Origin of the sequence: Clostridium sp. Marseille-Q5894, from assembly GCF_946902305.1 — a bacterium.
Lineage (GTDB): Bacteria > Bacillota_I > Bacilli_A > Erysipelotrichales > Coprobacillaceae > Thomasclavelia.
This window is the reverse complement of the sequence record NZ_CAMPPT010000001.1, coordinates 57,672-115,342: the sequence shown is the minus strand read 5'-3', so window position 1 is coordinate 115,342 and position 57,671 is coordinate 57,672. Positions and strand designations below refer to the sequence as shown.

At 26.9% G+C, this 57,671-nt stretch carries 49 protein-coding genes, 1 other RNA gene, 1 pseudogene and 1 other annotated feature (2 of these 52 cut by a window edge); of the genes and pseudogenes, 38 read left to right on the top strand and 13 right to left on the bottom strand.

From position 1 onward, the window contains the following. Positions 1 to 345 carry the 5' portion of a tRNA uridine-5-carboxymethylaminomethyl(34) synthesis GTPase MnmE gene (mnmE, locus tag OC535_RS00490; RefSeq protein ID WP_498822896.1) on the bottom strand. 990 nt of this gene lie to the left of the window's left edge, so 345 of the gene's 1,335 nt are visible here — the first part of the coding sequence; it begins with the start codon at positions 343 to 345; its stop codon lies off the left edge, out of view. Between the two features lie 98 nt (positions 346 to 443). Here mnmE and OC535_RS00485 point away from each other — a divergent pair, with 98 nt between their 5' ends. Next, on the top strand, positions 444 to 1,436 hold the full coding sequence (locus tag OC535_RS00485; protein WP_227052855.1) for a Gfo/Idh/MocA family protein: 993 nt from the start codon (positions 444 to 446) through the stop codon (positions 1,434 to 1,436). 172 nt (positions 1,437 to 1,608) lie between these two features. Here OC535_RS00485 and OC535_RS00480 read toward each other — a convergent pair whose 3' ends face one another. The 7 genes from OC535_RS00480 to OC535_RS00450 form a co-directional block, all read right to left on the bottom strand. Further along, complete coding sequence (locus OC535_RS00480; protein ID WP_227052854.1) at positions 1,609 to 2,790, bottom strand: MFS transporter; 1,182 nt, start codon at positions 2,788 to 2,790, stop codon at positions 1,609 to 1,611. 10 nt (positions 2,791 to 2,800) lie between these two features. Beyond that, positions 2,801 to 3,160: a MerR family transcriptional regulator gene (locus OC535_RS00475; protein ID WP_024721516.1), complete on the bottom strand. Its 360-nt coding sequence runs from the start codon at positions 3,158 to 3,160 to the stop codon at positions 2,801 to 2,803. A 55-nt stretch (positions 3,161 to 3,215) separates the two neighbouring features. Next, positions 3,216 to 3,818, bottom strand: coding sequence for an RNA-binding cell elongation regulator Jag/EloR (gene jag, locus OC535_RS00470; protein WP_051409461.1), 603 nt, complete (start codon positions 3,816 to 3,818; stop codon positions 3,216 to 3,218). Between the two features lie 9 nt (positions 3,819 to 3,827). Further along, the gene (locus tag OC535_RS00465; protein WP_024721514.1) at positions 3,828 to 4,730 is read right to left on the bottom strand and encodes a YidC/Oxa1 family membrane protein insertase; all 903 of its coding nucleotides are present in this window, start codon (positions 4,728 to 4,730) and stop codon (positions 3,828 to 3,830) included. Next, on the bottom strand, positions 4,731 to 5,069 hold the full coding sequence (rnpA, locus tag OC535_RS00460; protein WP_024721513.1) for a ribonuclease P protein component: 339 nt from the start codon (positions 5,067 to 5,069) through the stop codon (positions 4,731 to 4,733). A gap of 39 nt (positions 5,070 to 5,108) precedes the next feature. Continuing rightward, positions 5,109 to 5,243, bottom strand: coding sequence for a 50S ribosomal protein L34 (gene rpmH / locus OC535_RS00455; RefSeq protein WP_003535525.1), 135 nt, complete (start codon positions 5,241 to 5,243; stop codon positions 5,109 to 5,111). A gap of 263 nt (positions 5,244 to 5,506) precedes the next feature. Next, positions 5,507 to 11,470, bottom strand: a complete 5,964-nt coding sequence (locus tag OC535_RS00450) for an alpha-N-acetylglucosaminidase TIM-barrel domain-containing protein (RefSeq protein ID WP_498822895.1) — start codon at positions 11,468 to 11,470, stop codon at positions 5,507 to 5,509. A gap of 672 nt (positions 11,471 to 12,142) precedes the next feature. On the opposite strand from OC535_RS00450, the gene dnaA reads away from it, so the two are divergent. The 15 genes from dnaA to OC535_RS00375 all read left to right on the top strand — a co-directional run bounded on the left by dnaA (position 12,143) and on the right by OC535_RS00375 (position 29,139). Then, entirely contained in the window at positions 12,143 to 13,489 is a 1,347-nt protein-coding gene (gene dnaA, locus OC535_RS00445; RefSeq protein WP_024721511.1) for a chromosomal replication initiator protein DnaA, read from the top strand. Positions 13,490 to 13,642: 153 nt separating this feature from the next. Further along, positions 13,643 to 14,752, top strand: coding sequence for a DNA polymerase III subunit beta (gene dnaN / locus OC535_RS00440; protein WP_024721510.1), 1,110 nt, complete (start codon positions 13,643 to 13,645; stop codon positions 14,750 to 14,752). Positions 14,753 to 14,961: 209 nt separating this feature from the next. Then, positions 14,962 to 15,168 (top strand): RNA-binding S4 domain-containing protein, encoded by a 207-nt coding sequence (locus OC535_RS00435; RefSeq protein WP_024721509.1) that lies wholly within the window; start codon positions 14,962 to 14,964, stop codon positions 15,166 to 15,168. Further along, on the top strand, positions 15,168 to 16,265 hold the full coding sequence (recF, locus tag OC535_RS00430; RefSeq protein ID WP_498822894.1) for a DNA replication/repair protein RecF: 1,098 nt from the start codon (positions 15,168 to 15,170) through the stop codon (positions 16,263 to 16,265). The genes OC535_RS00435 and recF overlap by 1 nt, the downstream gene beginning before the upstream one ends. Then, positions 16,265 to 18,190: a DNA topoisomerase (ATP-hydrolyzing) subunit B gene (gene gyrB, locus OC535_RS00425; RefSeq protein WP_024721507.1), complete on the top strand. Its 1,926-nt coding sequence runs from the start codon at positions 16,265 to 16,267 to the stop codon at positions 18,188 to 18,190. The genes recF and gyrB overlap by 1 nt, the downstream gene beginning before the upstream one ends. Positions 18,191 to 18,202: 12 nt before the next feature. Next, positions 18,203 to 20,644, top strand: coding sequence for a DNA gyrase subunit A (gene gyrA / locus OC535_RS00420; protein WP_498822893.1), 2,442 nt, complete (start codon positions 18,203 to 18,205; stop codon positions 20,642 to 20,644). Between the two features lie 328 nt (positions 20,645 to 20,972). Continuing rightward, on the top strand, positions 20,973 to 22,061 hold the full coding sequence (locus OC535_RS00415; RefSeq protein WP_498822892.1) for a Fic family protein: 1,089 nt from the start codon (positions 20,973 to 20,975) through the stop codon (positions 22,059 to 22,061). 109 nt (positions 22,062 to 22,170) lie between these two features. Then, the gene (gene serS / locus OC535_RS00410; RefSeq protein WP_227052846.1) at positions 22,171 to 23,451 is read left to right on the top strand and encodes a serine--tRNA ligase; all 1,281 of its coding nucleotides are present in this window, start codon (positions 22,171 to 22,173) and stop codon (positions 23,449 to 23,451) included. A gap of 16 nt (positions 23,452 to 23,467) precedes the next feature. Beyond that, positions 23,468 to 24,292: an HAD family hydrolase gene (locus tag OC535_RS00405; RefSeq protein WP_498822891.1), complete on the top strand. Its 825-nt coding sequence runs from the start codon at positions 23,468 to 23,470 to the stop codon at positions 24,290 to 24,292. A 196-nt stretch (positions 24,293 to 24,488) separates the two neighbouring features. Next, on the top strand, positions 24,489 to 24,920 hold the full coding sequence (locus tag OC535_RS00400) for a LytTR family DNA-binding domain-containing protein (RefSeq protein WP_024721503.1): 432 nt from the start codon (positions 24,489 to 24,491) through the stop codon (positions 24,918 to 24,920). 11 nt (positions 24,921 to 24,931) lie between these two features. Continuing rightward, positions 24,932 to 25,318, top strand: a complete 387-nt coding sequence (locus tag OC535_RS00395) for a DUF3021 family protein (RefSeq protein WP_227052844.1) — start codon at positions 24,932 to 24,934, stop codon at positions 25,316 to 25,318. Positions 25,319 to 25,416: 98 nt separating this feature from the next. Beyond that, the gene (locus tag OC535_RS00390) at positions 25,417 to 26,355 is read left to right on the top strand and encodes an ABC transporter ATP-binding protein (protein WP_227052843.1); all 939 of its coding nucleotides are present in this window, start codon (positions 25,417 to 25,419) and stop codon (positions 26,353 to 26,355) included. Between the two features lie 50 nt (positions 26,356 to 26,405). Then, a complete protein-coding gene (locus tag OC535_RS00385) occupies positions 26,406 to 27,485 on the top strand; it encodes an ABC transporter permease (protein WP_498822890.1) in 1,080 nt (359 codons plus the stop codon). Then, positions 27,472 to 28,620 (top strand): ABC transporter permease, encoded by a 1,149-nt coding sequence (locus tag OC535_RS00380; RefSeq protein WP_498822889.1) that lies wholly within the window; start codon positions 27,472 to 27,474, stop codon positions 28,618 to 28,620. Before OC535_RS00385 ends, OC535_RS00380 begins: the two co-directional genes overlap by 14 nt. A 15-nt stretch (positions 28,621 to 28,635) precedes the next feature. Further along, positions 28,636 to 29,139, top strand: coding sequence for a GNAT family N-acetyltransferase (locus tag OC535_RS00375; protein ID WP_498822888.1), 504 nt, complete (start codon positions 28,636 to 28,638; stop codon positions 29,137 to 29,139). A 73-nt stretch (positions 29,140 to 29,212) separates the two neighbouring features. Here the strand turns inward: OC535_RS00375 and OC535_RS00370 are convergent, their stop codons facing one another. Beyond that, on the bottom strand, positions 29,213 to 30,352 hold the full coding sequence (locus OC535_RS00370; RefSeq protein ID WP_498822887.1) for an IS30 family transposase: 1,140 nt from the start codon (positions 30,350 to 30,352) through the stop codon (positions 29,213 to 29,215). A 227-nt stretch (positions 30,353 to 30,579) separates the two neighbouring features. On the opposite strand from OC535_RS00370, the gene ffs reads away from it, so the two are divergent. The 12 genes and pseudogenes from ffs to metG all read left to right on the top strand — a co-directional run. Further along, an RNA gene (ffs, locus tag OC535_RS00365) (signal recognition particle sRNA small type) lies at positions 30,580 to 30,667 on the top strand. Positions 30,668 to 30,686: 19 nt separating this feature from the next. Next, the gene (locus OC535_RS00360; RefSeq protein WP_024722431.1) at positions 30,687 to 31,151 is read left to right on the top strand and encodes a nucleoside deaminase; all 465 of its coding nucleotides are present in this window, start codon (positions 30,687 to 30,689) and stop codon (positions 31,149 to 31,151) included. A gap of 57 nt (positions 31,152 to 31,208) precedes the next feature. Beyond that, positions 31,209 to 32,975 (top strand): DNA polymerase III subunit gamma/tau, encoded by a 1,767-nt coding sequence (gene dnaX / locus OC535_RS00355; protein ID WP_498822886.1) that lies wholly within the window; start codon positions 31,209 to 31,211, stop codon positions 32,973 to 32,975. A gap of 11 nt (positions 32,976 to 32,986) precedes the next feature. After that, positions 32,987 to 33,580 carry a recombination mediator RecR gene (gene recR / locus OC535_RS00350; RefSeq protein WP_024722432.1) on the top strand — a complete coding sequence of 198 codons (594 nt, stop codon included), beginning with the start codon at positions 32,987 to 32,989 and terminating at the stop codon, positions 33,578 to 33,580. A 392-nt stretch (positions 33,581 to 33,972) separates the two neighbouring features. Then, positions 33,973 to 34,593 (top strand): dTMP kinase, encoded by a 621-nt coding sequence (tmk, locus tag OC535_RS00345; RefSeq protein WP_227052992.1) that lies wholly within the window; start codon positions 33,973 to 33,975, stop codon positions 34,591 to 34,593. Next, entirely contained in the window at positions 34,590 to 35,531 is a 942-nt protein-coding gene (locus OC535_RS00340) for a DNA polymerase III delta subunit-related protein (protein ID WP_498822885.1), read from the top strand. The genes tmk and OC535_RS00340 overlap by 4 nt, the downstream gene beginning before the upstream one ends. A 12-nt stretch (positions 35,532 to 35,543) precedes the next feature. Further along, positions 35,544 to 36,356 carry a regulatory iron-sulfur-containing complex subunit RicT gene (gene ricT / locus OC535_RS00335; RefSeq protein ID WP_498822884.1) on the top strand — a complete coding sequence of 271 codons (813 nt, stop codon included), beginning with the start codon at positions 35,544 to 35,546 and terminating at the stop codon, positions 36,354 to 36,356. A gap of 2 nt (positions 36,357 to 36,358) precedes the next feature. After that, the gene (locus OC535_RS00330) at positions 36,359 to 37,093 is read left to right on the top strand and encodes a tRNA1(Val) (adenine(37)-N6)-methyltransferase (RefSeq protein ID WP_498822883.1); all 735 of its coding nucleotides are present in this window, start codon (positions 36,359 to 36,361) and stop codon (positions 37,091 to 37,093) included. Continuing rightward, positions 37,086 to 37,940: a 16S rRNA (cytidine(1402)-2'-O)-methyltransferase gene (gene rsmI, locus OC535_RS00325; RefSeq protein WP_227052989.1), complete on the top strand. Its 855-nt coding sequence runs from the start codon at positions 37,086 to 37,088 to the stop codon at positions 37,938 to 37,940. The genes OC535_RS00330 and rsmI overlap by 8 nt, the downstream gene beginning before the upstream one ends. A gap of 138 nt (positions 37,941 to 38,078) precedes the next feature. Then, the gene (locus OC535_RS00320; RefSeq protein ID WP_498822882.1) at positions 38,079 to 39,395 is read left to right on the top strand and encodes a polysaccharide deacetylase family protein; all 1,317 of its coding nucleotides are present in this window, start codon (positions 38,079 to 38,081) and stop codon (positions 39,393 to 39,395) included. A gap of 300 nt (positions 39,396 to 39,695) precedes the next feature. Then, positions 39,696 to 40,331 (top strand): GTP pyrophosphokinase, encoded by a 636-nt coding sequence (locus OC535_RS00315; protein ID WP_034595770.1) that lies wholly within the window; start codon positions 39,696 to 39,698, stop codon positions 40,329 to 40,331. Positions 40,332 to 40,461: 130 nt separating this feature from the next. Next, positions 40,462 to 40,658 (top strand) — a binding site (T-box leader). 18 nt (positions 40,659 to 40,676) lie between these two features. After that, a pseudogene (metG, locus tag OC535_RS00310) lies at positions 40,677 to 42,617 on the top strand (methionine--tRNA ligase); the annotation flags it as partial. A gap of 417 nt (positions 42,618 to 43,034) precedes the next feature. On the opposite strand, the gene OC535_RS00305 reads toward metG, so the two are convergent. Further along, positions 43,035 to 43,640 carry an ECF transporter S component gene (locus OC535_RS00305; protein ID WP_498823074.1) on the bottom strand — a complete coding sequence of 202 codons (606 nt, stop codon included), beginning with the start codon at positions 43,638 to 43,640 and terminating at the stop codon, positions 43,035 to 43,037. Positions 43,641 to 43,843: 203 nt separating this feature from the next. On the opposite strand from OC535_RS00305, the gene OC535_RS00300 reads away from it, so the two are divergent. Further along, positions 43,844 to 44,485 carry a YggS family pyridoxal phosphate-dependent enzyme gene (locus OC535_RS00300; RefSeq protein ID WP_024722440.1) on the top strand — a complete coding sequence of 214 codons (642 nt, stop codon included), beginning with the start codon at positions 43,844 to 43,846 and terminating at the stop codon, positions 44,483 to 44,485. 355 nt (positions 44,486 to 44,840) lie between these two features. Next, the gene (locus OC535_RS00295; RefSeq protein ID WP_227052986.1) at positions 44,841 to 45,587 is read left to right on the top strand and encodes a sporulation initiation factor Spo0A C-terminal domain-containing protein; all 747 of its coding nucleotides are present in this window, start codon (positions 44,841 to 44,843) and stop codon (positions 45,585 to 45,587) included. 144 nt (positions 45,588 to 45,731) lie between these two features. On the opposite strand, the gene spo0A is transcribed toward OC535_RS00295, so the two are convergent. Further along, on the bottom strand, positions 45,732 to 46,547 hold the full coding sequence (gene spo0A, locus OC535_RS00290) for a sporulation transcription factor Spo0A (RefSeq protein ID WP_498822881.1): 816 nt from the start codon (positions 46,545 to 46,547) through the stop codon (positions 45,732 to 45,734). Between the two features lie 501 nt (positions 46,548 to 47,048). On the opposite strand from spo0A, the gene OC535_RS00285 reads away from it, so the two are divergent. The 3 genes from OC535_RS00285 (at position 47,049) to OC535_RS00275 (ending at position 51,795) form a co-directional block, all read left to right on the top strand. Beyond that, a complete protein-coding gene (locus tag OC535_RS00285; RefSeq protein WP_024722443.1) occupies positions 47,049 to 48,545 on the top strand; it encodes an LCP family protein in 1,497 nt (498 codons plus the stop codon). 98 nt (positions 48,546 to 48,643) lie between these two features. After that, positions 48,644 to 50,149, top strand: a complete 1,506-nt coding sequence (locus OC535_RS00280; RefSeq protein WP_227052983.1) for an LCP family protein — start codon at positions 48,644 to 48,646, stop codon at positions 50,147 to 50,149. Positions 50,150 to 50,292: 143 nt separating this feature from the next. Further along, positions 50,293 to 51,795: a L,D-transpeptidase gene (locus OC535_RS00275; protein ID WP_498822880.1), complete on the top strand. Its 1,503-nt coding sequence runs from the start codon at positions 50,293 to 50,295 to the stop codon at positions 51,793 to 51,795. A 24-nt stretch (positions 51,796 to 51,819) separates the two neighbouring features. Here OC535_RS00275 and OC535_RS00270 read toward each other — a convergent pair whose 3' ends face one another. Next, positions 51,820 to 52,674 (bottom strand): YitT family protein, encoded by an 855-nt coding sequence (locus tag OC535_RS00270; RefSeq protein ID WP_498822879.1) that lies wholly within the window; start codon positions 52,672 to 52,674, stop codon positions 51,820 to 51,822. Between the two features lie 155 nt (positions 52,675 to 52,829). On the opposite strand from OC535_RS00270, the gene rfbA reads away from it, so the two are divergent. The 3 genes from rfbA to rfbB are packed head-to-tail and all read left to right on the top strand — an operon-like array spanning position 52,830 to position 55,326. Continuing rightward, a complete protein-coding gene (gene rfbA / locus OC535_RS00265) occupies positions 52,830 to 53,711 on the top strand; it encodes a glucose-1-phosphate thymidylyltransferase RfbA (RefSeq protein WP_498822878.1) in 882 nt (293 codons plus the stop codon). Positions 53,712 to 53,723: 12 nt separating this feature from the next. Further along, positions 53,724 to 54,296 carry a dTDP-4-dehydrorhamnose 3,5-epimerase gene (gene rfbC / locus OC535_RS00260; RefSeq protein WP_024722447.1) on the top strand — a complete coding sequence of 191 codons (573 nt, stop codon included), beginning with the start codon at positions 53,724 to 53,726 and terminating at the stop codon, positions 54,294 to 54,296. A 4-nt stretch (positions 54,297 to 54,300) separates the two neighbouring features. After that, positions 54,301 to 55,326, top strand: coding sequence for a dTDP-glucose 4,6-dehydratase (rfbB, locus tag OC535_RS00255; RefSeq protein ID WP_024722448.1), 1,026 nt, complete (start codon positions 54,301 to 54,303; stop codon positions 55,324 to 55,326). 44 nt (positions 55,327 to 55,370) lie between these two features. Here the strand turns inward: rfbB and OC535_RS00250 are convergent, their stop codons facing one another. Beyond that, complete coding sequence (locus tag OC535_RS00250) at positions 55,371 to 56,534, bottom strand: MerR family transcriptional regulator (RefSeq protein WP_498822877.1); 1,164 nt, start codon at positions 56,532 to 56,534, stop codon at positions 55,371 to 55,373. Positions 56,535 to 56,658: 124 nt separating this feature from the next. Here OC535_RS00250 and OC535_RS00245 point away from each other — a divergent pair, with 124 nt between their 5' ends. Then, positions 56,659 to 57,480 carry a YhjD/YihY/BrkB family envelope integrity protein gene (locus OC535_RS00245; RefSeq protein ID WP_024722449.1) on the top strand — a complete coding sequence of 274 codons (822 nt, stop codon included), beginning with the start codon at positions 56,659 to 56,661 and terminating at the stop codon, positions 57,478 to 57,480. A 30-nt stretch (positions 57,481 to 57,510) separates the two neighbouring features. After that, positions 57,511 to 57,671: the beginning of a L,D-transpeptidase family protein gene (locus tag OC535_RS00240; protein WP_498822876.1), read on the top strand. The gene runs 1,891 nt beyond the window's last position; 161 of the gene's 2,052 nt are visible here — the first part of the coding sequence; its start codon is at positions 57,511 to 57,513; its stop codon lies beyond the right edge, outside the window.

The window sequence follows — 57,671 nt, the reverse complement described above, 5'->3', positions numbered from 1 at the left end:
AGCTCTTTTACTAAACTCACCACGTTCTGCCATTCGAGCACCCTGTTTTATACATACTTCCAAAACTCGTGATGTAATATATACACCACCATGACAATTTATTTCAACCATTTCTTCGCCCGTAAATGTTTTTTTTCCACAATAAATATTGACTAACACTTCATCAATTTTTTTTCCTTCGTCAATTATATAACCATAATTAATTGTATGACTTGGCTTTTCAAGTATTTTACCAGTAAAAAAATTTTGAACAAAAGCAATACAATCAGGCCCACTTATTCTAATTATTGAAATAGCAGCTTCTAAACGACTTGTTGCAACAGCAACAATTATATCTTCATTCAAAATATCACTCCTTTATCTTTTGTATTTTATCATAAATTATTATTAATTAATATACCCAAACAATGTTATAATATTATTAGACAAGGAGGAAACTTTAAATGAAACTTGGAATTATTGGTAGTGGCATGATTGTCCATGATTTATTATCTTTTATTGAGATTATTGATGAAATTGAACTAACTGCTATTTTAGGACGTAAAGAATCAAAGAAAAAAATAGAAACATTAGTTAATAAATATCATATTAAAAAATCTTATTACGATTATGATGCATTATTGAAGGATGAAGAAATTGATACAATTTATATTGCTTTACCAAATCATCTTCATTATGAATATACTAAAAAAGCATTATTATGTAATAAACATGTTATTTGTGAAAAGGCTTTTACTTCAAATGTAAAAGAGCTTGATGAATTAATTGAATTATCTAAAAAGCAAAATTGTCTTCTCTTTGAAGCAATTACCAATCAATATTTACCAGCTTATAAAAAAATTAAAGAAAAATTAAATGAAATTGGAAAAATTAGTATTATTTCATGTAATTATTCACAATATTCTTCACGCTATGATGCTTTTAAACGGGGTGAAATTTTACCTGTATTTGACATTAATCAATCTGGTGGAGCTTTAATGGATTTAAATGTTTATAACATTCATTTTACAATTGGTTTATTTGGAAAACCAGATAAAGTCCAATATTTAGCTAATATTGAAAAAGGTATTGATACATCAGGTATCGTATGTTTAGAATATCCAACTTTTAAAGCAATTTGTATTGGTGCTAAAGATTGTGGTGCTCCTATTACTTCAACAATTCAAGGTGATTTAGGATGTATTAAAATAGAAGGTCCAACAAGTACTTTAGGTGATGTTCAAATAATCAAAAATAATGGCGAAAGAGAAATTATTGATTCAAGTAAATATCATCGTATGTATGAAGAGTTTAAAAAAATGGCTAGTTACATAGATAATAAAAATTATGATATATGTCATGAGATGCTTGAACATTCTAGAATCGTAATGGACGTACTAACCAAAGCCCGTGAAAGTGCAAATATTATCTTTGGCTGTGAAAAAGATATAAAATAAACTTTTTAACAAGATAATATATTAACAAAAATAGAAGCAGCTAATCAAAAAAGGTTCTTACTCGATAATGGGTAATTAAAAATATGAGATTTCAAAAATGATTGTATTTAATAATCATTTGAGAAATCTCTTTTCTCATATTTACCCTAAAGTAAAAATGAACCTCAAAAAATTATCTACTTTTGTTTTTAATATAATAAAGTGATAAAAGTGTTGCTAAAAGAAAAGAAATTAAACCAAATATGAATGGCAGATGGGGATCAAAAGTATAAAAGAAACCAGCCAGTAAAGCCCCAATAATCCCACCTAACGACTTTATTGCATTGTAAAATCCCATAACTATACTGTTATTTTTATTAGTTGTATATTTTACTATTAAATCTTGAATCAATGGAATAATGATAGAATTTAGTGCAAAGAAAATTACATTCATTATAATAAAAGTAACAATATTATTTGTTGTAAGAACTCCTATCATCGTAATGCTGCTTAATAATAGGACTAACATTGATGATTTTGAAACATCTGTATTTTTGATGATCCACAAACAAATAGTCCCGTTAGCAACTAAAGAAATAAAACCAATTGATGCTTTGATAATTCCATTATAACCAGAGCTTAAATTAAAAATATCTTTGATATAATAGTTAAAACTTTGCTCAAATGCTGTAAATCCTAAGAAATTTAAACAACAAATACTAAACAAAATCAAATATTTTTTATTCATAAATATTTTAGCCTGTTTAAATGAATTAAACGGGTTAGCTTGTTTAAGCAAAAAATTTAATTTGTATTTCTTTGTTGAAAAGACATCATTTTTACAAAAAATATAAAATAATATTCCACAACCAGCTAAAGTTAAAGCTTGAATGGCAAATGTCAAATCAATTGAAATTTCTCCTAACATACCTCCGATAAAATAGCCAAATGCTGCACAAACAGTTGCCACAGTCGCTAGAATGGTTAAATTATGTCCCCTCTTTTCAATAGAAGAAGTGTTGACAACGTATGTTAAGAAACTTACATAACAGCCTCCTGTAAAAACTCCTGAAAACAATCTTGCAAAAATAATAATATTTTGCGATGTTGCTTGCCAAAATAGTATCTGTCCAATCGCATAACCAATACTGCATATTAACATTGTTGTTTTGCTATTTATTTGCTCATTTAATTTTCCCCAAAATGGTGAGAATAAAAAATTCATTCCCATCATTGCTCCATAAGCTACACCAAACATATAACTATCTAAATTTAGATTTTTTATAACTGTAGGTGTAATAGGATGAGCATAATTAGCCGCTAAATTGAACAGTCCATTAATAATAAAAAATATTAATAACTTGTTTTTATTCATCTTTTTTCCTCTACTTCAATTTTTCACTATATAAATTGATTTTATAATTTATCATCTCAATATTTTTTTCCAATTCCTCTTTTTGCTGTAATAATATTTCTTTTTGTTTTAAAAAAATTTCATATCTTTGTTTTAATGTGTCGTCACCTTCATGACATAATTCAATATAGTCTTTTATATGAGCTATTGTCATTCCTGTTTTGCGCATACATATAATTATATCTAGCCACTGTAAGTCATTATCATCATAAATTCTTTTATTGCTTTGATTCTTTTTTATTTTAGGAAGTAAACCCTCTTTTTCATAATATCTAAGAGTTGATGCACTAAGATTATATTTTTCTGTTACTTGTTTTATCGTATATTCCATTATTATTTATCCTATCATTAAATTTTTATATGAAAAAACACATGATACCATGTGTTTATTCTACATATGAAATGACCATATGTCTATTTTTCCCTTCACCATGACTCTCTGTTTTAACATGATCTAGTTTAGACAACTCTTGGTGCATAACTTTACGTTCATCAGCAGGCATTGGATCCAATTTGATATCAGATTTCGTTCTTAATACCTGTTTACCTAATCTTCTTGCCATTGAAGCAACTTTTTTATAACGATCTTCTTTATAACCATTAATATCAATACTTAATTCAATTCTTTTTTTATATGTAGTACTAACAGCATTTTTTACAATAAAATTAATTGCTCGTAAAATAACTCCTGCTTTTCCAATTAATATAGAATTATTGCTAGTATTTATATTGCAATAGATACGCCCATCTTGCAAGTATGATACTGTTTCGATTTCAAATCCCATATCACTAATAAAACGTCTTACATACTCTTCAATGTACTCTTGAACCATTGAAATAGTATAACATTCGATTTCTGCTTTTTTAGTAAAAAATGTTCTTGTTTCACTTATTACTTCATAATTTAAATCTTCTATAGTTACCCCTAAATCTTGACAAGCTAAATTAATTGCATCTTGCACTGTTTTTGCAGTATATCTTTTCATCATTTTATTCACCTACTTCTTGTTGTTCATAAAATTATTAGTAGTTGAAGAATCAATTTCTTTTCTTACTTTTTCAATATGGAAAAATTGAATATATACAGTTCTGACTATATTGATAACATTAGTTGTAATCCAATATAATGACATTGCTGATGGCATTGTTGCAGCTAAATAAACAATAAAAACTGTCATTACATTATTCATTGTATTCATTGACTGCATTTGTTGGCTTGGACGATATTTTGGTGAACGTTTAGCCATAATTTGAGTAATCTGCATTGCAAAAAATTGTGTTCCTGCTACCAATAATAACAATATTATATAACCAATATCAAATTCTAGAATATGACCAAATGGCTTATCACCTAAATTAATCCCAAAAATCACAGTTTTATACAAATCATCAATTCTTTGTACTGCTTGCCACATAGCAAACATAATCGGTAAAGTTAAAAATGTTGCAAATGAACCAAACATGCTTACATTATGTTTTTTGTATAAATTTTGAATTTCAGCACTTTGACGCATTTGTGAAGCTTGATCTTTACGACCTTTATATTTACGTTGAATTTTTTCTAATTCCGGTTGTAATAACTGCATTTTTTGAGTTGATACAGTTGATTTGATCATTATTGGTAAAGTAATAATATTAACAACAACGGTAATTCCAATTACTCCAATAGCTACATTTCCCACAAATTGATCAATAAATAAAATTCCTTTTGCTAATGGAATAACAAATATGAAATCAAACCACCCTGCACTTAATGACCAAGGTGTTGACATTGTTATTGCTCGAGATGCAATAAGTTCACCATTTTTATCAAGATTTTGTGCACATCCTGTTAAAATAGCGACTAGGAAAACCAAACAAAATACTTTTAAGATTTTTTTAGTTTTTTTATCTAATACCATTTAACCTTCCATCCTTTTTAATATTTTTTTATACAAATATTTTAGCTCATTTAGATTAGAATTAAAATCTAAATCTAAATATTTATTTCGTACTATAACAATATAATCACAACTATCATTAAAATTTATAGTTTGTTGAACAATCATTCTAACTTGTCGTTTAATTTTATTTCTAACTACTGCTTTACCTAATTTTTTACTCACAGATATTCCAACACGTGCATGACCTACATCATTTTTTAAATAATAAATAATGAAAGATCGATTAGCTATACTTTGTTTCTTCTTAATAATATAACTAAAATCTTCATTTTTTTTAACTCGATAATCTTTTTTCATAATTTTCAGAAAAAAAACCCACCGTAAAGTGGATTTTTCTTAAGCAGATAAGACTTTTCTTCCTCTTTTACGGCGACGTGCAAGTACTTTTCTTCCTCCTACAGTAGCCATTCTAGCTCTAAAACCATGAGTTTTTGATCTTTTTCTTTTATTTGGTTGATATGTTCTTTTCATTAATTACACCTCCAAAATTTTTATACTTTTTATACAAATAACATATGCTCCCCCATTTTATATGAAAAACCTCTTTAAGTCAATGAAATTCAAGGAAAAAGTAAATTTAGATAAAACTAACAGTTACTATTTATAATTTAAATAATAGAATTAAAAAAAAGCATAACACTTTTATCAAGTTTGTTATGCTTTTTCATTTTTTAACATAGATAATTTTTACACCAAAGATCCTGTAAAAATAGATAGTTTATTTTTTTACATAATTAATCTTCTTTTCTTTTATGTCCAGATAAAATGGTAAACATGCTTAATAAGCCAAGTCCTGCAAATAAACAAATTAGGTTATTATCACCAGTATCTATTGCTGTTGTATCACTTGATTCTACTGGAATTACAACTTTACTTGTATCTACTGTATTAACTATTAATTCATCTATTTTCATACCTAAGACATTTGTTACATTATCTACTTCTTCTTGTGTTGCTTCTGGATCTTCTAATACTTCTTTTGCTTCATTTAAAGCATCTACTACTATTGCCCATGATTCAATACTATAGTTTGCCACATTTAAGCTATTTGCTTTATTGATCAATTCTTGTAATAAGTCTTTATTCGGTTTTAATCTTAAATCTAAGAAAGCTTTTACTAACTCTGTAAATACTTCATCAACTTCATCTTGCATTGCATTAACATCTGCTAATACAACATTTGCTTTATCTAATGCTGGTAACATATCAGACCATGATGATTCAATGTATTTGCTTTCATCTAATCCATTGATTTGATCTACTTGTTTTTGTAATGCACTCTTATCACCTTTGTAGAATTCTAACATCTGCATTGCATTTGCTAGTCGATCAAAAGCATTATTTACTTCTTCTTGAGTAGCTTTTTCATTACTGTATACTGCTTTAGCATTTTCTAATGCTTCATTGAATTCAGTTACTACAGCTGGTACGACATTTTCTAAATCTGCAGCTTCTGCCATATCAATAGCTATAGCTAATGCTTTTTTATCTCTATCATTAGCAATTTTTACTAAACTATCTTTAGCATCTTGTAATAAATTAAAAACATTATCTACATCTGTTTGACTAGAATCACTATTATCTAAAATAATTTGTTTTGCATTTATTAATTGCTCATCAAAAATTTTCCATGATGTTTCTGTATATAATTTTTCATCAATTTTTACACATTCTTCTACTAATCTAATAAGTTCAGCGATATTACCTCTTAATGTTAATTTATCAGCAGTTTCATTTAATTTTGTATTAATTTCATCAATTATTTCTTGATTATAAGTATCTTTTTTACAAATAATCTGGGCTTTATCATATACTTCTTTAAATTCTATCCAGCTTGTAACTGTAGTATTATTTTCATCATAGCCTGCTGTTATTTTTTCTTTTACTAAATTTAAAGTATCTTTTAAATTTGAATTATCGCTTGTTTGATATACTTCAATTTCTGATATTCCTGGATATGGAGAACCAGCATCGGTAGAATATGAATTAATTGTTACTTTAACATCTTTAATTATTTGATCATTCATATTGATAATAAATGTATAACCATTTTTTGATCCAGTGGAATTTGTATAAACTTTTTCCCAATCACCATTTTCTTTTTGTACTAAAACATCGAATCCTAATTGTGTATTACGATAGCCATTTTCTTCAAAAGCAACTTTTATATAATTTATAGAATAACTTTTATCTAATGTTACTCCTCCAGATACTGGTAAATTAGTTCTTGAATTTGCAACCCAACAATCTTCAAAATTACCATTATTTATCTTTTCTTTTGAATAAGAACTCATTAATTCATTATCTGCATACGGTGTTCCTAACAAAGCAACATTCGTATTATCTTCATGAATAAGATAATTTTTAGCTAATTCTAAATAGCCTTCTGCCTGATATATTTTATCATTTGTAGCAGTTTCAATATTTTCAAAGATATCTTTAGCTTGTTGATAATAATATTGATATTTAGCAAAATATTCAGATATATATTCATTTTTATCTTCATTTGCTAAATTATCTATATCATTTTTTAACTTACTGATGTCTACTAAATTATTAACTGCATTTTTTAATGTATCAATTGCATTTTTATAATCACTACTATTACTATTTACATCATTTATAATAATTTGGGCATTATCAATAGCTTTCAATAGAACATTATAACTTAATTTAGAATAATTATTTTCATCTAATGACATTGCTTCATCAACTAAATCATTTAACTGATTAATTAAATTACTTGCAAATGATATTTGAAGCTCATCAATGACTTTACCATCATTAACTAATTGAATTGTTGTTTTATCATTAACAATTGTATCGCCTGATAAAACATTTTCATCTTCAACACATTGTAATTCGCCACTTCCAGCATATAAAAATGATAACAATTCATCTACTGTAATTCCATCTTGAACCCCATTTATAATCTTATTTTCAATAAACATTGATGTTCCATCTATTAGCTGGATTCCTTTACTTGAATAAATTTTCATTTCACATAATGCTGGATAAATTCCACCATTAGTCTCAAAAGTAATTTTTACATCATTAACTAATTTAGCTTCATCTAATGGAATATTTATTGTATATGATTTATCTTCCTCATTATAACTTTGACCACTATAAATTTTTTCCCAGTCTGCATCATTATTTTTAGTTTCAATATAAAATTTCATTATATTATTTCCTAATACTGGACGTGTTTCAAAAATTAACTGTAATCCATAAATTGAATATTCTTGATTAAATTTAATTCCTGCACTTACTGGAGTTGCTGAAGTTTGAGCAATCCACATTGATCCAGCATTATTATCATTAATACGACTTGCAGCATAGCTTCCTAAAGTTGTATCTGCATAAGCAGTTCCTTCTAAAGCAATATTTTCATCCACGATTTTATCTTTTTGAGCTTGTCCAGTTAAATAACCATCACATATTTCTAAATATATTTCATTTAATCCTCGATATTCTTGATTACCATCAGCAGCTTTTACTATCGTAGAATAATTAACATCATTAGTTACAACATCCCAACCAATGTTAAAATAGTCTTGATTACTTGATGGAGCAATAAAATTACCTGTTTGCATTGCATCTTCTAATCGATTTAACCATAATTTCCACATTTCATAACTATAATCTTGTTCTAAACCATTATATTGTCGATGTGCATATGTTTGTAATGTCTTAGAGCTCCAAATACTTACAATAGCTTTAGCATTAATTATCATCATATCCTTTGAATAATCATCATATGTACTACTATTTCGTGAATCACTATAAAAATTAGTAGCTTTTGATATCCATGTACCATATAACGAATCTTTTTCAAAACCTGCTATTTCATCTATAAGCAAAATACTATTTAATAACTTATCTTTATATTTTGTAAAGATTTCATAATTTTTACTATTATATGCCTCATTTATACGTTCAAAAAATTCTACTTGGCTATTGGCAACAGTCTGTCTTAAAATATCAACTACATCATAAACATAACATTCATTATCTTTAAATTTATCAAAATCTTTCATTAATAAATCAGTTGCTTTTTCAAATTTTGTAGGATCATATGTTAATTTATAATCTCCTATTACAATCTCTGGATTAAATGATGGACGCATATTAGTAATACAATTTACATTACCAGTATGATATTTTGCACTACCGTCTTCATTATTAGCACCATAAGCAGTAGATAATAAGATTTTCCATGCTTCCCAAGCATTTTGAGAATATTCGCCATAACGTCTAGTAATATATTCTTTTAACCATGCCTCAGTATCTTTAGCTTCACTTTCCCAAGCCATTTCCCAAAATAAATCATAATTGACTGGATTTAAAAGAGTTCCCTCTGGTGTGATTCCGATTCCTTTCATATGCTTTGATTCACTATTTGCTTTTGTAATCTGAGTTGCTAAATATTCTAATTCACCATGCATTCCTGTTCTTCCACCATAGTTATCCAACATACAAAATACCCATGATGTTCCACCAAACTCTTTACCATTCCAATTTGTAGTATTACTCCAATGAGGATTTTCTGTAGCATCTAAATCTAAAACAAGAACATGATCTTCTTTATTTTCACCAAAGCCTTCTAAAATTTCAGGATTAGGATTAGATAACCATGATTGAATTACCCATACAGCATTTTCATCATATTCCATCATTTGATCTAAAATATGCGCTGACATTTGCGGTTTACTTAGATCAGGAGGAATAATCCCACCTTCATGAGCTAAATCACCAGCATAAAAATTTGTAATTTGTCCATAAATATATTCTTGTGTATCATAAAATTTCTGAGCTAAATCATCATAGCCATCATAAGTCGTTTTTAATATTGGAGGACGTGTAAATCCTGACCAATCACCTTGTTCAACCATATATGGATCAATATCTTCATAACCATAATCTTCCATTAACGTTTCATTAGCAATGTCACCAAAATGTTCTGGCATTGCTCCCATAAAACCTTGTAAACAAGGCTTCATACCTAAAACAGCCATTTTACGTTGATTAGTTCTTGCCATTTCAACTGTATCAATAACCCATTCGTCACTAACTGGTCCGCCATAAGATTCTAAATTTCCCATTAACCACCAGGCTTTATAGGAATAACCACATACGAATGATTTTGCTTCTTCGATATCATAACCATAATTTTGTAAATACTCTATCCATAGTGCTTCAGTAGCAGTAGTATCCAAAATCAAATTAACCCCATTTAATGCAAAATAATCTAATTCTCTTTGCCATTCATCGTATCCCCAAAATGGCATTGTATAGGATAACGTACAATAATTATAAGCATAACGTATTTCATAAGGTGATTCTTTGTAGATAACTTCATTTAATACGGGAATAGTATCCGGCATTTTTACTTGTTTAGTTTGCTGTGAAATATGAACGTTACAATAATATTTCAAAAAATAATTTAATCCTGTAGTTAGGGATAAACCTTCATTACCTTTAATATGAATTTTTCCATCTAAAGAAGATAGTTCATAATAATCTTTGCCAGAATCATTTTCTGCTAATTCAAAAGTAAACCAATCATTATACTTTTCACCTAATATTCTTGTAATAACACCTCTAACCTCTGCAAATACATCAGCATCATTAAAAGTATCAGCTATATTATATTTACCATTTTCATCACTAATAGCTTTAGTATCAACATGATAATTTTCTAATAGCCAGTCATCATACGATTCTATATTTAAATCTGTGCGTGTTTCAATTTTTTCAACATCACTTTTAATTCCATAAACTTTTATTTCTGAAATTTGTGAGTTTGCCCCTTCTCCATTTGAATTTGCTGTAACATTTACTCGTATCACACGATATGTATTATTACTATCAAGAATAAATTCATCACCATTTTCATTACTTTCTTTAAGCTCTGTTTTAGCAATTCGTTCAAAATGAACGCCATCTAAACTGCCATACAATGAATAAGCAAATTTAACATTACCTTGAGGCATATAAACCTTAATTTTTGATATATCATAATTTTCTAATAAATCAACATCTACATATTTAGGATAATCCTCACCAATCCATGAAGTCGATCTTTGTCCATCTACAACTAATGATGAAAAATTACTATTAGTAGTTGATCTAGTAGGTTTACCATATGCAATATTATCAGGATCATTAGGATCTACACCTGGCATATCAGGTACTTCATAGTCAGGATTTTCTATTCCATAAACCTCTAATTCATTTATATGCACACTAGTATTAGCTGAATTATATGTCATTTTAACTTTAACATATTTTGCAACTTTAGTTTCAAATAAATAAGTTTCCCCATTTTCTGTTTGTAAAGTATTATCGGTTTTTTCTCCTACTTTTTCATAATTAAAACCATCAACGCTTGTATAAACTTCATAATTATAATAACGGCTTCCATTATAATATGGGATAACTATTATTTTTGAAACATCAAAATACCCATCTAAATCAACTAATAATTCACTTGGATATAAACCACCGTCCCAATAAGTAGTCTTATCACCATCTACTGCTCGAGATGAATTTCCATTACTTGCAATAGTTAATTTATTTAAAGCTACGTTTGATAAACCATCGCTATTTTCAATAGCTTTAACATCAATAGCTAAATACCCGATAATCATTGTAATGACAATCAAACTTTTAACTATTTTTTTTAATATCTTCATATCTTTCCCTTCTATCGTTTTAAACTTTATATTTTTATCATAATTATATTTATAAAAAACTGAATTATTTAAATTTGTAAATACAAATAATACACCACCCTCTTCCTTATACACTTATAGCTATAACTATAATATTTAATTAAAATAATTCAGTTTAATTATAATTTTTATTTATTTAAACTATTTTATTATATTATAACACCAAATAATTAGTAAAATTTTATAATTATTAGTAAAATAATACTATTTTTTTAATTTATTTTTATCTATAAATAAAAAGATAATTAACTCATATTACAATGGTTAATTGTGACATTCTTTGATAGCAATTTTTAGGTTATGCACAGAAATACATATTTTATGCACATAATTTGTTCAGTGTGATTTTGAATGTGAATAAATGTGAAAAACTGGTAAAAATATTGTCAATATTATGTTTTACTTGTGAATATTTAGTGCATTATCATTTTTATCTACTAATTTCATCACAATTTTCACATTCACATCATTTATTATGCACAAATAAAGTTGTGAATAATGTGAATAAGTTAGAAAAACCTTAATAAATATAACAATTATTGTGAATAACTTTGTGAATAGAAATTTAGCCTCTTTTTTGTTCTTTAATTTTACAATTTATTTGCTTATAATTATGATGCGGAGGTGAAAATAATGCGTGATAATAGTAAAATTTGGCAATTATGTCTTGATACTCTTGAAAGACAAAATTTACCTGAAGAGCGAAAAATTGATAAAGTAATCATGGAATCTGTTTTTAGAAATGCTCAAATTGCTTCTATCAATAATAATAAGGTTACTATTACGACACCTTATTCTTTTAATGTAGAAACTATAAAGAATAATTTAAAAGATATTGAAGATATTCTTTCAGGTATGCTAGCATCACCAGTAACTGTAGAAATAATCGGTGAAGATGAATTTAAAAAATCGATCACTCAAGAAAAAAAAGAAACATTTAAAGACAATCTTAATCGAACTTTAACATTTGATAATTTCGTTGTCGGCGGATCCAATAGAATGGCACAAAATGCAGCTTTGCTTGTATCAACTAATCCAGGATCAAATTTTAATCCTTTATTCATTTATAGTAATCCTGGTCTAGGTAAGACTCATTTATTGAATGCAATTGGTAATTATGCTAAAGAGATAAATCCTGGTCTAAAAATCCGTTATATTACAAGTAAAGATTTTGTTGATGAAGTAATTGGCGCAATGAAAAGTAAAGATGGCGATGAAATCTATGCTAAATATAAGACATTAGATATTTTGTTAATTGATGATATTCAATTTCTCTTCAATAAAGAAAAAAGTAGCGAAATGTTCTTTCATATTTTTAATGAAATAATTAATAACAATAAACAAATTGTTATTACCAGTGATAAAATGCCTGAAGAACTCCAAGGTATTGAATCACGTTTAATAAGTCGTTTTAATTCTGGTTTAAGTTTTGGAATCGATCCACCGGAATTTGAGACGGCACGAGCTATTTTAGAAAAGAAAATTGAAAATCTTGATAACCCATCTCTAGTTATTCAAGATGATGTTGTTGATTTCATGGCCAATCATTATTGTAAAGACATTCGTAGTCTCGAAGGAGCGTTAAAACGTTTATTCTTTTGCAGTATTATGAACCATACAAATACTATCGATATGTCTTTTGCACTTGAATCTTTTAAGGATGATAAAGTAGTTAAGAATCCTAAAAGTGCTTTAACTAAGGAACTAATCTTAAAAACAACAGCAGAATTTTATTATTTAACGATAAGTCAATTAATCTCTAAAAATAAAACTAGAAAATTAACTACACCTAGAGAAATGTGCATGTATCTAATGCGTGAATTATTAGATATCACATTTGCAGAAATTGGTATGACATTTAGTAATCGTGATCACTCAACAGTTATGAAAGCTTGTGCCCGTGTAGAAACTAAAATAAAGAAAGATACTGATTACAAATTAGCTATAAATAAGTTAAAAGAAAAATTAAATGTAAATTAAACACATTACTGCCACAATTAAAACACATTGTTATGCACATAAAAAACACTGATTATATCAATACTTTTATAACTTATGCACATTATTCACAAGATAATAGTAATAATAAAATTTAAAAAAAATATATATAAATATTAAAAGGAGAAAAAATTTATGAATTTTAAAATAAAAAGACTTAAATTATTAAATGCTCTTTCTAAAGCTACTAAAGCTGTTTCTATTCGTAGTCCTTTACCTGTACTTACTGGAATTAAATTTGATCTACATGAAGATAGTTTAATTTTGACAGGAAGTGATTCTGATATTACGATTCAAACTAAGATTGAAAAAGATGATGATTTAATTATTTATCAAACAGGAGGAGTAGTTCTTAATTCACGTTATATTTTAGATATTGTTAGAAAAATAGATAGTGATGATATAACAATTCAAATAATCGATGGTGCTTTAACAAGAATTTCAGGTTCAAATTCAAAATTTGATTTAAATGGTACTGATGTTTTAGATTATCCACGAATAGATTTATCTAAAACAGGTACTAAAATACTTTTGAATTCATTAACTTTAAAAGATATTATTTCTCAAACTAAATTTGCAGCTAGTGATAAAGAACATAAGCCAATCTTAACGGGAATAAATTTTAAAGCTGCCAATAATCAATTAGAATGTACAGCTACTGATAGTTATCGTTTAGCTAAAAAAATTGTTAGTTTAGATGAAAGCGTAACATTTAATATTACTATTCCTCAGAAATCTTTAGATGAAATATCAAAAATAATTGAAAAAGATGAACTAATTGAAATGTACGTATCTGACCGCAAAGTACTATATGTTTTTGATAATAATATTATTCAAACTAGATTGATCGATGGCAGCTTTCCTGATACGAATCGTTTAATTCCTAATAGTTTTGATTATGAATTAGATTTAGATACTCATTACTTATTGAATGCTATTGATCGTGTTTCATTACTTACAAATGAGCAAAATAATATCATTAAATTAGATATGGATCCTGATAAAATAGTTTTATCTTCTTATATGCAAGAAATTGGTTCTGTTGAAGAAATATTAGATAAAGCTTTTTATAAAGGGGAACCTTTAAGTATCTCATTTAGTTCAAAATATGCAAATGATGCGATTAAAGCTTTTAATGATCCTAAAATAAAGATATTGTTTACTGGAGAAATGAAACCTTTTATTATTAAAGATTATGAAAAAGATGATGTTATTCAACTGGTTTTACCTGTAAGAACTTTCTAAAGCTACATACTGTAGCTTTTTTTCGTGAAAGTGTTTTTTTACTGGGCATATTAATTATACGTGGATAAATTTTAAATATGAGCAAAATTTAGTTAAAAATAACTTTTTTTACTTTTTATTAAAAAAAGCGTTAAAATGCTTATTTTTTTGAATTTTAATATATTTTATGTTATAATGTTGCTAGAATTTTATAAAAAAAGAGGGTAATTATGAAAATAATTCAAATAAGAGATGAATATATAACTTTGGGACAATTTTTAAAATTTTCAGGATGTGTATCAAGTGGTATTGATGCAAAAATTGTTATTAAAGATGGATTAGTTTTAGTTAATGGTGAAATAGAGACTAGAAGAGGTAAGAAATTACGAACTGATGATACAATTGAATTTGATGGAGAAACATTTGTTATTGGTTAATGATAATTAAATCGTTATGTTTAACTAATTTTCGCAATTATAAGCAATTTGTTATTGATTTTAATCAGGATATTAATATTTTAATTGGCAGTAATGGACAGGGAAAGACTAATTTAATAGAGGCTATTTATTTACTTTCTGTAGGTAAGTCATTTAAAACACATATTAATAAGCAGATGATTATGTTTGATTGTGATTTTGCGAAAGTTAAAGGTGAGATCATTTCTAATAACAAGAAACGTAATTTAGAAATAGTTTTAGGAAATGATTTTAAAAGAGCTAAAATAGATGACCAGGATATTTATAAGATAAGTGAATATGTTGGTCTTTTAAATGTCGTAGTTTTTACTCCTGATGATCTTTATTTAATTAAAGGTAGTCCTAGTAATCGTCGTCGGTTTATTGATTTAGAGATTTCTAAAATATCACCGATCTATGTCTTTAATTTAAGTAAGTATAATGTATTGCTTAAAGAAAGAAATAAGTATTTGAAAGTTTTAAATCAAAGAAATCAAGATTGTGATGAATATCTTGAAGTTCTTGATGAGCAATTAGCTAAGTTACAAGTTGAGTTAATTAAAAAGCGTCTTGATTTTATTAAAAAATTAGATGATAAAGTTAATTTAATTTATCAAAAAATTGCTAAAAGGGAAAGTGAAAAAATAAGACTAAGGTATAGTTGTTTTATTAAAGAAAAATTAACATATGAAAATATTTTATCTCTTTATAAAAAAAATCACCATCGTGATGTCCAGTATATGAAAAGTCATTTAGGAATACATAAAGATGATTTAAAAATATATATGAATGAAAATCTTGCTGATCTTTTTGCTTCTCAGGGTCAGCAAAGAACAATTGTTTTGAGTTTAAAAATTGCTTTGATTGATTTAATTAAAGATGAAATTGGTGAGTATCCAATTTTATTATTAGATGATGTTTTATCAGAATTAGATCAAACAAGGAAAAATATGTTATTAGATATTTTGAATCAAAAAATTCAAACTTTTATTACAACTACTTCTATAGATGGTATCAACCATCAAATTGTAGAAAAAGCTAAGAAAATTTATATTGAAAGTGGCAAGGAGGCTACATGATGTCAGAAGAAAAAGTAGAACATAGTTACGATGAATCCGATATTCAGGTTTTAGAAGGGCTCGAGGCAGTTCGTAAAAGACCAGGAATGTATATTGGGACAACTTCAATTAGAGGATTACACCATTTGGTTTGGGAAATCGTTGATAATTCAATTGATGAAGCCTTAGCTGGCTATGCAAGTCATATTAGAGTAATTTTAAAAGATGATGATGTTGTTCAGGTTATTGATGATGGACGAGGAATGCCAACCGGAACTCACGCTAAAACAGGAATTTCAACTGTTGAGACAATTTTTACTGTACTACATGCTGGAGGAAAATTTGGTGGCGGTGGTTATAAAGTGTCTGGAGGACTTCATGGAGTTGGTGCATCAGTTGTAAATGCTTTATCACAATGGCTTGAAGTTAAGGTCTATCGTGATGGACATATTTATTTTCAGCGCTTTGAAAATGGTGGTAAACCAGTAGATGAATTAAAAATTATTGGTGAGTCTGAAATTACCGGAACAGTAGTAACTTTTAAGGCTGATAAATTAATTTTTAAAGAAGGCACAGTTTATGATTATGATACATTAAGACAAAGAATTAGAGAATTAGCCTTTTTAAATAAAGGATTACGCTTATCATTAGAAGATAATCGTAATGGAGCTGATCATAAACATGAATACTACTTTGAAGGTGGAATCAAAGAATATGTCGCTTATATTAATAAGAATAAAACCCCAATTCATGAAGAAGTTATTTATGTTGAAGATGTTCAGCAGGATATTACAATTGAAGTAGCAATGCAATATAATGATGGCTATCAATCAAATATTTATTCATTTTGTAATAATATTAATACTCATGAAGGGGGAACTCATGAAGAAGGATTTCGCTTAGCTTTAACAAGAGTTATTAATAATTATGCAAAAAATAAAGGTGTCTTAAAAAAAGATGAAGAAGCTTTATCAGGTGATGATGTTCGTGAAGGTTTAACAGCAATTATTTCTGTTAAACATCCTGATCCTCAGTATGAAGGACAAACAAAAACAAAATTAGGGAATGCTGAGGTTCGAAAAATTTCAAGTAATATTATTAGTGCTTCATTAGATAAATTTTTATTAGAAAATCCAGATACCGCAAAAATAATTATTGATAAAGCAATCGTTGCATCTAGAGCAAGATTAGCAGCTAAAAAAGCGAGGGAGATGACAAGAAGAAAAAATGTTCTTGAAGTTTCTAATTTGCCTGGGAAATTAGCAGATTGTTCAAGTAAAGATGCTAGCGAATGTGAGATTTTTATCGTCGAAGGGGATTCTGCCGGAGGAAGTGCAAAGATGGGTCGAGATCGACGGATTCAAGCGATTTTGCCATTGCGTGGTAAAATTTTAAATGTTGAAAAATCTAGGCTTGAAAAAATCTTAGGAAATGCAGAAATTAGATCAATGATTACAGCATTTGGTACGGGAATTGGCGAAGAATTCAATTTGGACAAATTAAGATATCATAAAATAGTTATCATGACCGACGCCGATGTTGATGGTGGTCATATTAGGATTTTAATGTTAACGTTCTTATATCGTTATTTAAAACCATTGATTGAAAATGGTTTTGTTTACGCAGCCCAACCGCCACTTTATTTATTAAAACATGGTAAAGATGAACATTATTGTTATAGCGATGAAGAATTAGAGGATTTAAAAACAAAAATAGGTGATGGGGCAAAATACAGTATTCAACGTTACAAAGGTCTTGGAGAAATGAATGCAGAACAACTTTGGGAAACTACTATGGATCCTGAAAAGCGAATTTTAAATCAAATTGATTTAGATGAAGCAATGGAAGCGGATATGATCTTTGATATGTTAATGGGTGAAAAAGTAGAACCTAGACGTGAATTTATTCAAGAAAATGCTAAATATGTTACTGATCTAGATATTTAATAAAGGAGATAAATGATGGAAGAACGCGGGATTAGAAAAGTAAAATTAACATCGGAAATGAAAAACTCTTTTATGCAATATGCAATGTCAGTAATTGTATCAAGAGCTTTACCGGATGTTCGTGATGGATTAAAACCAGTTCAGCGACGAATAATTTATGGAATGAGTGATCTAGGATGTACACCTGGAACACCTTATAAAAAATCTGCTCGTATTGTCGGAGAAGTAATGGGGAAATATCATCCTCATGGAGATTCTTCTATTTACGAAGCATTAGTTAGAATGGCTCAAGATTTTTCATATCGTTATATGCTTGTTGATGGTCATGGAAATTTTGGTTCTATCGATGGTGATGGGGCAGCAGCGCAACGTTATACTGAAGCTAGAATGTCGAAGATATCTAGCGAATTAGTACGTGATTTAAAAGAAGATACAATTGATTTTGTTCCTAATTATGATGGAGAAGAACAAGAACCAGCTGTACTGCCAGCGCGTATACCTAATTTATTAATTAATGGATCAACGGGAATTGCAGTAGGAATGGCAACTAATATTCCTCCTCATAATTTATCTGAGGTTATCGATGCAATCTTGGCAGTAGCTAAGAATCCCGATATTACAATTGTAGAATTAATGGAAAATTATATTCAAGGACCTGATTTTCCTACCGGTGGATATATTTTAGGAAAAAGTGCTATAAAAAAAGCTTATGAAACTGGTAATGGTTTAATTGTGATGCGAGCTAAAACAGAAATTGAAGATAAAGGGAGTAAGAAAGTAATTGTTGTTACTGAGATTCCTTATATGGTAAATAAAGCTCGGATGATTGAAAAGATGTCACAATTGGTTCGAGAAAAGAAAATAGAAGGTATTACAGAAATTCGTGATGAATCAAATCGTGATGGAATTCGTGTAGTTATTGAATTGCGTCGTGATATTCAACCAGAAGTTATTTTAAATCAACTTTATAAATTAACATCTTTGCAAACAACTTTTGGTGCTAATTGTATAGCTTTAGTAAATAATGAACCAAAAACATTAAATTTAAAAGAAATGATTACTTTATATCTTGAACATCAAGAAGAAGTAATCAGGAGAAGAACAAAGTTTAGATTAGCTAAAGCTGAAGATCGAGCTCATATCTTAGAAGGATTGAAAAGGGCTTTAGATCAAATCGATGCAATCATTGATTTGATTAGGTCAAGTCGTACTACTGAAATTATTCAAACAAGATTAATGGAAGAATTTAATATGTCTGATAAACAGGCTAAAGCAATTAGGGAAATGCAGTTACAGCGTCTAGCTGGTTTAGAAAGACAAAAGATTGAAGATGATTTGAATAAATTGTTAGAAATTATTGCTGATTTAAAAGATATTCTTGAGAATAGAGAGCGTTTATTATCAATTATCCACGATGAATTAGAAGAAATAAAAGATAAATATGGAGATAAAAGACGTACTGAAATTATTCAAGGAACTTTTGATTTGGAAGATGAAGATTTGATTCCTGTAGAAGATGTAATTATTTCACTTACAAATAATGGTTATGTCAAGAGAATGCCAGTAGATACATATAAGAGTCAAAATCGTGGTGGTCGAGGTATTAAAGGCATGTCAACAAATAATGATGATATTGTTACTTCATTAATCAATATGTCGACTCATGATGATCTTTTGTTCTTTACTAATTTTGGTAAAGTTTATCGTTTAAAAGGTTATAACATACCTGAATTTGGTCGAGCAGCAAAAGGTTTGCCAGTAGTAAATTTGCTGAACTTAGATAAAGGTGAAAGCATTAAATCTATGATCAGTATCAATCGTAAAGATATTCAAGAAAATAGTGATCGTTATTTATTCTTTGCAACTAAAAATGGACTAGTAAAAAGAGTACCAATAAATGAATTTGAAAGAATTCGTCAATCTGGTAAGATTGCAATTAACTTAAAAGAAGATGATCAATTGGTTCAGGTTAAATTAACGAGTGGAAATGATCAAATTTTAGTTGCTGCATCAAATGGAAAATTAGTGCGTTTTGAAGAAACTAATGTTCGACCAATGGGACGTAGTGCCAGTGGTGTAAAGGGTATTAATGTTGATGGTAGTGAAGTTATTGGAATTACAACTGATAAGGAAGGAAAATTTATTATGGTTGTCACAGAACGCGGTTATGGTAAGATGTCACCGTTAGAGGAATATCGTTTATCTAATCGTGGTGGAAAAGGTGTTAAAACCATCAATGCTACTGAACGTAATGGTCAAATCGTTGCTTTGCGGGCTGTTAATGGTGATGAAGATTTATTAATTATTACTGATGATGGAATTATGATTCGTCTACCAATGGAACAAGTAAAAACTGCTGGTCGAGCTACTCAAGGGGTAAGATTGATCAAAGTTAATCCAGAAAATAAAGTTTCGTCAGTAGAAGTTGTTGAAAAAGCTACAGATGATAAATAGTTGTAAAAAAGGAATGTAATTGAATAGATAAATTTATCTATTTATATTTACAATCCTTTTTTAATTAAAAATAATTAGTAAAATTTGATAATTAAATACACTAATGATATATTATCTGTAAAATTATTAAAAAATTTATATATATGTAAGTATAATTAGTTTAAATATATATAATAATTATAGATGGGAGGTTTTTTATGATATACAAAACTTTAGAAAAACAATATCATTATACAAATTCATCTGAATTTAAAAAATATATCAAAATAAGATTAATAATGAAACAGCAATAAATTTTAATATCACAATAAATAAAAATCCTGCATTTATGATTGTTAATCATGAAATATTACAATTAGTCTCTCAAATATATCATTTAAATAATAAAATAATTGAAAAGTATAATGATTTACCAGGTATTGCAAGACAATATTTTATAAAAAGTACTCTAATAGAAGAAATTATTAAGACAAATGAAATTGAAGGAATTCATAGTACTAAAAAAGAACTAAAAGAAGTATATGAAGATGTAATTAATAAAAACTTAAAAAAAAAGAAGAGTCGCTTTTATGGTTTGGTAAATAAATATAATAGTTTAATTAATAATGAATATTTAAAACTTACGACATGTGATAGTATTAGAAAATTGTATGATGAAATAATGTTAGTTGATGTCATTAATGAAAGTTCTGATAATCAGCCAGATGGTGAAATATTTAGAAAAGAAGCAGTTGAAGTTATTAGTGAATATGATGGAGCTATTCATAAAGGAATTATGCCAGAGATTGAAATAATAAATTATATGAATGAAGGATTAAAAATATTAAATGATCAGGCAATTAATATTTTTATTAGAATAGCTGTATTTCACTATTTATTTGGATATATTCACCCATTTTATGATGGTAATGGAAGAATGAGCAGATATATATCAAGTTTATATTTAAATGATGAACTTGATATTTTATGTGCTTTGCAGTTATCGATTAGTTGTAAAGAGAGAAAAAATGATTATTATCGTGCTTTTAAATTTACAAATGATGTAAGAAATAAAGCTGATCTTACAGGTTTTGTTATTATATTTTTAGAAATAATAGTAACAGGACTTGAAAATCTTTTAGAAATTGTAAGTGATAAATTAGAACAGTACAATTTAAATAAAAAAATGTTAAAAGAAATTTGTGATAAAGAAGATGTATATCATTTATTAAATGTATTTTTACAGTGTACATTATTTGATAATGAAGGATTAAGTTATTATGATTTAATGAATATTACTAATTTATCTAGAACTACGATCATTAATAAAATTAAAGATATTAAAAATTCTAGTTTGAAAGATTTATTGATTGAAACAAAAATTTCTAGAGAAAAGCATTATCAGTTAAATATCGATAAGTTATATGATATGGTTTAAATGAGGTGATTTATTGCCGAGGAAATAAATTATAAACATTTTGATAATAATTGAATAAGATGAATAATTATTGTATAATTTAAAAAAATATAAGCAAGGGAGAATTAGAATGATTGATATTGCAATATTAAGAGAAAATCCAACCTTAGTAAAAGAAAATATGAAAAAGAAATTTCAAGATGAAAAGATTGGATTAGTAGATGAAGCTTACAAATTAGATAAAGATTATCGAGAAGTTTTAACAAGAGCTAGTGAATTAAGAGCAATGCGTAATAAATTGTCAAAAGAAATTGGTCAATTTATGCGTGAAGGAAATAAAGAAGCTGCAGAAAATAATAAAAGACAAGTTAATGAAATGGCTGAAGAGTTAAAGCAATTAGAAGAATTAGAAGTAAAATATGGTAGTGAGTTAAAGGCTATTATGATGAAAATTCCTAATTTCATTGATGAATCTGTGCCTTTAGGAAAAGATGATAGTGAAAATGTAGAAATTACTAAGTATGGAGATCCAATAGTACCAGAATATGAAATTCCTTATCATACAGAAATAATGGAAAAATTTGAAGGTATTGATATGGATAGTGCTGGACGTGTTGCTGGTCAGGGATTTTATTATTTAATGGGAGATATTGCCCGTTTGCATTCAGCAATTTTATCATACGCACGTGATTTTATGATTGATCGCGGTTTTACTTATGTTATTCCACCATACATGATTCGTAGTAATGTTGTTACTGGAGTAATGAGTTTTGAAGAGATGGACAGTATGATGTATAAGATTGAAGGGGAAGACTTATATTTGATTGGGACATCTGAACATTCAATGATTGGAAAATTTATTGATAATATCTTAGATGAAGATAAATTGCCTTACACATATACTTCATATTCACCATGTTTTAGAAAAGAAAAGGGTGCTCATGGTATTGAAGAACGTGGTGTTTATCGAATTCATCAATTCGAAAAACAAGAAATGATCGTTGTATGTAAACCAGAAGATAGTAAAATGTGGTTTGATAAATTATGGAATAATACTGTTGATTTATTTAGATCATTAGATATTCCAGTAAGAACTTTAGAATGCTGTTCTGGTGATTTGGCAGATTTAAAATCTAAGAGTATAGATGTTGAAGCTTGGTCACCAAGACAAAAGAAGTACTTTGAAGTTGGATCATGTTCAAATTTAACAGACGCTCAAGCTAGAAGATTAAATATTCGTATAAATGGTGAAAAAGGTAAATATTTTGCACATACATTAAATAATACAGTTGTAGCTCCACCTAGAATGTTAATTGCTTTTCTTGAAAATAATTTGAATGAAGATGGTAGTGTTAATATTCCAAAAGCATTACAGCCATACATGGGAGGAAAAGAAAAGATAACTAAATAGTTATCTTTTTATCTATATGAAAAAGTTATATGTTAGTGATTTAGATGGCACTTTATTAAATAGTAATGGAAGAATAAGTAACTATAGTGTTGAAGCAATAAATAATTTGATTTCTAAAGGTATGATTTTTACATATGCAACAGCAAGATCGTTAGTTTCAGCAGCTCCAGTAACTAAAGGTCTGACTAAAAATTTACCACTAATTATTTATAATGGAACATTTATAGTTAATAGTGAGACTGGTAAAATTATTCATAAGAATGTTTTTAATAAAAATCAGATAGAATTAGTCAAAGAAATAATGGAATCTAATCAAGTAAGGCCAATGGTTTATGCATTAATTAATGATAGAGAAAGAGTTACGATCATTAATAACGATTTAAATGAAGGAACTAAATACTATTTAAAAAGTCATCAAAATGATTATCGAATCAATTTGACAGATGATTATAATAGTTTATATCAAGGCGAAATCTTTTATTTTACTGTTATTGGTGAATATAAAGATTTAAAACCAATATATGAAAAATTAAAAAGATATGATTATTATAATATTACATTTCAACAAGAAATATATCGTGAAGAATACTGGTTAGAAATTATGCCTCAAAGTGCCTCTAAAGCAAGTGCAATTTTAAAATTAAAAAATATTTTAAAATGTGATGAAGTAATATCATTTGGTGATGCAATTAATGATTTACCAATGTTTGCAATATCTGATCAATGTTATGCAGTAAGCAATGCAGTTGAAAAATTAAAGCACTGTGCTACAGATATAATTTTAAGCAATGATGAAGATGGTGTGGCACGTTGGTTAAATGAACACTATCATAGAGATTAATAATATAAATTAAATATCAGAATAAAAAGTACATCTAATAATGATAAAAGATGTACTTTTTATTATTGTAGTTGATTTAAATATTAAAGTGTTATTGACTTTTTTTGCATTTCATTGGGATAAAGTGTATCTTACTTAAATATGATAGGTAAAAAGATAATAATATGATACACTAATTTTATAAAGGGGGAGTTAGATGAAGATCGTTATTGAATGTAGGGAAGATAGTGAATTAGAAATAGTTATTCGATGTAATAAAGTTGATGATAATATCAAGAAAATCATTTCTTTACTAGAAGATAATAAATTTATTATTGGAAAGTTAAATAATCGTAGTTATCAAATTATGGTAAATGATATTTATTATATTGAAGCTAATGAAGATCGAGTTTTTCTTTACTGCAAAGATAAAGTTTACGAAACAAATTCAAGATTATATGAATTGGAAAATGAATTAGAAACTTGTTCCTTTATACGTATCAGTAAATCTATTTTATTGAATTTAAATAAATTAGATAATGTTAAAGCACTATTAAATGGTCGTTATGAGGCGATGTTAATAAACGATGAAAAATTAGTTATAACACGACATTATGTAAGTGATTTTAAAAAGAAATTTGGAATGTAGGTGATAATTTTATGAAGAAAATAAGAATTTGGTTTATCACAACTTGTATTTCATTTACTTTAGTAATTCTAGTACAGACAGTTTTAGGTGGAATTTATTTAAACGACAAGTATATTATTGATATATTTAAAATTTGTGTTTTGATTAACTTATTTGTTAATGTGACACATTATTTAGATATTAAAGAATGGATATCTGATTTGATTTCAATTATTGAAATAGCAGGAACAATAATCATTATTAATTATTTATACGGATTTACAGTAAGTATTATAAATAGCATTATTATTCTAATTATATCTACAATTATTTATTTTATTTGTAGTGGGATAGTATATATAAAAAATAGTGATGATGCTCGTAAGATAAATGAAAAAATAAAACGCTACCGTAGTTAGCAACTAATAGTTGCTAAAAAATAATAATCTGCAATCTAAAGTTGGTGGCTGCTTGTGATAAATTTATGTATAGTGGTGACATAAAAGGAGGAGATAATATGGAAAAGATCATAGAAATTAAAAATCTAACTAAAAGATATGGTGATCTAGTAGCTTTAGATGATTTTAGTTTAGATGTTTATGAAGGTGAAATTTTAGGTTTATTAGGGCCTAATGGTAGTGGTAAGTCTACTACTATAAATACTATTTTATCATTATTAAAGTATGATTCTGGTAAAATTTGTATTTTTAATCAAGAGATGAGTCCAACTGCCTATGATATTAAAAGCAAAATAGGAGTTGTTTTTCAAGATGTTGCAGTATTTGAAGAGTTAAGTGTAATTGAAAATATTGATTATTTTTGTGGACTTTATATTAAAGATAAAAAAATTAGAAATAATTATGTTCAAGATGCTATAGATTTAGTAGGTTTGAATGAATTTAAAAAATTTAAACCTAAGCAATTAAGTGGAGGATTATTAAGAAGATTAAATATTGCTTGTGGAATAGCTCATAAACCAAAATTAATTTTTTTAGATGAGCCAACTGTAGCAGTAGATCCTCAAAGTAGAAATAATATTCTTGAGGGAATAAAAAAATTAAATGAATTAGGAGCTACAATTGTCTATACTACTCATTATATGGAAGAAGTAGAGCAGCTATGTAATCGAATTGTTATTATGGATAAGGGTAAAATAATTGCTTCAGGAACAAAAGATGAATTGAAGGATATGATCAGTTTAGGTGAGAAAATTACGATTGAATTAAAATCAATGAATCAAGCTTTTATTGATCGTTTGAAAAATAGTAAGCGAGTAATTAATATTGAAATTGAAAATAATATAGTTCATATTTCTTATAAAACGAAAGAAGATAATTTAAGTAAATTAATTGATTATGTTCGTGAAAATAATGTTAGTTATACGAGTATATTTAGTGAACGTCCAACATTAAATGATGTTTTTCTAGAACTAACAGGAAAAGAGTTAAGAGATTAATGTTTTTTCACTTTTTCAAATATCAATTTAAAACATTAATTAGAAATAAAATGGTAATATTTTGGACGTTAATATTTCCACTTGCTCTTGCTACTTTTTTTAATTTAGCATTTTCTAATTTAACAGCTAGTGAAAAATTTGAAACAATTAATGTTGCTCTTGTTGAAAAACAAGAAAATTCATATTTTAAACAAACATTAGAATCATTAGAAAATGGTAATGAAAAACTAATTAATTTAAAAGTTAAAAGTTTGAACGAAGCAAAACAATTATTAAAAGATGAGAAAATTAAAGGTTATTATCTTGTAAGTGATAAAATTGAATTAGTAGTAAATGATACTGGAATTGATGAGACAATTCTTGAAAGTATTGCAAATGAGTATAATAGTACAATGAGTACAATTAAGAATATTACTGATTTAAGTCCTGATATTTTACAAACTAATATTTTAGATGCCATTAATTTATCTAAGAATAATTTTAAAACATTAAATATTAGTGGTAATACAGATTTAACCGTTGTATATTTTTATACTTTAATTGGAATGAATTGCTTAAATGCCAGTTTTTGTGGTCTTCGAACGACAAGTCAGATTGAAGCCAATCTTTCAAGACAGGGAACAAGAATAGGAGTTTCACCTATTTCAAAAATAGTTACTGTTTTATCAGGAATTTTTTCAGCTTTCATTATTCAGTTTGTAATTATGATGATTTTGATGGCTTATCTGATATTTGGATTAGGTGTTGATTTTGGCAATCAAACAGTTTATATTATTATTTTAATTGCTATCGGATGTTTTACTGGTGTGGGATTAGGAAATTTTGCTGGAAATGTTTTGAAATTCAAAAAAGAAGATACAAAAATATCTTTTTTAACAAGTTTTTCATTAGTACTATCGTTCTTTTCAGGAATGATGATCATCGATATTAAATATTGGATGCAAACCAATTTACCAATATTAGCATATATCAATCCTGTCAATCTAATAACTGATGGATTATATGCTCTTTACTATTATGATAATTTAAATCGTTATACAACAAATATGATCTATCTATTTATAATTGGTGTTCTTCTAATTGCAGGATCATTATTCTTCACAAGGAGGAAGCAATATGACAGTATTTAAAAAATATTTAAAAGTTGCTAATACTTATACTTTACTAATAATTATATATACAGCTATATTTCTTGGATTAGCAATATTTGCAGGGACATATAATTCTAGTACAACTGAATATAAACGGGTAGATGTTAAAGTTGCTGTTATTAATCGAGATGAAAATAGTAATCTAATTGAAGGATTAAAAGAATATATCCAAGATTCTGGTAAATTAATTAATTTAGATGATCAAGAAGAAAAATTACGTGATGCTTTGTTTTATCGAACTGTAGATTATATTATGATTATACCTAAAAATTATACATCTGATTTTATTAGTGGTAAGAATGTTCAAATTGAAACAATGGAATTGCCGGATTCTTATAATAGTATTTATAGTAAGAGTCTTTTAAATAAGTATCTAAATACTGCTAATTTATATTTAAAAGCAGGAATTAGTGATCAAAAGTTAACTAAATTAATTAAAGAAGATTTAAGTAAAAATATAGAAGTAAGCATGTTGGAAAAGCAAAATGATATTGATTTTACAAAAGCTGCTACCTATTATAATTTTTCTAATTATATGTTAATAACTATAACAATGGTTATTGTAACAATGATCATGGTATCTTTTAATGAAGAAAAGATAAAACGTCGCAACTTAGTATCACCAGTAAGTTATAAAAGTATGAATCGCCAATTATTACTAGGAAATTATACAGTTGGATTATTTATTTGGTTATTATATGTTATATTTAGTTTTATTTTATATAGTAAAGCCATGATGACAATAAATGGATTATTGTTAATAATTAATTCACTTGTTTTAATGCTTTTTATTCAAGCATTGAGCTTTATGATAGCAAAATTTACAAGTAATCGTGAAATATTAAGTGGTGTAGGAAATGTTTTTGGTTTAGGATCAAGCTTTATATGTGGGGCTTTTGTTCCCCAAAGTATGTTAAGTCCGTTTGTATTAACTTTAGCAAAGTTCTTACCTTCATACTGGTTCATAAAAGCTAATAATGAAATTGTTAAATTAAATGATTTTGGCTTTGAAGCTATTAAACCAGTTTTAATAGATATGTTAATAGTTTGTGGATTTACTTTATTAGTATATCTTGCAACACAAATTATAACGAAAATAAGATTAAAAAAATAAAAATGAGGTGAAAAGATGGAAATAGAATACTGTGAAGTTTTACCTAGTGATGCTAAAAGAGTCGTTGAATATTTAAATATTGTTGCTGATCAAACAACAAATCTTACTTTTGGAGCTGATGATGATAAATTAAATGAAATTCAGGAAATGGAATTAATTCAAGAAATTAACGATGATCCTAATTCTATAATGATCGTTGCAAAAGATGATAATCAAATTGTAGGGATGGTTTCATTAAAAGGAAATTCTAAAAAACGTTTGAAACATCATGCAAGTTTGGGAATATCTGTATTAAAAGATTATTGGAATCAAGGAATTGGTTCAAATCTACTTTCTGCCACTATTGGTTATGCAATTGAAGCGGGTTTAGAAATTATAGATTTAGAAGTAGTTACTGATAATATGGCTGCAATTGTATTGTATAAAAAATTTGGATTTGAAATTATTGGACGTTATGATAATTATATGAAAATTGGTGATGAATATTTGAATGTTTATTTAATGAATTTATATTTATAAAATAATATCCTAAATATTGTTTATATTTTATTCCCGAATTGCAAGCAGAGAGTGGAAATAAGATAAAAAAGTTCTAATTTTTATAGAAAATCGTATTTTTAGTTATACCAATTTTAGCCAGTTCTTTGACAAATAGCTGTTCTGCAGGAAGATAACCAAGTATCTTCCTTTTCTTTTGATTGATTTTTTGATTAATATCTAATGTTTTTTCTTTATCTATTGTATTAATATCAGTTCCTTTCTTTATAAAATATCTTATAAGTCCATTGCAGTTTTCATTTGATGCCCTATCACATGAATGATATGGTCTCCCAAAATAAATCTTTGTACGCTGTTCTTTTGATCCTGGTTTCTTTTCCATATCCTTCCATCTGGCAAATTCATTTCCATTATCGAATGTAATGGATCTGAATATTTTCTTAAAATCGTCACTATAAAATTTATGAAGCTTATTGATCTGCATATAAACTTTTTTAGAAGATTTTGATGTAATAGGAATCATATAATAGAATCTTGTTTTTCTTTCAATCAGGGTCAAATAGGCACCATTTTGTCCATCTCTTGGACCAGTGACAAGATCACCTTCCCAGTGACCAAATTCCTCTCTTGTATCAACGCTTTCAGGTCTTTCCATGATAGAAGTTCCCTTCTGTCTTTTAGGGATATAAGTTTTCCAGTTCTTTTTCGTCTTTCTTCTTAGCATTCTAGGCAGATCAATTGGTTTTATCGAAACTTTTCCTTCGTGTATGTAATTATAGAAAGTCTTAGTAGAAACAGTTACCATATTTTTAATTTTATCTTTTTCATGAAGGCGAAGATAATTGATAGTCTCATCAACAGAGGAAAGTCTATTTGATTTCATTTCATTTTCAACGAGAGTGATAAAATCATGAGCCTTATGAAGTTTAGAATTGTTAGGGGTCTTATGGATCTTAGATCTTTTTTCAAAGGCAGCCAAAGCAGAAAGTTCAGTACGTTCATTAAGATAGGTATCTCTAACAGTGATAGTGGCATCCTTAATGATAGAATAGACATTAGAGACAGAAGTACCAACAGAAACAGCCAAATAATGAATGAATTGAGTTTTACCGATATTACGCTTATGACCAGAATGCAGAGCGTTAAAACGAATAAGTTCATTAACAATAAATTCATAATGAAAAAACTGAAGGTGTTTATTTTTAGATTTTTGTGATATAGTATAAGTGTTCATAGAGAGTCTCCTTTATTAGGTTTTGGTCGACTAAAATAATACGACTTCTATGAACATTTTTCATGTAAAAAATTAAAAATTGAGACTAGAGGGAGTTGGCGGCGAAATGTAATGATTGGCTAGCCAATCATTACATTACCTTAATTCCAGTTTCATTTTACAATACACAGTTTATATTTTATTTAAGTTTATTATTGAATTTGATGAATTAATGTTATATAATTAGTTTTGCCATTACAATAGGCGGCTTCGAACCATGTCAGGACCGGAAGGTAGCAGCATTAAGAATAACCGTCTGTGTGTAGTGGCTTTTTTATAAAAAGGAGAATTTTGCATGGAACAAGATATTAAGTTTATGGAAATTGCATATCAAGAAGCATTAAAGTGTTTAGATAAAGATGAAGTACCTGTTGGAGCTGTTATAGTTAAAGATAATCAGATAATAGCGCAGGCACATAATCTTCGTGAAACGACTAACTTGGCTACAGCTCATGCAGAAGTTATAGCAATTAATGAAGCTTGTAAAAAATTTAATTCTTGGTATCTTGATGAGTGCATATTATATGTAACTCTTGAACCGTGTATAATGTGTTCTGGAGCTATAATAAATAGTAGAATAAAAAAAGTAGTTTTTGGGGCATATGAAAAAAGATGGCTGGCTTTGACTACTATCTATAATTCAGATTCACCTGTTAATCATAGACCAGAAATTACTGGTGGAATTTTACAAGAAAAATGTTCAAAAATAATTAAAGATTATTTTAAAAATAAAAGGAATAATAAAAAATTAAATTTTTAATTATATTTATCTTTTTAATTATATAGTATAATAGATAAGGATGAGGAGTGATTATAAATGTCTTATAAAGCTTTATATAGATCATATAGACCCCAAACTTTCAATGAAGTTGCTGGGCAAGAACATGTCGTAACAACATTAAAAAATGCAATTAAAGAAAATCGTATTTCTCATGCTTATTTATTTGCTGGTCCACGAGGAACTGGTAAAACTACTGTAGCTAAGTTACTCGCAAAAGCTTTAAATTGTACTGGAGATAATCCTCCTTGCGATACTTGTCCTAATTGCAAAGCTATAACAGCAGGAGAACATCCTGATGTTATTGAAATTGATGCTGCTAGTAATAATGGTGTAGATGAAGTTCGAGATTTGATAGATAAAGTAAAATATGCACCTATAAATGGAAAATATAAAGTGTATATTATTGATGAAGTTCATATGATGTCAACAGGGGCATTCAATGCTTTATTAAAGACTTTGGAAGAACCACCAGCACATATTGTTTTTGTTCTCGCAACAACTGAACCACATAAAATTTTGCCAACGATCATATCTAGATGTCAACGATTTGATTTTAAAAAAGTTGATGAAAGTGATATTATTGATAGACTGGAATATGTTTTAAAGCATGAAAAGAAAGAGTATGAAGTAGCTGCTTTAAAAATAATTGCAAAATTGGCTGAAGGTGGAATGCGAGATGCTTTAAGTATTTTGGAACAGTGTTTAGCTTATGAAAATAAATTAACTGTAGAAAGTGTTAATATGATATATGGTTTATTATCCATGGATAATAAAATTATATTTATTAAAAAATTACTTTCTAAAGATTTAAAGGGAATATTAGAATCATTAGATAATATGCTCAGTACAAGTATTGATATTAAAAGATTGACATATGATTTAATAGATGTTTTAAAAGATGTAATAATTTATAAAAATACTCAAGATATTGATATTTTATTTGTATTATCTAAAGATGATATTGATAATTTAGTACCTTATATTTTAATTGAAGAAGCATTTAAGATAATTGATATTTTAATAGAAGCAAGTTCTCATTATAGTCAATCTTTAGATGCAAAAACATATTTTGAACTAGCAATGTTAAAAATATGTAATAATGTAAAAGATGAAAATAAAGTTCTTCTTGAAGAAGAAAATAATTTCATTGAAAAAACAAAAAAAGTAGAAGAAATAAAAAAAGAAGATGATTCTGAAAAATTAAATAAAATAGAAGAAATAACACCAGAAACAGCCAAGCTAATAGATCAAGATAATGATTTAAAAAAAGAAGAAAATAAAAATGTCAAAGATGATACAGAGCAAAAAGTTTCAAATAAAAATATTGATGTTTCATTTGATGATATTTTAAATATTCTAGTTCAAGCTGATCGAAGAATATTAAATGAAATAAAAGAAAAATGGTCAGTAATTGCAAGATATCGATTCAATCTTAATACAGCAAAATTTGCTTCAATGTTATATGATGGTAATCCTGTTGCAGCTTGTCAGGGAGGAATTATTATTGCATTTGAGCATCAGCCAAATGTAAATGAGATTAATGAAACGGAAAATTATTATCAATTAAAAAAGTTTCTTCAAGAAGTATTAGGACAAAGTTATGATTTTATAGCAGTAAAAAGTAGTACATGGCCTGATATAAGAAATAAATATATTGAAATGAATCGCGCAAAAACTCTTCCTGAAGCAAAACCAATTGTTTTACATCATATCGGAACTTTTCAAAATTCTCAAAAAAAATTAAATGAAGCACAATCAATGGCAGTTGAATTATTTGGAGATCTTGTTGAATTTGAAGAATAGAGGAGGTTTATATGAATTATCCAGAAGCTTTTCAAGATTTAGTTGATTGTTTTAAGCGTTTACCTGGTATTGGTAGTAAAAGTGCAGAACGGTTAACTTATTATGTTTTATCAATGGAAAAAGACTATGTTAATGATTTTTCAAAAGCAATAGGAAATATTCAAGATAAAATACATTATTGTAAAAAATGTGGTCATATATGTGAAGGCGAAATTTGTGATATATGTATGGATCATGATCGTGATCAAAGTATCATTTGCGTTGTTGAAGAATCTAAAGATGTTTTTGCAATGGAAAAAATAAAAGAATATAATGGAGTATATCATGTTTTGCATGGGACAATGTCAATCATGGACGGTAAAACAATGGATGATTTAAATATTGATTCTTTATTTGAGCGATTAGATGATTCTATCAAAGAAGTAATTATTGCAACTAATCCTACGCGTGATGGTGAAACAACTGCTTTATATTTAGCTAAATTACTTGCAAAAAGAAATATAAATACAAGTAGGATAGCTAATGGTTTACCTATTGGAAGTAATATTGATTATGCTGATGAATTAACATTATTAAAATCACTTGAAGGTAGAAAGAAAATATAAACACCTCATATAATTATTATAGAGGTGTTTTTATGCGAAAATTTATATTAACCTTGTTTAAATCAATTATACTTTTGTATATATTGAACATATTGACAAATAATTATTTTACTTTTAATATTTTAAATATTTTCATTCTAATTATGCTAGGATATCCTGGAATTATTATTATATATTTTATAAGCCTATTATGAAATAATTATAAAAAATAATATTAATTATTTTATATTTATAATAAATATTATTTTTTATTTAATATTTATTATAAATATATATTAAAATAATATTTATTTTAATTTTATAGTACTAATAAATGAATGAATTGTATCAAACTATGACATATGTTATAATTTATTATAGATTGCTTTGATAAAAAAGGAAGGAAGTAAAAAATGAGAGGTAAGTTTATTACGTTGGAAGGACCAGATGGTAGTGGTAAAACTACTATTTCAAAAATAATATTTGAAAAATTGCAATCTGAAGGATATAAAGTATTATTAACACGTGAACCTGGTGGTATTGAAATAGCTGAACAGGTAAGAAATATAATTTTAGATAAAAAAAATACTATGATGGATGCACGAACTGAGGCTTTATTATATGCAGCTGCAAGAAGACAGCATTTAGTAGAAAAAGTTAGTCCCGCTTTAGAGGCAGGATACATAGTTATTTGTGATCGATTTGTGGACAGTTCATTAGTTTATCAAGGAATCGGAAGAGGAATAGGAATAGATGAAGTATATCAGATAAATCTATTTGCAATTGGTGATACTATTCCTGATTTAACAATATTTTTTGATATATCTTATGAACAAGGTTTGGCAAGAATAAATAAGAACAATAGAGATATGGACAGATTAGATTTGGAATCTAATGATTTTCATAAAAAAGTATATGATGGTTATTTAACTATTTGTAATAAATATTCAAACCGCATTATTAAAATTGATGCAAGTAAATCAATTGATGAAGTAGCAAGTCAAGCGTTAAAAATAATTAGGGATAAGTTATGAAAGATTATTTAATAAAATTTCAGCCGGTTTTTTATCATCTAATCAATAATGAATTTTCACAAAATAGAATACCACATGCTTTTTTATTAGTTGGAAATAATACAGAAAAGCCTTTAAATTTTTTAGCAATGTCGATAATTTGCGATGAAACTTTAGCTTGCATGAAATGTAATGATTGTCGGAAAGTACTGGAAAACAAATATAGTGATATTATTAAATTAGATGGAGATATTGCTTCAATAAAAAAAGGTGATATTGAAAAAATTCAAGAAACATTTAAAAAGTCTTCATTAGAAGGAAAAGCAAAGATATACATAATTGAAAATATTGAGTATTCAACTAAAGAAGCGATGAACACTTTATTAAAAATGTTGGAAGAACCAAATGAAGGTGTTTATGCTTTATTTACGACAAAAAATATTAATAGAGTTTTACCAACGATTATTTCACGATGCCAAGTAATAGATATACAACCAGATAGTAAAGAAAGTATAGCAGAGCAATTGATTAATGATAGTATTCCTAATGATGCTGCTAATGTGTTAGCTTTTTTAGCAGCTGATGTTGATGAAGCAAAAAAATTATATGATGATCGATTTAATTATATGTATTTACAAGTAATAAATTTTATTGAAGATTTATATTTTAAACGTAATAATTTAATTATTAATACTCAGACTAATTTATTAAAAAAATATAAAGAGCGTGAGGATATTAAATTATTTTTGAATATGTTATTATTAGCAATGAAGGATGTGTTTCACGTGAAACATAATCAAAAAGTGTTATATTCTGAAAATATAGATTTGTTTAAAAGTATTAATGTTGAAGAAACTATATTAATAAAACAAATAGAATTAGTATTAGAGACTATTTATACTATAGAAAGTAATGCTAATATTGCATTATTAATGGATAGTTTTATGTATAGATTATAGAGAGGTGTTACTATGCAAAATCTTAGATTAGCAAGTGTAAAATTTAAAAATGCAGGAAAAGTATATTATTTTTCTACAGATTTAGAATTAAAAAAAGGAGATTATGTAGTTGTTGAAACAGCTAGAGGATTAGAATTGGGTGAAATATCACAAGAATTAATGGAAATAGAAAAATTTAATCTTGATACAGAATTAAAGCCAATTTTACGTTTAGCAGATCAAAAAGATGTTGAAGCGTATAAAAAAAATTTAATTGATGCCCAAGAAGCTTTGATAACTTGTAGAGATATAGTGCCAAGATATGATGTGGATATGCAACTTACTAATTGTGAATTCACCTTAGATAAAGCTAAAGTTATTTTTATGTATACATCTGATGAACGAGTTGATTTTAGAGAGTTATTAAAAGAATTAGCAACAGTTTTTAGATGTCGTATTGAACTTCGCCAAATTGGTCCTAGAGACAAAGCTAAAGTAATAGGTGGAATAGGAACATGTGGGTTACCTTTGTGCTGTACATCTTTGTTTGGAGAATTTAATGGTGTATCGATAAATATGGCTAAAAATCAGATGCTAGCTATAAATATAGAAAAAATATCTGGTGCTTGTGGTAGACTAATGTGCTGTTTAAAATATGAAGATGAAGTTTATACGATTGAAAAGCAGCGTTTTCCTAAAATAGGAAGCAGAGTGAAATATGAAGGTAAAGATGTTAAGGTATTAGGTCTTAATGTAATTAATGATTTAGTTAAAATAGATAATAATGGTGCAATAATTTTTGTTGGATTAAATGAAATTAATTTTAAACGTTTGGATAATAATTAAGTATGGATAATGAAGTAACTAATTATTTATTAGCTTTTAATCATATGAAGATAATCCAAAGAAAAGATATGTTTAACTTTTCTTTGGATACAGTATTATTAGCTAACTTTTGCACTATTACTAAAGATGTTAAGAAAATAGTTGATTTTGGCACTAATAATGCAGCAATTCCATTACTTTTATCAACAAGAACAGATAAAAAGATCATTGGAATAGAAATACAATCAGAAGCAGTTGAATTAGCAAAGAAAAATGTTATATTAAATGACTTAAAGGATCAAATTGAAATAATTAATGATGATATAAGTGAATATGTAAAAAAGGCTTCAAAAGTTGGACTTGTTGTATGTAATCCACCTTTTTTTAAAGTAGATGAAGATAGTAATATAAATGAAAATGAATTTTTAAGTATTGCACGTCATGAAATAAAAATTGATTTAGAAGGTATTATTAAAAGTGCTGCAAAAATTTTGGATAATCGTGGTAAGTTTGCAATGGTTCATCGTCCTGATAGAATGATTGAAATTTTAAATATTATGCAGAAATATGAAATAGAACCTAAAAGAATAAGATTTGTATATCCTAAATATGGTCGTGCAAGCCATGTTTTATTAGTTGAGGGAATATATAAAGGAAAAAAAGGATTAAAAATTGAGCCACCATTATATGCTCATAATGAAGATGGTACTTATAGCAATGAAGTAAGGAAAATGTTTGGAGAAAAAATTGATGAATAGACAAAAAAGTTTTGAAAATAATCATCCATGTTTATATCTTGTTGCGACACCAATAGGAAATTTAGAAGAAATAACATATCGTGCAATAAGAATTTTAAAAGAAGTAGATTATATTGGTGCTGAAGATACACGTAATACTGTCAAATTATTAAATTATTATAATATAAAGACAAAATTAATATCGCACCATGAACATAATATTATACATTCTATTCCTAAAATAATTAATTTACTATTAGAAGGTAATAATATTGCATTAGTTAGTGATGCTGGATATCCTGCTATATCAGATCCTGGCTTTGAATTAGTAAAAGAAGCAATTGCAAATGAAATAAATGTTATTCCGATTAGTGGTGCAAATGCTTGTCTTGATGCTCTTGTTGTTTCTGGAATAGTTCCGCAACCTTTTATATTTTATGGTTTTTTAGATCATCAGGATAAGAAAAAGAAGAAAGAATTAGAAAATTTAAAAAAGTATCAAGAAACATTAGTTTTGTATGAGTCTCCACATCGAATTGCAAAAACATTAAAATTAATGTTAGAAATTTTTGGAGATCGCGAGATTGCTCTATGTAGAGAAATTACAAAAAAGTATGAAGAAATTATAAGAGGTAAAATAAGTGAAGTATTAAATATTATAGATGAATTAAAAGGTGAAATGGTAATTGTAGTTTCTGGTAATGTTAATGTTATAGAAGAACATATTTTTGAGCAAACTATTGTTGAACACGTCAATGATTATGTTGCTAAAGGTATGTCAGTAAAGGATTCAATAAAAGAAGTTGCTAAATTAAGAAATATTAAGAAAAATGAAGTTTATGCAGCATATCATAAGAAAGACGAGTAAATCGTCTTTTTTTAACTTTAATTATATGCTTAATGTTTCACGTGAAACATTAAATATATATAAATTTTATAAAAACGATTAATTTGATTTAATTCTACAAATAAAGTATTATATAAGAGGTGAAAGGATGGAAAATGAATGAAATATAGTTATGCAAGAGGATCACATGAAGCAGATAGAAAAATAAAATATGTAATAATAATTTTGTTAATAGTTGCAATTATTATAGGTGGAATATTCTATTTCTTTAATAAAGATAGTATATATGATCAATTTAATCAATATAGTGAGGATAACAAAAGTATTGGTGAAGTAAAACACTATAAAGATGAAAGTGATAATTTATATATATCCATGTATTATCCAGAAACAGAAAGTAAAGAATTAAATAAGATAGTTAATGAATTTTACGAAAATTATTTAAAAGAGCAAAAAGAAAATAAGAAAAGTAAAGATATTATATATATGGATTATTCAATAAATGAGGTATATAATCAATATATTAATTTAAATTTAAAGATAAATAGATATGATGAAGATGTAAATGTAATTTCTACAACTAATAAATTATTAACTTATGATTTAAAAAATGAAAAAATCTTAACAGTCGAAGATTGTTTAAGAAATAATTATAAAAGTGTACTATCTTCTAGTATTAGCGGAATTGAAAATATTGACTCAAATAGTTCAAGTATTGTTGTAGAAAGTAAAAAATTGGTTATTTATAGTGATGAAGAACTAAAAAATAAAGTTGAAATAAATTATGAGGACAATAAAGATTTAATAAAACTTGCAAATAAGAATATTCCTTCTAATGCGCCATTAGATGTAGTTAAACCAGCAGATCAACCACAAATAGATACTAATAAAAAAATGGTAGCAATAACTTTAGATGATGGACCACATAAAACCAATACTTTAAAAGTAATTGAATTATTTGAAAAATATAATGGACGCGCTACTTTTTTCATGCTAGGGAAAAATGCTGAGTTATATCCAGATGTTGTAAAAACAGTATATGAACATGGTTTTGAAATAGGAAGTCATTCTTGGGATCATCCTGATTTAAAAAAATTAGATATAGATGGAGTGAATAAACAAATTGTAGATACCCAAGATGCAATTTTTAAAATAACTGGATATGAACCTAAATTTATAAGACCACCATTTGGTTCAATTAATGATACAGTTAAAGAGGCTATATCGAAGAATGGAATGAAAATTGCGTTATGGAATTTAGACACTGAAGACTGGAAATTGAAGGATGCTAATAAAATTAAAGATGTAATTGTAAATAAAGCATTTGATGGTGCTGTCATATTAATACATGATATTCATAGTTTTACAATAAATGGTTTAGAATTAGCATTAGAAGAATTAAATAATAAAGGATATCAATTCGTTACATTAGATACATTACAACAATATTTTGAATTAAAGAGTGTTATAAAATAGTTTTTTAGATAATTTAAAAATACTTATCAAATTATTAAGAAAGAGATCTATAAAGAGTCTATTACTCTATTTAGATCTTTTTTATTAATCAAAATAATAATTTAAGTTATAAAATATTAATAAAACTACTTTTATATAATGAATCTGATTGTATAAATTTAAGATTTTATTTAACATAAATATCCATAATTTTGATGTATTAATGATAAAAATATTTAATATAATAATCTGTAGAATGAATTTAATTATATAAAAATTTTAATAAAAAGGAGGTACCGAATACTACATTCGGTAAAAATAATGAATAAAGATATAATTAATATTAAACAACATGAAACAGATTTTGAAACACTAATGCAACCATATAAAGCAGCAATAAAAATTGTAAAAACAAAGTTAGAAATAATTGATGAAGAACTTAAATTGAATTATCAATATAGTCCAATTCATGCTATACAAAGTAGAATTAAATCACCAGCTAGTATATTAGAAAAATTAAATAGAAAAGGATTGGAACAAAATTATCAAGGAATGTGCCAATTAAATGATATTGCAGGACTTAGGGTAATATGTAATTATATTAATGATATTCAATATATAGCTCAACTATTAGTCTTACAAGATGATGTTATCCAAATAAAACAATCTAATTACATTCAATATCCTAAAAATAATGGCTATCGTAGTTTACACTTAATAATAAAAGTACCAGTATACCAACGAAACGGAATTATTTATATTCCTGTAGAAATACAGATTAGAACTATTGCTATGGATTGCTGGGCTTCTTTAGAACATGAATTAGTTTATAAGGGAACTAAAGATGCAAATATACAAATTCAAAGAAGATTAAAAAATTGTGCTGATATGATGGCAAAAACGGATATGGAAATGCAAAAAATTTATTTAGAACTAAATCAAACTAGGAATAATTAAATGTTTCACGTGAAACATTAACTATAAATATAGTGTTTGAATAATTAATATAAAATAGTAAATAATAAGATTATTATCCTAATTAAATTTGATTTGACTTTAGAAGGATTGTTTGTTAAAGTTAATAGTGGAAAAAGCAAAGAAGGGAAAATGTTAAAGTAACACTTATAGAGACTTAGTGGGTGGTGGAAACTAAGAGTTTAGCTTTATGTGATGGGCCCGGAGCTGTTATCTTGAATAGTTAAAGATAACCGTGTAACTTGCGTTAAAAGTATTGAGTGACACATATGTGTAAAAAAGGTGGTACCGCGATAATTCGTCCTTTTGTAAGGACTTTTTTTATTTGAAAGGAGATTATTGATTATGAAAAATGAAAAAGATTATTACTTAACTACTGCTATAACATATACATCTGGTAAGCCTCATATCGGAAATACATATGAAATAATTTTAGCTGATGCAATAGCTAGATTTAAACGTCAAGAAGGATATAACGTCTATTTTCAAACTGGTACAGACGAACATGGAGAAAAAATTGAATTAAAAGCAAAAGAAGCAGGTATAGATCCAAAGCAGTTTGTTGATGAAAAAGCAGCAGAAGTAAAAAGAATTTGGGATTTAATGGACACAACTTATGATCGCTTTATGAGAACAACAGATGAGTATCATAAACAGCAAGTTCAAAAAATATTTAAAAAATTGTATGATAAAGGTGATATATATTTAGGATATTATGAAGGTAAATATTGTACTGCATGCGAGTCTTTTTTCACAGAATCACAGCTTGTAGATGGTAACTGCCCAGATTGTGGTGGAAAAGTTAACGAAGCAAAAGAAGAGGCATATTTCTTTAAATTATCTAAATATTCAGAACGTTTAATAAATCATATTGAAACACATCCTGAGTTTATTCAACCTGTATCTCGAAAAAACGAAATGATGAATAATTTTTTAAAACCAGGATTACAAGATCTTTGTGTATCTAGAACATCATTTAGCTGGTCAATTCCCGTCGATTTTGATCCTAAGCATGTTGTTTATGTATGGATAGATGCATTGACTAACTATATTACAGGGTTAGGCTATGATGTGGATGGAAATCATGGAGAATTATATAATAAATTTTGGCCTGCTGACTTACATTTAATTGGTAAAGATATTGTACGTTTTCATACAATTTACTGGCCTATAATGCTGATGGCACTAGATATACCTTTACCTAAACAGGTATTTGGACATCCATGGTTATTACAAGGTGAAAGTAAAATGTCTAAGTCAAAAGGTAATGTTATTTATGCTGATGATTTAGTAGATATTTTTGGTGTAGATGCTGTAAGATATTATGTTTTACGAGAAATACCATTTGATAATGATGGAAGCATAACTTGGGATTTATTGATTGAAAGAATTAATTCAGATCTAGCAAATATATTAGGTAATTTAGTAAACAGAACAATTGCAATGTCTAATAAATATTTTAGTGGTGTTGTTAGTAATCCTGGTGTTAAAGAAGAAATAGATGAAGAACTAATCACAGTTGCTTTAGAAATGCCTAAAAAAGTAATTGAAAAAATGGATAATTTTAAATCATCTGATGCATTAGATGCAATTTTCACATTACTTCGAAGAACTAATAAATATATTGATGAAACAATGCCATGGGCACTTGCTAAAGAGGAAAGTAAGAGAGATCGTTTGGCGACAGTGCTTTATAACTTAATTGAAAGTATTCGTTTTAGTGCTGTAGCTTTAATTCCATTTATGCCTTCAACAGCAAATAAAATTCTTGATCAAATAAATACAGATCAAAGAAGTTTATTAGACTTAAATAAATTTGGTTTATATCAAGAAGGGACTAAAGTAATTGAAAAACCAGAAATGCTATTTGCACGTTTAGACCCAAAAGAAATAGAAAAGAAAATAGCTGCATTACAGCCAGAAAAAAAAGAAAAGAAAAAAGATGTTAATTTTATAACAATAGATGATTTTAAAAAGGTTGAATTAACTGTCGGTACTGTCATTGAGTCGAAAAAACATCCTGAAGCAGATAAATTATTGGTTTCTAAAATAGATATTGGAAATGAAGTACGTCAAATTGTAAGTGGAATTGCTGAGTATTATTCACCAAATGAATTTGTAGGGAAAAAAGTTATTGTAGTATCAAATTTAAAACCTGCAAAAATTAGAGGAATTGAATCACAAGGAATGATTTTAGCCGGTGATAAAAAAGGTTTATTAGAAGTAATAAGTGTTAAGAATTTACCGAATGGAACAAAAATACATTAAAGACAAATAAATCGTTAATTAATATAAAGAACAGATATATATGTAACTGTTCTTTTATTGTGAAATAAAATACCACATGCATGCATGTGGCAACAATAAAGCTTTAGAATCAAAAAAGATCGTTTTCATACTATAATAATTATAATCTAGCAGCTACAAAAATAGTAAAAAGATATAAAAAGCTTATCATATAGCGATAATATTAAAATATAAAAAATGATGACATAAAATAAAATTATTTTAATAAAAGAATATTTAAATTAGTTAATGAAAGATAAAATAAATGATGAATATAGAAAAATTTTAATAATTTATTAATAGATAAAAAAGTTATAAAGACCCTTAAAGGGTCTTTATATTTATTTCATTAATCAAATGTTTAGTGCAATATCCTATTTATTAGAAAAAATTATAATATTATTCTTTGTATTTAGGTGCTAATTTTTTAAGAATATTACTTTTTATTAATCTTGGTCTAATAATTATATAGATTATAGAAGATAGAATAACAGTAATAATTGCATTTACTGAAGTTGTAATAGCATTCCAGCTAGCTAATGTGGCAGCAGCTGTCTCTGGAGCACCTAAAATTACAGAATTATAGAAATATCCAAATAATGGTTCACCAATTACATTGAAGAACATACCTGCAATAGCAGAAACTATTACATAAATAAGTAATTTAGATTTACTTTTACAGTTATTAATTTTAAAAATACGATGTGCGACTATTCCCGCAATAATTCCAATCAACATTTTTAAAATTATCGTTTTGGGTGCATAAGTAATATATATAGGATCAAGAAGATCACCAATTCCCATTCCAATGGCTCCAGCTAATCCTCCAGGAACTCCTCCTAATAAAAGAGCTGCAAGAATACAAAAAGTATTTCCTAAATGAAAAGATGTAGTTCCTCCTGGAGTAGTAATTTTAATTTGAAGAAAAGTAAAAGATACATATGCTAATGCAGCCATTAAACCCACAGTAGCAATTTTTAAAGTTTTATAATTCATATTTAAAATCCCCCTTACATTGAACATATTAACATTATACTGTATATTTTTAAATATACAGATTAAACAAAAATAAAAAGGACAGATAGGATTTGTGTTTTTATATTATTATAATAATATAAAAGTATAAATAAAATAAAAAATTACTGTAATAAATGGATAATTAATGATAATATATAAATTAATAAATTAAGATATAAGGAGATGCTAAAATGCATGTAAATGAGCAAGCAGTAAAAGAAGTATTAGATAAATTAAATGGAGCAAAATTAGTTGCTGCAACAAAGTATGTCGGTATAGAAGAAATTAATAAGTTAGAACAATTAGGTGTTAAATATTTTGGAGAAAATAGGGTACAAGCATTTTTAGAAAAGTATGAAAATTATCATGGAAAATGTGAATTTCATATGATAGGTACATTACAACCAAATAAAGTTAAGTACATTATTGATAAGGTTACTATGATTCACTCAGTAGATAGCTATTCTTTAATCAAAGAAATCGAAAAACAGGCAAAAAAACATGATTTAGTTATGAATATTTTGATACAAGTTAATATAGCTAAAGAAGAAAGTAAACACGGATTTGAAATTGAAGAAATTGATGAGGTATTTGATATATTAAATAATTATCCACATATAAATGTTAAAGGATTGATGATGATGGCACCTAATATTGAACCAGAACAAACTAGGGTGTATTTTGAAAAGATGCAAAATTTGTTAATTGAATTAAAAAATAAATATAAAAATTACTCTTTGACAGAGTTATCAATGGGAATGTCTAATGATTATCAAATAGCATTAGAATATGGTGCTACAATGATAAGAATAGGTAGTGCATTATTCAAATAAACGACCAATGTGGTCTATAAAAAAATGGCTAATAAAAGTATTGATTTTGTAGTAAAAATAAGATATTTTAGTTTATGGGGTAAAGTAAATAAGGATGTATTTATAGTTTTTATATATTAAAAGTATTTTCGAGTTTTATTTATCGGTAATTTTATTTAAAGCAATAAATTTATAGATAAACTGTTGTTTTATATAAGAAAAGCAGTTTTTAAAATTATATATTTGAAATATTAAAATTTGGATATATTAAAAATTAATAGAGCTTGAATAGAAAATATGATTTTATATTAAAATACTATAAAGCAGGATAAAGTTAATGGGGAGGAGAAGTGTAATCAACACTTAGTTATTAAAAATGAACGAGAAAGCACATATCGTAATTTTAGAAGAAGATCATTTATTGAAAGATAGTTTGATTAATAAAATTAATAATAAAGGAAATTATGAGGTAATAGCTGCATTTGAAAATGGGATACAATGTTTAAAATATTTGTCAGAGCATGAAGTTGATATTTTTATAATTGATTTAATGTTAACAAATATTGATGGTGTTGGTATTATTAATCAGCTAAGAAAAGATAATCCTAAAGGATTTAAAAAATTAATCTGTATTAGTGATTTTAATTCAGTAGTATTTGAGATGATAGATGAGTTATCAATTGATTATTGTCTAAGAAAACCATTTAATCTAGATTACTTTATAGAAATATTAAATCGTATTACTAAAGATAATTTTGCAGATGATAAAGAACATCGTAATGTAATAATAAAGAGTGAAATTACTAGAATTTTTGACGATATAGGAGTACCACGCCATTTAAAAGGATACAATTATTTAGTAACGGGTATTAGTAGTGTTTGTAATAATATTAATTTATTAGGTGAAATAACAAAAGAGTTGTATCCTAGTATTGCGAGGAATCACGCAACTACTGCTTCGAGAGTAGAACAAGCTATACGTCATGTCATTAAAGTAACTTGGTCAAATGGGAATCAAGAAGAGTTACAAAATATTTTTGGTTTTAGAGCTAAAGAAAAATTATGTAATTCAGAGTTTATTTCTAAAATCGCAGATTTAATAATATCAAAGTATAATTACTAATTTTTATAAAAGTATCAAATTTAGCAGTTTTATACTAATTAAGGTAAAACTGTTTTTTTATTATTCAAATAAAGATAAAAAAAGAATTAATTTTATTGATAGGTTCAATAATTTTAATTCTTCTATTTATATTAAATTTAGATATTATAAGTAACTATGGCGACTAGCCGCCTTAGTTTGATGCTCTAAACGCAGCTTATCTGCAATCATAGCAATAAATTCAGAATTAGTAGGTTTAGATTTAGTAGCGCTAACTGTATAGCCAAAGATATCATCAATTGCATCAGTATTACCACGATTCCAAGCAACTTCAATAGCGTGACGAATAGCTCTTTCGACTCTAGAAGCAGTTGTACTATATTGACGAGCTATATCAGGATAAAGTACTTTAGTAACTTGGCCTAATAATTCAATATTATAGTAAGTTGATAAGATAGCTGTTCTCAAATACATATAACCTTTAATATGTGCAGGTATACCAACTTCATGTAATATTTCTGTAATTTCATTTTCTAGTTTGATTTTTTTATATTTTTCGGACTCATCTTGAGTCATGTCTTTAATATCTTCTAAAGTAATTTTCATTATTGAAGATAATGTTGTTGTAAAATAAGTGATATCGAATGGTTGCTTAAAACAGTAACTAACATTTAATTTTTCTAAAGTTTCACAAATTAGTGGGTTAGTAAAACTAGTAATACATACCACTTTATTATATGCACGACTATTGATCTCTTTTAATTTATTTAAGACACCAATTCCATCAATATTAGTAAGCATTAAATCAATAATTAATAAATCGCAGCTATTTGTTGATAAATAATTTAAACAACTAGTAGCATTATCACTAGTACCAATAACTGTAAAGTTAGTTGTTTTAATCAAGCTATCTTTGATGCTGTTTAATAGATCTTTATTTTCTTCTAAAATATAAACTGTGTATTTTTTTACGTCTGTCATCTTTGTATTCCCCTTTCGTTTTAGTGACAAAATTTATTATATTTATACAGTAACAAAGATAAAAGGCTTTATTTATAGAAAATCTGAGATTTAGAAAACTAGTGAACTTAATTTTTAATATATGTAAACTTTTCGTGTTTATTCGTGAAAAATTCACGAATCTTTAAAGATATTCACGATAGTTGTCGAATCTATAAATTTTATAAAAAAACTGTATAATAATAAATCTAAAAATAATATTTTATAAAATCCTTTAATATTTAGATGCCACTAAGTAAGAATGTCTATATAAGGATAAAAAATATAATTAACAAATTAATATTTTTCAATAGATATTATAACCTAAATAGTTTAAAATTGTGCAATATAATTTCATTATCAAGTATTTTTGAATATAATTCTTACAAAAATCTTAAAATTTATTATAAATTCAACATAAATTTGTATTATAAAAAATAATATGGTATTATTTGAAAATAGAAGGGAAATAGAGGAGGAAATATGAAAGAAAATAAGTTTATAAAATTTATTACTTCTAAATATTTGATTTTAACAGTACAATTAATTGCAACTGCGATATTTATATATTTTATATTTAAATTAGATTTAGTTCCGATAAAATATTTAGCTCCTGTTACAATTGTGCCATGTTTGCTGATTATAATTTTCTTTTTTATTATGAGAAGCGGTCAAAAAAGACAAAAACAAGGATTACATAGTAAAAGATCGATCATAACAAAAATTATCAGTTTGATTATGAGTATTATATTAATGATAGGTACAGCTTATGCAATTAGGAGTAATAATTTTTTAGATAATGTATCTGATGCTAAAACACAAAAATATTTAATTTCCGTAATTACAATGAAAAATAATGAAGCCAATAAATTAAGTGATTTAGATGGAAAAAATTTTGGGGTTTCATATCAGAATGATTCAACTACGATAGCTAAAGCTATATCAGATATGGAAGATGAAATAGGAGAACAAGAATTAACTAAATATGATGATTATTCAAGTCTTGCAGATGCATTATATAATGATAAAGTAGATGCAATAATTGTTGGGCAAGAGTATAAATCAATGTTAGAAGCTAATCATGAAAGTTTTGATGATGATACAAAGATTATAAAATCTTATGAATATGATGCTAAACTAAGTGTTACAACAAAAAAGACAGATGTAACAGAAAAACCATTTACAGTGTATGTAACAGGTATCGATACATATGGAAGTGTTAATACAGTAGCTCGAAGTGATGTCAATTTAATAGTAACTGTTAATCCAAAAACAAAACAGATTTTAATGACAAGTATTCCTCGTGATTGTGAAATTGAATTAAATAAAAATGGAGAAATGGATAAATTAACACATACAGGAATTTATGGTACAAGTGAAACAATTAGCACTATTGAAGATTTTTTAGATGTACAAATAAATTATTTTGCAAGAACTAATTTTAGTGGAATGACAAATATTGTTGATGCTTTAGGGGGAATCACAGTAGATTCTGATTATAAATTTAAAACATTGCATGGTAACTATCAGATTGAAAAAGGAATAAATGAAATGGACGGTGACAAAGCATTATGCTTTGTAAGAGAAAGATATTCATTACCAAATGGTGATTTTGACCGTGGTAGAAATCAACAAAAAGTATTAAAAGCAATGCTTGATAAAGCTATGTCACCTAAAATTATTACCAATTTTAATAACATTTTAAGTGCAATCGAAGGAAGTTTTGAAACTGATATGTCAAGTAAAGAAATTAAATCTTTACTTAATATGCAGTTAAATGATATGGCTGACTGGTCAGTATATAATGTCCAAGTTCAAGGTCAGGGATATAAAACTACTAAGACGTTTTCAATGTGGGGAACAGAAGTTTATGTTATGAAACCAGATACGAAACAGGTTAAAAAGATCAAAAAACTTATTGATACTGTAGAGCAAGGTGGCGAAATCAATGAGGATGATATAGAAGGATTAGGAAACTAAAAGAGCTTCTTTATGAAGCTCTTTCTATATAAGCTAAATTTCTCTTTGATATGACATACTAGTGTGTTAAGATAGGAGTGTTTATGGGGTGAAAAATTGTGAGAAAAAAAAAGAAAAAGAGTTTATTTTCTAAACTTACTTCCAAAGGAATAATATTAACTTTACAGTTAATTACATCAATAGTATTTCTAAGATATGTGTATGTACTCAAAATGCTGCCATCTAAGTATTATTTTATAATTGTGATAGTGTTATTTTTGTTACTTTTAATAGAGATGATTTGGATAACCTCTGGTGCTAGAAAAAAACGTCGTACAGGAGCACGTTCAAGAATATTCTTTAGTAAATTAACAAGTATTTTATTGTCAGCATTGTTTATTGTAGGTAGTGTTTATGCATCAATTGGAGATAATTTTATAAGCAATATTACAAGTGCATTTATGCAAACTCGGGTTATTGCTATATATGCAATGAAAGATAGTAATATAAAAAATGTTGAAGATCTAAAAGGGAAGACTTTTGGAATTGAGAATGAAAAGAGTATTTCTGAAATAACTGATGCACTTGCTCAAATTCAAGATAAAATTGATGAGACACCAGAAAAAAAGAATTATGATGATTATGCAGAACTGGCTGATGCATTATATGATGAAAAAGTTGATTGTATTATTGCTGATCAATCGTATTTAGGTGTATTAGAGACAAATCATGAAAGTTTTAGTGATGAAACACGAGTAATTTATAAAATGGAAGTACAAGAAAAAATTGAAGCTGTTACCACAAAGACAGATGTAACAGAAAATCCATTTATTATATATTTAACAGGAATTGATACATACGGATCAGTATCGACTATTTCAAGGGCAGATGTTAATTTAGTTGTTTGTGTTAATCCAATTGAAAAACAGGTCTTGTTAGTTAGTGTTCCAAGAGATACTCAAGTTAATTTAAATAGAAATGGAAAAATGGATAAAATAACTCATTCAGCAATGTATGGAATTAATGAAACAATTTTAACGTTAGAAGATTTCTTGGATTTAAAAGTAAATTATTATGCTAAAACAAATTTTAGCGGAATAACTAATATTATTGATGCTTTAGGTGGAGTTGAAGTCGAATCACCATATAAATTTACTACTTTACATGGCAATTATGAGATAAAAAAAGGAGTAAATGAAATGGATGGTGATAAGGCATTATGTTTTGTAAGAGAACGTTATGCTTTACCAGGTGGCGATTTTGATCGTGGAAAAAATCAACAAAGATTATTGATGGCAATGCTAAAAAAAGCTATGTCGCCGAAGATTATTACTAATTATAATAATATTTTAGCAGCTGTTGAAGGAAGTTTTGAAACAGATATGACAAGTGATGATATTAAATCTTTAGTAAATATGCAATTAGATGATATGGCTGACTGGGATATTTTTAATGTTCAAGTAACAGGAGAAGGTAAAATATCGTATGATACGTATTCTCAAAAGGGAAAGAAAACATATATTACTGTTCCTGATAAGAAAGTTTTAAATAAAATAATAAAGGTAATTGATAAGATTGAAGCTGGAGAAAAATTAACAGAAAGTGATGTTAAAGGTTTAAATTAAATTATATGTAATTAAAGAAAGATATAGTTTTTTGTTTTAAAGAAGTGAATTAATTGATTCGATTATTTTTTGTGATATAATGTCATAAAATAAAGATTAATAAAATTAAAATGATTTAAAGAGGAGTATGTTATTCAAATATCATGAAAAGAAAGAGAAGAAGAGTAAGAAAAAGAATAAAGGTAATTGGAGCTATTTTATTAGGATATGTATTGTTGTATTTTGGGACATCAATATATTATCAAAATAAATGGTATCCAAATACAACGATAAATAGTATCGATGTTTCTAATATGACTTATGAGGAATCAAAAGAGATATTTGAAAAAGCTATCAAAAACTATTCTTTAGAGATTATTGGTAAAGAAGGGGTGTCATTTAAAATTAAAGGTACTGATATTGATTTGTCAGTAACTTATGATGAAAATCTTGAAAAGGATTTTACTGATCATAAAGATAGTAGGGGTATTTTTGGTATATTTTCAAATCATGATCATGATATTGATTTGAAAGTATCATATGATAAGTCTAAATTAGAGCAAATAATTAATGAGTCTGTATTGGTTGCTGGAAATGAGACATATCAGATTAAAGCATCAGTAAAACCACATGTTGAATATGATGAAGAAACGAAGAGTGGAAAGATAATTGAAGGAATAGATGGAAATGAATTAAATTTAGAAAATTTTAATTCTTTGATAAAAAAATCAATCAACAAAATTAGTCCTAAAATTGATTTAAATGATGAAAAAAGTTACCCTGATATTTATATAACAGCTTCAAACAGTATTGATGAAAAGGATTTAAAAAAACAGCTTGAAACATATAACAATTATTTATTAAATTGGATTACTTGGGATATGGGTGAAGGTGTAAAAGAAACAATAACACCAGATGATATAAAAGATTGGATTACGATCAATGACGATGGTAAAGTCAATTTTGATAAAGATGCTATGAGTGAATGGATCGAAGCATTTTGCTTAAAATATAAAACAGTTGGAAAAAAACGTAATTTTACGACTCATTCAGGGCAAGTTATTGAATTATCTGGTGGTGATTATGGCTGGCGATTAGATTATGATAAAATTGTTGACCAAGCTTATGAAGAAATTACTAAAGAAACAGATAGTAAATTAATAGATGCCTATATAAAAAATAATAGTAAAGAAAACAAAAAAGCCTTAACAACTGAATTAGAACCAATTTATAGCAATAAAGGTTATAAAAAAGATTACGAAAATTTTGAAAATGATTGGGATACACAAAACTATAGTGAGATTGATTTAACTGAGCAAAAAGTTTATGTGTATAGAGATGGCCAGCTTGTTCATTCATGTATATGTGTAACAGGGAAACCACCAACAGAGGATCGAATCACGCGTACTGGTATTTGGTATATTAAAGAGAAAATGCCAGAAAAATTATTAGTTGGAGAAGATTATCAAACTCCTTCAAAATTCTGGGTTCGTATCATGTGGACAGGAACGGGATATCATTATCTTGAAAGAAGTGACTGGGCCAACTGGTCACCAACCCTATATTTAACGAAAGGATCTCATGGATGTATAAATCTTCAATATGAAGATGCACAAAAAGTCTATGAGTTAGTTAGAAGTGGTGACCCAGTATTTATCCACTATTAAAAAAATAAAACCTAAGTATGGGTTTTATTTTTTTTCGTATTTTTTTTCAGTTGTAAAACCTTTACCTCTAACTTCATTAACTTTATTGATAATCATAAAAGCATCTGGATCAATATCATAAACATAATTATTTAAATGTGTTAATTCACGATTACTTACAACAGTTAAAACAATTGGATATTTGTTATGTTTATAGCCCGTTTCTCCGTGAATCAAAGTTGAACCACGATCTAATTTATTGATTATCATTTCATTTATTTCAGAAAATTTAGAACTTATGATTTTTATTTGCATTTGAGCTTTACCAATAACAAGAACTTTATCTAAGACAATTGTATAGATAAGAACTAATAAAATTCCATAAAAAACCATTTCACGATCACGAATGATCATTTGACTTAATAGAATTAAAAAATCAAAACTATACATACTAATAGATATAGGAATACCTAATTTTTTATTTAATATCAATGGCGGAATATCCATTCCTCCAGTACTAGCACCACAACGTATAACGATACCAATTGCCAATCCAATCATCAGCCCAGCTAAAATTACACATAATAAAGTATCATTACTCATCATTTCATTTTTAAAAATATTTTCTAGTATACCTAAAATAAATGGGTAATAAAATGAACTAATCAAAGTAGTTAAAGCAAATTTTTTTCCTAATATTTTCCATCCTAATAAAAACATACTAATATTAAATACAGAAACAAAAATAGTGATAGGAATATTGAAGGTTGAATTCAAAAAAATAGCCATTCCAGTCGTTCCACCTGTAATTAAATCATTTGGCAGGATAAACATTGTTACTCCTAAGGCATAAATAGTATTGCCAATTAAAATTCCAATAATATTTTTTATATTTTTCATATAGTCACTCTTTCTTTGTTTTATACCTTTAAATATTTTATCCTATAAATGTTTATGATTCAATACAATTGGTAATATAAAAAATATTAATATTTTACTTGACCATAACGTAACGTAAGGGTTTAATATTAATATGAAAATAAGGAGGCTTAAAAATGAAAGGCATTGTATTAGCTGGAGGATCTGGAACAAGACTATATCCTCTTACACAAGTAACAAGTAAACAATTATTACCTATTTATGACAAACCAATGATTTATTATCCTTTAAGTATATTAATGGAAGCAGGAATTAAAGAAATTTTAATTATTTCAACTCCTGATGATACGCCAAGATTTGAAGAATTATTAGGTGATGGTAGTCAGTTTGGAATTTCACTTCAATATAAAGTTCAACCTTCTCCTGATGGTTTAGCACAAGCATTTATTATTGGTGAAGAATTTATTGATGGTGAAGCATGTGCCATGGTATTAGGTGATAATATTTTCCATGGTCATGGTTTAGGAAAACGCTTAAGAGCTGCAGCTAATAAATATAGTGGCGCAACTGTATTTGGATATTATGTAGATGATCCAGAAAGATTTGGTGTCGTTGAGTTTGATGAAAATGGAAAAGCAGTTTCTTTAGAAGAAAAACCAGCTAATCCTAAATCAAATTATGCTGTAACTGGTTTATATTTTTATGATAAAAATGTTGTTGAGTATGCAAAAAGTATTAAACCAAGTGCTCGTGGTGAATTAGAAATCACAGATTTAAATAAAATTTATTTAGATAATGGAACTTTAGATGTAACATTATTAGGGCAAGGTTTTACATGGTTAGATACTGGAACACATGAAAGCTTAGTTGATGCAACTAATTTTGTTAAAACTGTAGAAACTCATCAAAATCGTAAAATTGCATGTTTAGAAGAAATAGCTTATAATAATGGCTGGATTTCTAAAGACCAATTAAATACAGCTTATGAGTTATATAAGAAAAATCAATATGGTAAATATTTAAAAGATGTATTAGATGGTAAGTTTATAGATCAATAAGGAGTAATGATAATGAAAAAAATTGAAACTAAAATACCTGGTGTAATTATTATTGAGACTGATGTATTTGGTGATCATCGTGGATACTTTACAGAAACTTATTCTAAACCAAAATATCAACAATTAGGAATTGATGTTGATTTTGTCCAAGATAATATGTCTTTTAGTGCTCAAAAAGGTACTTTAAGAGGTTTACATTGGCAAAATCCCCCTTATGCTCAATCAAAATTGGTTTCTTGTACTAAGGGAAAAGTTATTGATGTTGCGGTAGATATTCGTAAAGGTAGTCCAACTTATGGAAAATGGGTATCTGTAGAATTAAGCGAAGAGAATCATCGACAATTTTTTATTCCCCAAGGATTTGCACATGGATTCTTGACTTTAACAGAAAACGTTGAATTTAGATATAAAGTAGATAATGTTTATAATAAAGAATCAGAGGGTGGAATGCGTTATGATGACCCTACAGCCAATGTTAATTGGGGAGAATTATTAAATGGAATTGAACCAGTTTTGAGTGAAAAAGATATGACTGGTCCGACACTAGAAGAATCAAATAATCAATTTGTATACAAAGGAGAATAATTAAATGAAAATATTAGTAACAGGTGGAGCAGGATTTATTGGTGGAAACTTTGTTCATTATATGGTTGAAAATCATCCTGAAGATATGATCGTCAATTTAGATTTATTAACATATGCTGGAAACTTGGAAACTTGTAAACCAGTTGAAGGGAAACCAAATTATAAATTTGTAAAAGGTGATATTGCAGATCGTGAATTTATCTTCAAATTATTTGCAGATGAAAAATTTGATATTGTTGTTAATTTTGCAGCAGAATCTCATGTAGATAGAAGTATCACTGATCCTGAAATCTTTGTTAAAACAAATGTTATGGGGACAACTACTTTATTAGATGCAGCTAAAGAATTTGGTGTAAAAAGATATCATCAAGTATCTACTGATGAAGTATATGGAGATTTACCTTTAGATCGACCAGATTTATTCTTTACAGAAACAACACCACTACATACATCTAGTCCATATAGTTCTTCAAAAGCTTCTGCAGATTTATTTGTTTTAGCATATCATCGTACTTATGGTTTACCAGTGACTATTTCTAGATGTTCTAATAACTATGGTCCTTATCATTTCCCAGAAAAGCTTATTCCATTAATGATTTCAAGAGCTTTAGCTGACGAAGAATTACCAGTATATGGTAAAGGTGATAATGTGCGTGACTGGTTACATGTATATGATCATTGTGTAGCAATTGATTTAATTATTAGAAATGGTCGTGTTGGCGAAGTGTACAATGTTGGTGGCCATAATGAAAGAACAAATTTAGAAGTCGTTAAAACAATTTTAAAAGCTTTAGATAAACCAGAAACATTAATTAAATTTGTTGAAGATCGTAAAGGTCATGATCGTAGATATGCTATTGATCCAACTAAATTAGAAACAGAGCTTGGATGGAAGCCTAAATATAATTTTGATACTGGAATTCAACAAACTATCCAATGGTATTTAGATAATAAAGAATGGTGGCAAAATATTCTTTCTGGTGAATATCAAAATTATTTTGAAAAAATGTATGCTGGAAAAGTAAAATAATTAAATAAGACAAAAATAAAACTAGAAGTAATAATTTCTAGTTTTTATTTTGTGCAAATAAATAATCCAGAATCTTTAGTAATCCTAATGCCATTTGTTTTCTTTATTAAATCTTCTATATAAATTTTAAATTCTTTTAAACGATTACCAAGAAATTCATTTTGATTACCATGACAACTAAGAATATAATCTATTAAAGGCTGGGCTTCAGTGATAAATAAATAATCGTTATATTTTTTTAATTCTATAAAACTAAAATATTTAGATAATATTTTTTGTCCATTTTCTAACCCAAAGCGCTCCGGTAAAGAATCAGCAGATAAACATATTCGATTATCAAAGTTTTTAACAATAAAACTAATTTCCTGCATATGTTTTTTACTATAAGTACTACAATAAAAAGTACCTGTCTTTTTTAAAACCCTTGTTACTTCATTTAAACTTTGTTTAAGATCTTTTAAATAAAATAATGTATGATTAGCAATGATCGTATCAAAATAGTTGTTCTTAAAAGGAATATTATGACAATCAACAACTAGATAATTGTAATCATTTCCAAGACGTTGTTTAGCTTCTTCGATCATTCCTGCTGAATTATCGGATAAAAAGATTTCTCGATTACGCAAATTATAAGTATTATAATCCCATAGTTTTCCATTACCACATCCAATTTCTAATAAGCGGTAAACAGTTGAAAAATCAATTTGTTCAAATAGCCAGGGAAACCAGCCTTGTTTATTAATTGAAAATTGATCATGTAGTTTGATTCTAGTTTCAAGATTTTTAGCATTAATATAATGATTGATGATATTTTGATTAATTGAGGACAATTTAATTAATTCAATAATTTTATCCCATGCAATATTATTTTTATTTAGCAATTTTTCAGTTGTTTTTAATGATTCTTTCAAATTAGAAAGTTTTTGTATTTTTTGATCAATGAGAGTAGTTTGTAATTGAATTGATTTTTTAAAACTATCTTTATCATCATCTTGTATTAAAGGATAGATTTCTTCTAAAGAAAAGCCTAATTCTTTTAATGAAAGTATTTTTTGAAGTGTAATAAGGTCATTATTACAATAACGCCGATAACCATTTTCAAGGATCATCGTTGGTTTTAATAAGCCAATTTTGTCATAATATCTAATTGTTCTTATGGTGACACCAGCTATTTTAGCAAATTCACCTGTTGAGTATAATTTTTCCATGTTCATATTATAAAATATTTACATGAAAAAAGATAGTTATTACCCAGGAAATTTAATTTTGAGTATTTGCATTTTATTATTTCTAAGATATACTTTAATTAAAGGTTATCAGGGAGAATATTTTATGAAAGAGCTAATAATAAAAATTTATAATAAAATAAATAATCGCATTTTAGATTATCGCTATAAAGTAAATAAAAATGCGGGAATATGCTTTGCATATTATTTAATAATGTCTATTATTCCAATTTGTTCTTTATGTGCTTTTCTGGCATCGATACTAAACATTGATTTAACAGCATTTGAAAAAATGTTGGAAAATTATTTAACGCCAGAGTTTTCAGACATAATAATATCATCTTTAAAATCAAATAATATTACTTTTTCATCGATGATCGTGCTTTGCATCTCATTATTTGTAGTTAGTAGAGGAATCAATCAACTTTATGGAATTTCAAAAAATTTATTTCCGTCAGACCATCAAAGAAATTTTATAGTTGAACAAGTTATTATGTTGTTAAAAACAATCGCAGTATTTGTCTTATTATTATTAATTATTTCTTTGTTGACATTTATACCAGTAATCAACTCATTTGTTGATTTGAGTAAAATTTTTATTTTTGAAGATTTGTATTTATTTTTTATGTTTTTTATTATTTTGTTCTTGTTGTATAAAATTATTCCTGATGTCCGTGTCCATATTTTGGATGTTATTGAAGGAGCTGCGTGTGCAAGTTTGTTATTATTGATTCTTTTATCAGGATTAGAATTTTACTTTAGTATAGCTGATTATACAAATGTGTATGGGCCACTAGCTTCAATAGTTGTTATTATGATTTCTTTTACATTAATTGCAGAAATGATATATATTGGAATGTATGTAATGTTTGAAGCACATATGAAAAGGTTAATAGATCAGATTAAAAGAGAAAATAATTTATCTTAGATTATAATTTATATAGGGGAGAGAGTTAAAATGAAAATTATAAAAAAATTCATTGGGATAATATTAATAGCAGGTTTAGTAATCAATAATTATAATTTATCAGTATATGCAATTAAAGATGGAGATAAATTATCGATAGTATATCAAACTCATGTTCAAAATCTTGGTTGGCAAAATAGTAAAAAAGATGG

What these genes read in the sequence shown, in the direction of transcription:
- OC535_RS00285 (WP_024722443.1), top strand. Translation starts at nt 47,049, where the DNA reads ATGAAAGAAAATAAGTTTATAAAATTTATTACTTCTAAATATTTGATT.
- OC535_RS00245 (WP_024722449.1), top strand. Translation starts at nt 56,659, where the DNA reads ATGAAAGAGCTAATAATAAAAATTTATAATAAAATAAATAATCGCATT.
- jag (WP_051409461.1), bottom strand. Translation starts at nt 3,818, where the DNA reads ATGATGAAAAGATATACTGCAAAAACAGTGCAAGATGCAATTAATTTA.
- OC535_RS00435 (WP_024721509.1), top strand. Translation starts at nt 14,962, where the DNA reads ATGAAAATAATTCAAATAAGAGATGAATATATAACTTTGGGACAATTT.
- OC535_RS00465 (WP_024721514.1), bottom strand. Translation starts at nt 4,730, where the DNA reads ATGGTATTAGATAAAAAAACTAAAAAAATCTTAAAAGTATTTTGTTTG.
- rpmH (WP_003535525.1), bottom strand. Translation starts at nt 5,243, where the DNA reads ATGAAAAGAACATATCAACCAAATAAAAGAAAAAGATCAAAAACTCAT.
- rfbB (WP_024722448.1), top strand. Translation starts at nt 54,301, where the DNA reads ATGAAAATATTAGTAACAGGTGGAGCAGGATTTATTGGTGGAAACTTT.
- OC535_RS00300 (WP_024722440.1), top strand. Translation starts at nt 43,844, where the DNA reads ATGCATGTAAATGAGCAAGCAGTAAAAGAAGTATTAGATAAATTAAAT.
- OC535_RS00475 (WP_024721516.1), bottom strand. Translation starts at nt 3,160, where the DNA reads ATGGAATATACGATAAAACAAGTAACAGAAAAATATAATCTTAGTGCA.
- OC535_RS00380 (WP_498822889.1), top strand. Translation starts at nt 27,472, where the DNA reads ATGACAGTATTTAAAAAATATTTAAAAGTTGCTAATACTTATACTTTA.
- serS (WP_227052846.1), top strand. Translation starts at nt 22,171, where the DNA reads ATGATTGATATTGCAATATTAAGAGAAAATCCAACCTTAGTAAAAGAA.
- rnpA (WP_024721513.1), bottom strand. Translation starts at nt 5,069, where the DNA reads ATGAAAAAAGATTATCGAGTTAAAAAAAATGAAGATTTTAGTTATATT.
- OC535_RS00450 (WP_498822895.1), bottom strand. Translation starts at nt 11,470, where the DNA reads ATGAAGATATTAAAAAAAATAGTTAAAAGTTTGATTGTCATTACAATG.
- gyrB (WP_024721507.1), top strand. Translation starts at nt 16,265, where the DNA reads ATGTCAGAAGAAAAAGTAGAACATAGTTACGATGAATCCGATATTCAG.
- recR (WP_024722432.1), top strand. Translation starts at nt 32,987, where the DNA reads ATGAATTATCCAGAAGCTTTTCAAGATTTAGTTGATTGTTTTAAGCGT.
- OC535_RS00480 (WP_227052854.1), bottom strand. Translation starts at nt 2,790, where the DNA reads ATGAATAAAAACAAGTTATTAATATTTTTTATTATTAATGGACTGTTC.
- OC535_RS00370 (WP_498822887.1), bottom strand. Translation starts at nt 30,352, where the DNA reads ATGAACACTTATACTATATCACAAAAATCTAAAAATAAACACCTTCAG.
- OC535_RS00275 (WP_498822880.1), top strand. Translation starts at nt 50,293, where the DNA reads ATGAAAAGAAAGAGAAGAAGAGTAAGAAAAAGAATAAAGGTAATTGGA.
- OC535_RS00315 (WP_034595770.1), top strand. Translation starts at nt 39,696, where the DNA reads ATGAATAAAGATATAATTAATATTAAACAACATGAAACAGATTTTGAA.
- OC535_RS00270 (WP_498822879.1), bottom strand. Translation starts at nt 52,674, where the DNA reads ATGAAAAATATAAAAAATATTATTGGAATTTTAATTGGCAATACTATT.
- dnaA (WP_024721511.1), top strand. Translation starts at nt 12,143, where the DNA reads ATGCGTGATAATAGTAAAATTTGGCAATTATGTCTTGATACTCTTGAA.
- OC535_RS00415 (WP_498822892.1), top strand. Translation starts at nt 20,973, where the DNA reads ATGATTGTTAATCATGAAATATTACAATTAGTCTCTCAAATATATCAT.
- OC535_RS00330 (WP_498822883.1), top strand. Translation starts at nt 36,359, where the DNA reads ATGGATAATGAAGTAACTAATTATTTATTAGCTTTTAATCATATGAAG.
- OC535_RS00295 (WP_227052986.1), top strand. Translation starts at nt 44,841, where the DNA reads ATGAACGAGAAAGCACATATCGTAATTTTAGAAGAAGATCATTTATTG.
- gyrA (WP_498822893.1), top strand. Translation starts at nt 18,203, where the DNA reads ATGATGGAAGAACGCGGGATTAGAAAAGTAAAATTAACATCGGAAATG.
- rfbA (WP_498822878.1), top strand. Translation starts at nt 52,830, where the DNA reads ATGAAAGGCATTGTATTAGCTGGAGGATCTGGAACAAGACTATATCCT.
- OC535_RS00485 (WP_227052855.1), top strand. Translation starts at nt 444, where the DNA reads ATGAAACTTGGAATTATTGGTAGTGGCATGATTGTCCATGATTTATTA.
- tmk (WP_227052992.1), top strand. Translation starts at nt 33,973, where the DNA reads ATGAGAGGTAAGTTTATTACGTTGGAAGGACCAGATGGTAGTGGTAAA.
- spo0A (WP_498822881.1), bottom strand. Translation starts at nt 46,547, where the DNA reads ATGACAGACGTAAAAAAATACACAGTTTATATTTTAGAAGAAAATAAA.
- OC535_RS00375 (WP_498822888.1), top strand. Translation starts at nt 28,636, where the DNA reads ATGGAAATAGAATACTGTGAAGTTTTACCTAGTGATGCTAAAAGAGTC.
- OC535_RS00405 (WP_498822891.1), top strand. Translation starts at nt 23,468, where the DNA reads ATGAAAAAGTTATATGTTAGTGATTTAGATGGCACTTTATTAAATAGT.
- OC535_RS00390 (WP_227052843.1), top strand. Translation starts at nt 25,417, where the DNA reads ATGGAAAAGATCATAGAAATTAAAAATCTAACTAAAAGATATGGTGAT.
- rfbC (WP_024722447.1), top strand. Translation starts at nt 53,724, where the DNA reads ATGAAAAAAATTGAAACTAAAATACCTGGTGTAATTATTATTGAGACT.
- OC535_RS00385 (WP_498822890.1), top strand. Translation starts at nt 26,406, where the DNA reads ATGGTAATATTTTGGACGTTAATATTTCCACTTGCTCTTGCTACTTTT.
- OC535_RS00395 (WP_227052844.1), top strand. Translation starts at nt 24,932, where the DNA reads ATGAAGAAAATAAGAATTTGGTTTATCACAACTTGTATTTCATTTACT.
- recF (WP_498822894.1), top strand. Translation starts at nt 15,168, where the DNA reads ATGATAATTAAATCGTTATGTTTAACTAATTTTCGCAATTATAAGCAA.
- OC535_RS00320 (WP_498822882.1), top strand. Translation starts at nt 38,079, where the DNA reads ATGAAATATAGTTATGCAAGAGGATCACATGAAGCAGATAGAAAAATA.
- dnaX (WP_498822886.1), top strand. Translation starts at nt 31,209, where the DNA reads ATGTCTTATAAAGCTTTATATAGATCATATAGACCCCAAACTTTCAAT.
- OC535_RS00400 (WP_024721503.1), top strand. Translation starts at nt 24,489, where the DNA reads ATGAAGATCGTTATTGAATGTAGGGAAGATAGTGAATTAGAAATAGTT.
- OC535_RS00360 (WP_024722431.1), top strand. Translation starts at nt 30,687, where the DNA reads ATGGAACAAGATATTAAGTTTATGGAAATTGCATATCAAGAAGCATTA.
- ricT (WP_498822884.1), top strand. Translation starts at nt 35,544, where the DNA reads ATGCAAAATCTTAGATTAGCAAGTGTAAAATTTAAAAATGCAGGAAAA.
- rsmI (WP_227052989.1), top strand. Translation starts at nt 37,086, where the DNA reads ATGAATAGACAAAAAAGTTTTGAAAATAATCATCCATGTTTATATCTT.
- OC535_RS00250 (WP_498822877.1), bottom strand. Translation starts at nt 56,534, where the DNA reads ATGGAAAAATTATACTCAACAGGTGAATTTGCTAAAATAGCTGGTGTC.
- OC535_RS00340 (WP_498822885.1), top strand. Translation starts at nt 34,590, where the DNA reads ATGAAAGATTATTTAATAAAATTTCAGCCGGTTTTTTATCATCTAATC.
- dnaN (WP_024721510.1), top strand. Translation starts at nt 13,643, where the DNA reads ATGAATTTTAAAATAAAAAGACTTAAATTATTAAATGCTCTTTCTAAA.